At 72.7% G+C, this 57,671-nt stretch carries 22 protein-coding genes (1 of these 22 running past the window's edge); 15 read left to right on the top strand and 7 right to left on the bottom strand.

What is annotated here, in order from left to right:
• The 3 genes in view from ABD256_RS10655 to ABD256_RS10645 are tightly spaced (at most 29 nt apart) and all read left to right on the top strand, a layout consistent with a single transcriptional unit that may run on beyond the window.
• Nucleotides 1-5,962: the 3' end of a type I polyketide synthase gene (locus ABD256_RS10655; RefSeq protein WP_344416259.1), read on the top strand. It extends 17,513 nt beyond the left edge of the window; the window shows 5,962 of its 23,475 coding nt (coding positions 17,514-23,475); its start codon lies beyond the left edge, outside the window; the stop codon is at nucleotides 5,960-5,962.
• Nucleotides 5,963-5,991: 29 nt separating this feature from the next.
• On the top strand, nucleotides 5,992-15,042 hold the full coding sequence (locus ABD256_RS10650; RefSeq protein ID WP_344416257.1) for a type I polyketide synthase: 9,051 nt from the start codon (nucleotides 5,992-5,994) through the stop codon (nucleotides 15,040-15,042).
• Nucleotides 14,972-24,388, top strand: a complete 9,417-nt coding sequence (locus ABD256_RS10645) for a type I polyketide synthase (RefSeq protein WP_425546427.1) — start codon at nucleotides 14,972-14,974, stop codon at nucleotides 24,386-24,388. The genes ABD256_RS10650 and ABD256_RS10645 overlap by 71 nt, the downstream gene beginning before the upstream one ends.
• Before the next feature lie 435 nt (nucleotides 24,389-24,823).
• On the opposite strand, the gene ABD256_RS10640 is transcribed toward ABD256_RS10645, so the two are convergent.
• The gene (locus tag ABD256_RS10640; protein WP_344416253.1) at nucleotides 24,824-25,660 is read right to left on the bottom strand and encodes an aldo/keto reductase; all 837 of its coding nucleotides are present in this window, start codon (nucleotides 25,658-25,660) and stop codon (nucleotides 24,824-24,826) included.
• A 224-nt stretch (nucleotides 25,661-25,884) separates the two neighbouring features.
• Between ABD256_RS10640 and ABD256_RS10635 the strand changes: the two genes are divergently transcribed.
• Entirely contained in the window at nucleotides 25,885-26,772 is an 888-nt protein-coding gene (locus tag ABD256_RS10635; protein WP_344416251.1) for an ATP-binding cassette domain-containing protein, read from the top strand.
• Nucleotides 26,773-27,129: 357 nt separating this feature from the next.
• Here ABD256_RS10635 and rfbB read toward each other — a convergent pair whose 3' ends face one another.
• From rfbB to ABD256_RS10610, 5 genes are read right to left on the bottom strand one after another with little or no spacing between them, the layout of a single operon-like run.
• Nucleotides 27,130-28,104, bottom strand: a complete 975-nt coding sequence (gene rfbB, locus ABD256_RS10630) for a dTDP-glucose 4,6-dehydratase (protein WP_344416249.1) — start codon at nucleotides 28,102-28,104, stop codon at nucleotides 27,130-27,132.
• A gap of 4 nt (nucleotides 28,105-28,108) precedes the next feature.
• The gene (gene rfbA / locus ABD256_RS10625; RefSeq protein ID WP_344416247.1) at nucleotides 28,109-28,993 is read right to left on the bottom strand and encodes a glucose-1-phosphate thymidylyltransferase RfbA; all 885 of its coding nucleotides are present in this window, start codon (nucleotides 28,991-28,993) and stop codon (nucleotides 28,109-28,111) included.
• A 28-nt stretch (nucleotides 28,994-29,021) separates the two neighbouring features.
• The gene (locus ABD256_RS10620; protein ID WP_344416245.1) at nucleotides 29,022-29,801 is read right to left on the bottom strand and encodes an NAD-dependent epimerase/dehydratase family protein; all 780 of its coding nucleotides are present in this window, start codon (nucleotides 29,799-29,801) and stop codon (nucleotides 29,022-29,024) included.
• Nucleotides 29,801-30,820, bottom strand: coding sequence for a Gfo/Idh/MocA family protein (locus tag ABD256_RS10615; RefSeq protein WP_344416243.1), 1,020 nt, complete (start codon nucleotides 30,818-30,820; stop codon nucleotides 29,801-29,803). Before ABD256_RS10615 ends, ABD256_RS10620 begins: the two co-directional genes overlap by 1 nt.
• A complete protein-coding gene (locus ABD256_RS10610) occupies nucleotides 30,799-32,244 on the bottom strand; it encodes an NDP-hexose 2,3-dehydratase family protein (protein ID WP_344416241.1) in 1,446 nt (481 codons plus the stop codon). Before ABD256_RS10610 ends, ABD256_RS10615 begins: the two co-directional genes overlap by 22 nt.
• 225 nt (nucleotides 32,245-32,469) lie before the next feature.
• Here ABD256_RS10610 and ABD256_RS10605 point away from each other — a divergent pair, with 225 nt between their 5' ends.
• The 5 genes from ABD256_RS10605 (at nucleotide 32,470) to ABD256_RS10585 (ending at nucleotide 43,515) form a co-directional block, all read left to right on the top strand.
• Nucleotides 32,470-33,684: a macrolide family glycosyltransferase gene (locus ABD256_RS10605; RefSeq protein WP_344416239.1), complete on the top strand. Its 1,215-nt coding sequence runs from the start codon at nucleotides 32,470-32,472 to the stop codon at nucleotides 33,682-33,684.
• A gap of 218 nt (nucleotides 33,685-33,902) precedes the next feature.
• Nucleotides 33,903-36,434 (top strand): helix-turn-helix transcriptional regulator, encoded by a 2,532-nt coding sequence (locus ABD256_RS10600; RefSeq protein WP_344416237.1) that lies wholly within the window; start codon nucleotides 33,903-33,905, stop codon nucleotides 36,432-36,434.
• Between the two features lie 4 nt (nucleotides 36,435-36,438).
• Complete coding sequence (locus tag ABD256_RS10595) at nucleotides 36,439-38,997, top strand: LuxR C-terminal-related transcriptional regulator (protein WP_344416235.1); 2,559 nt, start codon at nucleotides 36,439-36,441, stop codon at nucleotides 38,995-38,997.
• On the top strand, nucleotides 38,994-41,690 hold the full coding sequence (locus ABD256_RS10590; protein ID WP_344416233.1) for a LuxR C-terminal-related transcriptional regulator: 2,697 nt from the start codon (nucleotides 38,994-38,996) through the stop codon (nucleotides 41,688-41,690). The genes ABD256_RS10595 and ABD256_RS10590 overlap by 4 nt, the downstream gene beginning before the upstream one ends.
• Nucleotides 41,691-42,831: 1,141 nt before the next feature.
• Entirely contained in the window at nucleotides 42,832-43,515 is a 684-nt protein-coding gene (locus ABD256_RS10585; protein ID WP_344416231.1) for a LuxR C-terminal-related transcriptional regulator, read from the top strand.
• A 269-nt stretch (nucleotides 43,516-43,784) separates the two neighbouring features.
• Here ABD256_RS10585 and ABD256_RS10580 read toward each other — a convergent pair whose 3' ends face one another.
• Entirely contained in the window at nucleotides 43,785-44,984 is a 1,200-nt protein-coding gene (locus tag ABD256_RS10580; RefSeq protein WP_344416229.1) for a DegT/DnrJ/EryC1/StrS family aminotransferase, read from the bottom strand.
• A gap of 416 nt (nucleotides 44,985-45,400) precedes the next feature.
• On the opposite strand from ABD256_RS10580, the gene ABD256_RS10575 reads away from it, so the two are divergent.
• The 6 genes from ABD256_RS10575 to ABD256_RS10550 all read left to right on the top strand — a co-directional run.
• Complete coding sequence (locus ABD256_RS10575; protein ID WP_344416227.1) at nucleotides 45,401-47,890, top strand: macrolide family glycosyltransferase; 2,490 nt, start codon at nucleotides 45,401-45,403, stop codon at nucleotides 47,888-47,890.
• Nucleotides 47,887-49,608: an ABC transporter ATP-binding protein gene (locus ABD256_RS10570; protein ID WP_344416225.1), complete on the top strand. Its 1,722-nt coding sequence runs from the start codon at nucleotides 47,887-47,889 to the stop codon at nucleotides 49,606-49,608. Before ABD256_RS10575 ends, ABD256_RS10570 begins: the two co-directional genes overlap by 4 nt.
• Entirely contained in the window at nucleotides 49,605-51,335 is a 1,731-nt protein-coding gene (locus ABD256_RS10565; protein ID WP_344416223.1) for an ABC transporter ATP-binding protein, read from the top strand. The genes ABD256_RS10570 and ABD256_RS10565 overlap by 4 nt, the downstream gene beginning before the upstream one ends.
• 1 nt (nucleotide 51,336) lies before the next feature.
• Nucleotides 51,337-52,545, top strand: a complete 1,209-nt coding sequence (locus ABD256_RS10560) for a macrolide family glycosyltransferase (RefSeq protein WP_344416221.1) — start codon at nucleotides 51,337-51,339, stop codon at nucleotides 52,543-52,545.
• A gap of 66 nt (nucleotides 52,546-52,611) precedes the next feature.
• Nucleotides 52,612-52,938: a hypothetical protein gene (locus tag ABD256_RS10555; RefSeq protein WP_344416219.1), complete on the top strand. Its 327-nt coding sequence runs from the start codon at nucleotides 52,612-52,614 to the stop codon at nucleotides 52,936-52,938.
• A 175-nt stretch (nucleotides 52,939-53,113) separates the two neighbouring features.
• On the top strand, nucleotides 53,114-57,671 hold a 4,558-nt coding region (locus ABD256_RS10550), incomplete at its 3' end, for a beta-ketoacyl synthase N-terminal-like domain-containing protein (protein ID WP_344416217.1).

The raw sequence follows: 57,671 nt of genomic DNA, 5'->3' as shown, positions 1-57,671 counted from the left end.
CCTGCAAGGAGCTTCGGCGTTCGACGCCGGGTTCTTCGGGATCTCGCCTCGGGAAGCCCTTGCCATGGACCCGCAGCAGCGGCTGATGCTCGAATGCTCGTGGGAAGCGCTGGAGCGGGCCGGGATCGACCCGCTGTCGCTGCAGGGCCGCGACGCCGGGGTGTTCGCCGGGTCCAACGGCCAGGACTACACCTCGATGCTGCTCGCTTCGTCCGACGACTTCGAGGGCTACCTGATGACCGGCAACGCGGCCAGCGTGGTCTCGGGCCGGGTCGCCTACACGTTCGGGACGGAAGGTCCCGCGGTCACCGTGGACACCGCGTGCTCGTCGTCCTTGGTGGCGCTGCACCTGGCGGCGCAGTCCCTGCGGCGCGGTGAGTGCTCGCTCGCGCTGGCGGGTGGCGTCACGATCATGTCGACGCCCGGTTCGCTGGTGGAGTTCACGAAGCAGGGCGGGCTTTCCGGCGACGGGCGGTGCAAGGCGTTCGCCGACGCGGCCGACGGCACCGGCTGGTCCGAGGGCGTCGGTGTCCTGGTGGTGGAGCGGCTCTCGGACGCCCGGCGCCTCGGGCACCGGGTGCTGGCGGTGGTGCGGGGTTCGGCGGTGAACTCCGATGGCGCGTCGAACGGTTTGACGGCGCCTAATGGTCCGTCGCAGCAGCGGGTGATCCGTGCGGCGCTGGCGGATGCCGGTCTTGAGGTGTCCGATGTGGACGCGGTGGAGGCGCACGGCACCGGCACGAAGCTGGGCGATCCGATCGAGGCGCAGGCGTTGCTCGCCACCTACGGGCAGGATCGGGACGAGCCGTTGTGGCTGGGCTCGGTGAAGTCCAACATCGGGCACACGCAGGCCGCCGCCGGTGTCGCCGGTGTGGTGAAGATGGTGGCGGCGCTGCAACGCGGGGTTCTTCCCGCCACGCTGCACGTGGACTCGCCGTCGTCGCATGTGGACTGGTCGGCCGGTGGCGTGGAAGTGCTGACCGAGGCGCGGGACTGGCCCGCGGTGGACCGTCCGCGCCGGGCCGGGGTCTCGGCGTTCGGGATCTCGGGCACCAACGCGCACATCATCCTCGAACAGGCTCCCGCCGAGGAGGTTCCGGAGCGCGCCGACGTCGAGATCGCCGATCCGGTGGTGCCGTGGGTGGTGTCCGGCCGGGACGACGCGGGTGTGGTGGCGCAGGCGTCCGGGCTCGCGGCCGGGTTGTCCACTGAGGACTCCGGTTCGGTGGTGGATGTGGGCTGGTCGCTGGCTACCGAGCGTGCCGCGTTGGATGAGCGTGCGGTGGTGATTGGTGCGGATCGTGCGGAGTTGCTGGCCGGGTTGGAATCTCTCACTGGTGCAGTGCGGGGCCGGGTGTCCGGTGATGGCCGGGTGGGGGTGGTGTTCTCGGGTCAGGGTGCGCAGCGGGCGGGGATGGGCCGTGAGCTGGCCGGGCGGTTCCCGGTGTTCGCTGCTGTGATCGAGGAGATCGACGCGGTCATGCCGGTGCGGGAGGTGATGTTCTCCGGCGATTCGCTGGATGAGACCGGGGTGACTCAGCCGGTTCTGTTCGCGTTCGAGGTCGCGCTCTACCGGCTGCTGGAGTCGTTCGGGATCACCCCGGCGGTGGTGATGGGCCATTCGGTCGGCGAGATCGTCGCGGCACATGTGGCCGGGGTGGTGTCGCTGGGGGATGCGTGCACGCTGGTGTCGGCGCGGGCGAGCTTGATGCAGGGCCTTCCTGCTGGTGGGGCGATGGTGTCGCTTCAGGCCACGGTGGACGAAGTGGAACCGTTGCTGGCGGGGGAAGCCCTCGTCTCGATCGCGGCGGTGAACGCCGCCGACGCTGTGGTGATCTCCGGTGACGTCGAGGCGGTGGAGCGGATCGCGGCGACCGTGGCCGGGTGGGACCGCAAGACCACGCGGCTCACCGTGTCGCACGCGTTCCACTCGCCGTTGATGGAGCCGATGCTCGACGAGTTCGCCCGCGCGATCGCCGGGCTACGGCTGAGCGAGCCGACGATGCCGCTGATCTCCAACCTGACCGGCACGCTGGTGACCCCTGGCCTGGTGACCGATCCCGGGTATTGGGTTCGCCACGTTCGGGAAGCCGTCCGGTTCGCCGACGGCGTGCGCGCACTCGACGCCGACCTGGTGCTGGAGATCGGGCCGAAGGCCGCGCTGGCGGGAATGGTCGCCCGCACCACCGCGATCCCGGTCACCGCGACCGGCCGCAAGGGTGTCGACGAACCCACCGCCGTGCTCACCGCGCTCGCGAACCTGTGGGTCCACGGCGCGGAGGTGGACTGGAACGGCGCCTTCGCCGACCTGCACCCGCGCCACGCGGACCTGCCGACGCGGGCGTTCACGCCCGCCCGGTACTGGCCGACCCTGCGCGTGGGCACCGGGGACGTGTCGGCGGCGGGCCTCGGGGCGACCGGGCATCCGCTGCTCGGTGCGGTCGTGGGTCTCGCCGGAGGCGGCTGGGTGCTGTCGGGCCGGATCTCACTGGCCACGCACCCGTGGCTGGGCGAGCACGTGGTCCAGGGCTCGGTGCTGTTCCCCGCGACCGGATTCGTCGAACTCGCCTTGCGGGCCGGGGAACTGACCGGCTGCGACGCACTCGACGAACTCACCATCGCCGCACCCCTCGTGCTCGGCGAGCACCAGGCGGTGGACATCCAGGTCAGCGTCGACGAGGACAACCGGGTGGAGATCCACTCGCGGACGGCGGGCGCCGGCACCGAATGGCTGCCGCACGCGAGCGGCGCGCTGGCCCATGCGAACTCCACTGTGGACACCGCGTGGGCGGCAGGCGCGTGGCCGCCGCCCGAAACGTCCGAAGTGGACACCAGTGAGCTGTACGAAGTGTTCGCGATGGGCGGGTTCGACTACGGGCCTTCGTTCCGCGGCCTCACCTCCGCGTGGCGCGGCACCGACGAGGTCTTCCTCGACGTGGTGCTGCCAGGGGAGGCGGCCGCCGGTGACTTCGGCGTCCACCCCGCGTTGCTGGACGCCGCGTTGCAGGGACTGGTGTTCGTCTCCGAGGGCGGTGCCAGGGTGCCGTTCTCGTGGGACCGGGTCACCCTCGGCGCGGTCGGCGCGCGGCGGCTGCGGGTCCGGCTCACCGAAACCGGCTCGGACGTCGTCTCGCTGACCGCGACCGACACCACCGGACAGCTCGTGCTCGCCGCCGAAGGCGTCGTGATGCGCCCGGCGCCCGCGACGAAGCAGGTCAGCACGGCACCGCCGCTGCTCGAACTGGAGTGGACCGCCACCGACCTGCCCGAAACCCCGGGAACCACCGGCTGGGCACGGCTCGGGCCCGACCAGCTCGGACTCGGGCTGCCGGAGCGACCGGGCGACGTTCTCGTCCTCACCGTGCGGGGCGAGGGCTTCGACGACGTGCACGACGAGCTGGCCAGGGTCCTCACCACGGTCCAGGACTGGCTCGGCGAGAACACGGAGTCGACGCTGCTCGTGGTGACCAGGGGAGCGGTGGCCTTCGACGACGGCACCACCGTCGGGACGCTCCCGGTGGACGTCACGGGTGCCGCGGTGTGGGGCCTGGTGCGCTCCGTGGCCGCGGAGAACCCCGGCCGCGTCGTACTGGCCGACACCGACACCGGTTCGCTCGACGAGCTGGCCGCCGGTCTCGCCTCCGGGGCCTCGCAGTTCGCGCTTCGGGCGGGCCGGATCTGGACCCCGTCGCTCACGCGTGCCGGTGGCGAACTGATCCTGCCCGCCGGCGACTGGCGGGTGCACGAGTCCGGTTCGGGCTCGGTCGGCGATCTCACCGTGCTCCCGCACGAACCGGCCGAACCCGGCGAGGGCGAGGTCCGGATCTCGGTGCGCGCGGCCGGGCTCAACTTCCGCGACGTGCTCACCGTACTGGGCATGTACCCCGGCGAAACCAGCCCGCTCGGGCTCGAAGGCGCCGGTGTCGTGACCGGTGTCGGCGAGGGCGTGACCGCGTTCTCGATCGGCGACCGGGTGCTCGGCATGTTCCCCGGCGCGCTCGGCACCACCGCGGTGATCGACCAGCGCATGCTCGCGCCGATCCCGCCGGGGATGTCGTTCGCCGACGCCGCGTCGGTGCCGATCACCTACCTCACCGCCTGGTACGGCCTGCGCGATCTCGGCGAGCTGGCCAAGGGCGAGCGGGTGCTGGTGCACGCCGCGGCGGGTGGTGTCGGCATGGCGGCCGTGCAGCTCGCGCGGCACTGGGGCGCGGAGGTCGTCGGGACCGCGAGCGCGGGCAAGTGGCCCGTCCTCGAACGGCTCGGCCTGACCGCGGACCAGATCGCGTCCTCGCGCACGCTCGAGTTCGCCGACCGGTTCGGCGAGGTCGACGTGGTGCTGAACTCGCTCGCCCGCGAGTTCGTGGACGCCTCGCTCGGCATGCTCAAGCCCGGCGGGCGGTTCATCGAGATGGGCAAGACCGACGTGCGGACCCCGTCCGGCGTCACCTACCACGCGTTCGACCTGGTCGAAGCGGGTCCGGACCGGATCGCCGAGATGCTCGCCGAGATCATGGGCCTGCTGCGGGACGGCGTCCTGTCCCCGCTGCCGATCGCGGTGTGGGACGCGCGCGGAGTCCGCGACGCCTTCCGCTACATGGCGGCGGCCCGGCACGTCGGCAAGGTCGTGGTCACCGTGCCGCGCCCGCTTTCCGGCGGCACGGTCCTGGTCACCGGCGGCACCGGCGGCATCGGGTCGCGGCTGGCGAAGCACCTTGCCGTCGAGCACGGCGTGCGAGATCTGGTGCTGCTGAGCCGATCCGGCCGCGCGGACGGGCTGGCGGACGAGCTGGCCGAACTCGGTGCGCGGGTGCGGATCGAACGGTGCGATGTGTCCCAGCGCGACTCGCTGGCCCGCGTGCTCGATGGTCTGGACGACCTGTCGGCGGTGTTCCACACCGCGGGCGTGGTCGACGACGCGACGGTCGCCGGGCTCACCGCCGAGCGCATCGACGGCGTGCTGGCACCGAAGTTCGACGGCGCCCGCTGGCTGCACGAGCTGACCGCGGACCGGGACCTGACGCACTTCGTGCTGTTCTCCGGCGCGGCCGGGCTGCTCGGCGGCGCCGGGCAGGGCAACTACGCGGCCGCCAACACCGCGGTCGACGCACTGGCCGCGTGGCGGCGTGCCGCGGGGCTGCCCGCGACGGCGCTGGCATGGGGCCCGTGGACCTCGGAGTTCGGCATGACCAGCGCGCTCACCGACACCGACGTGGCGCGCATGAGCCGCGGCGGGATGCTGCCGCTGACCGCCGAAGACGGGCTCGGCATGCTCGACGCCGCGCTCGGCTCCGGCGTGGCGGCGGCCGTGCCGGTCAAGGTCAACACCGCGGCCGTGCAGGCGAATCCGGAGCAGGTTCCGCCACTGTTCCACGGGCTGGCCGGTCCGGCGCGCCGCCGCGCCGCCGCGTCGGCGCAGGTCGCCGCGAAGTCCCTCGCCGACGTGCTCGCCGGGCAGACGCCCGGCGCGCGCCGGGAAACCGTGCTCGGCGTGGTGTCCGAGCACGTGGCCGCGGTGCTGGGACACCAGTCCGCCGACGGGGTCGCACCGGACCGCACGTTCAACGAACTCGGCTTCGACTCGCTGACCTCGGTGGAACTGCGGAACCGGCTCGGCTCCGCGACGGACCTGCGCCTGCCCGCGACGCTCGTCTTCGACTACCCGACGGCGATCGAGCTGACCGGCTACCTGCTCGACGAGCTGACGATCCCGGCGGCCGAGCCGGTGGCGGTCGCACCGGAATCCGCGCTCGCCGAGATCGACCGGCTCGACGGGCTGCTCGGCGCGCTGCGCACCGAAAACGGCACGCGGGCGGAGATCGGCGAGCGGCTGGCGAAACTGCTGGAGACCTGGCAGGGCGGGCGCCTGGCCGAGGCGCCGGTCGAGGACGAACTCGACGACCTCAGCGATGCCAGTGCCGACGAGCTGTTCCAACTGCTCGACAACGAATTGGAGTCCTGAGTGGACATCCGACGGGAGGTGGCTCTGCCGTGACCGACGAGAGCAAGTACCTCGACTACCTCAAGCGGGCGACGGCCGATCTGCGGCAGGCCCGCCGCCGGATCTCCGAGCTGGAGGAGTCCTCGGCCGAGCCGATCGCCATCGTCGGCGCGGCGTGCCGGTTCCCCGGCGGCATCACCTCGCCGGAGGGGCTGTGGGAGGTGCTGGCCGAGGGCCGCGACATCCAGTCCGAGCTGCCGGCCGACCGCGGCTGGGACCTGGAAGCGCTGTACGACGCCGATCCCGGCAGCGAAGGGTCGAGCCACACCCGTGAAGGCGGGTTCCTCGACGACGTCGCCGACTTCGATCCCGCGTTCTTCGGGATGAGCCCGCGCGAGGCGCTGGCGACCGACCCGCAGCAGCGGCTCATGCTCATGCTGGCGTGGGAAGCGCTGGAGCGGGCCGGCGTCGATCCCGCGGCGGTCCGCGGCAGCGACGTCGGCGTGTTCGTCGGCGCCGCTTCGACGGGGTACGCGGCGGCTCTGCCCGCGTTGCCGGACGGCGTCGCGGGGCATCTGCTCACCGGCACGTCGACGTCCATTGTGTCCGGGCGGATCGCGTTCGCGCTCGGGTTCAAGGGGCCCGCGGTCACCGTCGACACCGCCTGCTCGTCGTCGCTCGTCGGCATCCACCTCGCCGCGCAGGCACTGCGGCGCGCCGACTGCTCGCTCGCGCTCGTCGGCGGCGTCACGGTGATGTCGACGCCAGGCATGTTCCAGGAGTTCAGCCGCCAGGGCGGGCTGGCGCCGGACGGCCGGTGCAAGCCGTTCGCGGAGGCCGCCGACGGCACCGGCTGGTCCGAAGGGGCCGCGCTGCTGCTGGTGGAACGGCTCTCCGACGCGCGCCGCCACGGCCACCCGGTGCTCGCGCTGGTCAAGGGCAGCGCGATCAACTCCGACGGCGCGAGCAACGGGCTGACCGCGCCCAACGGCCCGTCGCAGCGCGACGTGATCACCAAGGCGCTCGCGGACGCGAAGCTGCGACCGTCCGATGTGGACGCTGTCGAAGCGCACGGCACCGGGACCTCGCTCGGCGACCCCATCGAAGCGCAGGCGCTGCTGGCCACCTACGGCCGCCAGCGCGCCGAGGGCGAGCCGCTGTGGCTCGGCTCGGTGAAGTCCAACCTCGGGCACACGCAGGCCGCCGCCGGGGTGGCCGGGGTGCTCAAGATGATACTGGCGCTGCGGCATTCCGTGCTGCCGCGCAGCCTGCACATCGACGCCCCGACGTCCCATGTGGACTGGGAAGCGGGTGCGGTCCGGCTGCTCGACCGGGAACGGGAATGGGCGGCGGCGGAGAATCCCCGCCGCGCGGCCGTTTCGTCGTTCGGGATCAGCGGCACCAACGCGCACGTCATCCTCGAAGAGGCACCCGCCCCCGAAGAGGTGACTCCCGCGCCGCGGTTGGACGCGCCGACGCCGTGGCTGCTCTCCGCGAAGTCGCCCGAAGCGCTCCGCGCCCAGGCGGACCGGCTTTCCTTCGACCGCACCGGAAACCCGGCCGATATCGCGTTCTCACTGGCCACCACCCGCACCCTCTTCGAGCACCGGGCCGTGGTGCTCGGTGACGACGAGGGCGAACTCGCCGCCGGTCTCCGCGCGCTGGCCGAAGACCGGCCGTCCGCCGCGGTCGTCACCGCGAAACCGGGGCGGCGCGGCAAGACCGCGTTCCTGTTCTCCGGGCAGGGCGCCCAGCGCGCCGGGATGGGCCGCGCACTGCACGAAGCGTTCCCCGTGTTCGCCGCCGCGTTCGACGAAGTGTGCGCGGCCTTCGACGGTTTGCTCGACCGCCCCTTGCGCGAGGTCGTGTTCACCGACGAAACCGGGCTCGTCGACGAGACCGCCTACACCCAGCCCGCGTTGTTCGCGGTCGAGGTCGCGCTGTTCCGGCTGCTCGAATCGCACGGCGTGGTCCCGGACCTCCTGCTCGGCCACTCGATCGGCGAGCTGGCCGCGGCGCACGTGGCCGGGGTCTTCCCGCTCGCCGGCGCGGCGAAGCTCGTCGCGGCCAGGGCGAAGCTCATGCAGGACCTTTCCCGCGGAGCTATGGCGTCCTTGCAGGCCACCGAGGACGAGGTTCTTCCGCTGCTGGCGGGCCGGGTGTCCGTCGCCGCCGTCAACGGGCCGCGCTCGGTCGTCGTCTCCGGTGACGAAGAGGCCGTCGAGGCGATCGCCGCCGAGGTTTCCGGATGGGGCCGCAAGGTCAAGCGCCTGCGGGTGAGCCACGCGTTCCACTCGCCGCACATGGACGCCATGACCGCGGAACTCACCGAAGTCGCGAAGTCGCTCTCCAGTGCCTCGCCGTCGATCCCGATCGTGTCCGACCTGACCGGGAAGATCATCGCCGACGAGCTGGGCGATCCCGGTTACTGGGCGCGCCACGCCCGCGAAGCGGTCCGGTTCCACGACGGCATTCGCGCGCTCGCCGACGCCGGGGTGACGCGGTTCGTCGAACTCGGCCCCGACGCCGTGCTCACCGCGATGGCGACCGACGGGCTCCCCGGCGGCGCCGAAGTCCTGGTCACCGCGACGCAGCGGCGCGACCGGCCCGAGCCGCGCGCGTTCCTCACCGCGCTCGCCGAGTTGCATGTGGACGGTCTGGCTCCGCGCTGGGGCGAACTCGTCGCCGGGCGTCCGGTGGCGCTGCCGACCTACGCCTTCCAGCTTCAGCGGTTCTGGCTGGAGGCCCCGCCTTCGGTCACCCCCGCGGCGGATCTCGCCCGGTCCGACACCCGGTTCTGGGACGCCGTCGAACGGCACGACGTCGGTTCGGTGCTGGAGGCGCTCGAACTGCCCGGCACCACGTCGCTGTCCGACGCGCTGCCCGCGCTGTCGCGGTGGCGGCGCGCGCACCAGGACGCCGAAACCGTGCAGCGCTGGCGTTACCGGGTGAGCTGGCAGGCCGTCCGGCCGTCCGGGACCGGTTCGCCCGTGTCGAAGCTGCTGCTCGTGGTGCCGCCCGAAGGCGTCGCCGACGACCTCGTGACCCGCGTCCGCGACCTGTTCGGGACGGACGCCCGCGTGGCTGAGGTGTCCGAAGTGGACGCATCGTGCACCGGTGTGGTGTCGCTCGCGGCACTGGACGAACGGATCGTCGACGGCGTGCCCGCCGGGCTCACCGCCACCCTCGCCTTGCTGCGACGGCTCGCGGAAACCGATGTTCCACTGTGGACGGTCACCGCGGGCGCGAACGGGGTCTCCGCCACCGAAGCGCCGTCCGGGCCCGTGCAGGCCGCGGTGTGGGGGCTGGTCCGCTCGGCGGCGATCGAGCAGCCGGGCAACCACGGCGGGCTCGTCGACCTGCCCGCCGAGCCGGGCACCCGCGAACTCCGCCTGCTGCGCGACGTCGTGGCGGGCCGGTTCGCCGAACCCGAGCTGGCGATCCGCCCGTCCGGCACGTTCGGCCGCAGGCTGGTCCGCGCGCCGGAAGCCAGCGGCTCGTGGCGGCCCGGCGGCACCGTGCTGGTCACCGGCGGCACCGGCGCGCTCGGCGCCAAGGTCGCCCGCTGGGTGGCCGAAACCGGGGCGGCGAACCGGATCGTCCTGGTCAGCCGCACCGGTGAGCGCGCAGGTGGCATGACCGAGCTGGCGGCCGACCTGACCGCGCTCGGCGCCGAGGTGTCGGTCGAGGCGTGCGACGTCGCCGACCGGGACCAGCTCGAAGCGCTTTTCGACCGGCTCGACCGCGAAGGCGCGGGCGTACGCGCGGTGTTCCACGCCGCGGGCGTGCTCGACGACGGCGTTCTCGCCGCGCAGACCCCGGAACGGTTCGCGGGCGTGCTGCGGCCGAAGCTGATCGCCGCCAGGCACCTGGACGAACTGACGCGGGACCGGGACCTGTCCGCGTTCGTGCTCTTCTCCTCGTTCGCCGCCGTGCTCGGTTCGCCTGGCCAGACGGCTTATGCCGCGGCGAACGCGTTCCTCGACGCGCTCGCCGAACAGCGCCGCGCCGCCGGGCTTCCGGCGCTGTCGGTCGCCTGGGGCCCGTGGGCCGGGGCGGGCATGGCCGCGCAGGGTGCCTCGCGGCTGAAGGCGTCGGGGCTGCCGCCGCTCGACCCGAGGCTCGCGCTCATGGCGCTGGGACAGGCGCTCGGCGAGCGCCGCGCGACGGTGACGATCGCCGACGTCGACTGGAGCGCGTTCACCGGCGGCGGCGTGCCCCCGGTGCTCGCCGGCCTGCCCGAGGCCCAGTCGACGGCACCGGTGGCCAGGCCGCGGCCGCGGGGATCGGGCCTGCGGGACCGGCTGGCCGCGCTGCCCTCCGGCGAACGCCGCCACGAACTGCTCGAACTGGTCCGCGGGACCGCCGCGGCCGTGCTCGGGTACGCCGAACCCGGTGACATCGCGCCGGGCCGGGCCTTCAGCGACCTCGGCTTCGATTCGCTGACCGCGGTCGACCTGCGCAACCGGCTCGGCGCCGCCACCGCGGTGACCCTGCCCAGTTCGCTGGTCTTCGACCACCCGAACGCGACCGCGCTCGCCGAGCACCTCCTCACCGAACTCGGCATCGGGACGGCCGCATCCGCGGTGGTCCGCGGTGCGGCGGTGGAGGCCGAGCCGATCGCGATCGTCGGCATGGGCTGCCGCCTGCCCGGCGGCATCCGCTCGCCGGAGCAGCTCTGGGAGTTCCTGCGCGCCGGTGGCGACGCCATCGCCGAGCCGCCGGGCGACCGGGGCTGGACGACCAGGGCCGTCGGCGGTTTCGTGGACGGCGCGGCGGACTTCGACGCCGGGTTCTTCGGCATCTCCCCGCGCGAAGCGCTCGCCATGGACCCGCAGCAGCGGCTCCTGCTGGAAACGGTGTGGGAGGCGGGCGAACACGCCGGGATCGACCCCACGTCGTGGCGCGGCAGCGACACCGGTGTCTTCGTCGGCACGAACGGCCAGGACTACGGCGCGCTGCTGCGGTACGCCAAGGACGACTTCGCCGGGCACGCCGGGATCGGCAACGCGGCCGCGGTCCTGTCCGGACGGGTCTCCTACGCCTACGGGTTGCAAGGGCCTTCGGTTTCGGTGGACACCGCGTGTTCGTCTTCGCTGGTCGCGCTGCACTGGGCGTGCGCCGCGCTGCGCGAGGGCGAGTGCTCGATGGCGCTGGCCGGCGGTGTCACGGTGATGTCGACGGCGGGCGCGTTCACCGAGTTCGCCGCGCAGGGCGGGCTCGCCGCGGACGGCCGCTGCAAGGCGTTCGGCGAAGGCGCCGACGGCACCGGATGGGGCGAAGGCGCCGGGATCCTCGTGCTGGAGCGCCTTTCCGACGCGCGGCGCAACGGGCACCGCGTGCTCGCCGTGGTCAAGGGCAGCGCCACCAACTCCGACGGCGCGAGCAACGGGCTCACCGCGCCGAACGGCTCCGCGCAGCGCCGCGTGATCGACGCGGCACTGCGGAGCGCGAATGCCACCCCGGACAGCGTCGACGTGGTGGAGGCGCACGGCACCGGCACCGCGCTCGGCGACCCGATCGAAGCGAACGCGCTGCTCGCCGCGTACGGCGAACGCCGCGAAGACCGGCCGCTGTGGCTCGGTTCGGTGAAGTCCAACCTCGGGCACACGCAGGCCGCGGCGGGCGTGGCCGGGGTGCTCAAGATGGTGCTTTCGCTGCGGCACGGCGAGCTGCCGAAGACGCTGCACGCCGAGACGCCGACCACCAAGGTCGACTGGTCGGCGGGCACCGTGCGCCTGCTGACCGAGGCCCGGCCGTGGCACCCGGACGGGGAACGCCCGCGGCGCGCCGCGGTGTCGTCGTTCGGTGTCGGCGGGACCAACGCCCACGTGGTGCTGGAAGAGGGCGACCCGGATCCGGTGGCCGAGCACGCCGAGGACGGCAAACGCCTGGTGTGGGTGCTTTCCGGGCACGACGACCTGGCGCTCGCGGCGCAGGCCGAACGCCTGCGCGGCTGGCTGCGCGACAACCCCGGCACCCCGCCCGCGGCCCTTGCCACCGCACTGAGCGGGAAGGCGCCGCTGCGCCGCCGGGCCGCGGTGCTGGGTTCGCTGGAAGACGGTCTCGCCGCGGTGAGCGCGGGCGAACTCGCGCCGAACGTGGTCACCGGCACGGCCGCGGCCGACGGACGGCTCGCGTTCCTGTTCGCGGGCCAGGGCTCGCAGCGCGTCGGCATGGGCCGCGAGCTCCACCGCGAGCACCCGGTGTACGCGCACGTCTTCGACGAGGTCTGCGCGCAGTTCGACGGCCTGCTGGAGCACCCGCTGCGCGAGGTCGTGTTCGCCGAAGACGCCACGCTGCTGGACCAGACCCGGTACACCCAGGCCGCGCTGTTCGCGTTCGAAGTGGCGCTCTACCGGCTGTGGGAGTCGTGGGGCGCGCGCCCCTCGTACCTGCTGGGGCATTCCATCGGCGAACTCGTCGCCGCGCACGTCGCGGGCGTCTTCTCGCTGGCGGACGCGTGCAGGCTCGTCGCCGCGCGCGGCACTTTGATGCATGCGTTGCCACCCGGAGGCAGGATGGTTTCGGTGCGGGCTTCGGCCGACGAAGTGCGCGCCGAACTGATCGACGGGGTGACGGTCGCCGCGTCGAACGGGCCGAAGGCCACCGTGCTCAGCGGGCCGGAGGCCGCCGTCGAGGAACTGGCGGCGCGATTCACCGCCCGCGGCGTGAAAACTAGGCGTTTACGGGTCGCGCACGCGTTTCACTCGACGTTGATGGAACCCATGATCGCGGAGTTCACCGAGGTGGCCAGGTCCGTGGCCTACGCCGCCCCGGCGATCCCGCTCGTGTCCAACGTGACCGGGGAGCCGGCGGGCGACCGCCTGCTGACCCCGGAGTACTGGGCCGAGCACGTGCGCGCCGAGGTGCGCTTCGCCGACGGCGTCGACTGGCTCGCCGAGCACCGCGTCACCGGGTTCCTCGAAATCGGCCCCGACGGCGCCCTCACCGCGCTCGCCGGTGATTGCCTGTCCGCCCGCGAGGACGAGGTGGACTACGCCGTCGTCGCGAGCCAGCGCCCGTCCGGTGCCGAGCCCGATCTGCTGCTGCGGGCCGTCGCGACGCTGCACACCGCCGGGTTCGCCCCGGACTGGACGGCCGTGCTCCCCGAGACCGGCACCGTGCACCTGGACCTGCCGACCTACCCGTTCCGGCCGACCCGGTTCTGGCCGGCGTTCGACCTGCCGGAACCCGCCGATCCCGCCGACCGCGTCCGCTACGGCGTCGAGTGGGCTCCGGTCCCCGAGCCGATGCCGGGCAGTTTCGACGGCCGCTGGCTCGTCGTGCTGGACGAGGAGTGCGAAGCCCAGCGCGCGGTCGCCGAAGCGCTCACGAGCGCGGGACTGCACGTCGACACGCTCGCGCCGGCACCGGACGCGGACCGGGTTTCGCTCGCCGAACTGCTGCCCGCCGAGCCGCCGTCCGGCGTGCTGTCGCTGCTCGCGCTGTCCTCGCCCAAGGGCCGCGACTGGTTCGGCCAGACGCTCGAACTCGTCCAGGCACTCGGGGACGCGGGCACCGCCGCGCCGCTGTGGCTGGCCACTTCGGGCGCGGTCCCGGCCGGCGGCACCGCCGTCGACCACCCCGACCAGCACCAGCTCTGGGGCTTCGGCCTCGTCGTCGGCCTCGAACACCCCGACCGCTGGGGTGGCCTCGTCGACCTGCCCGCGGCTGTCGCGGACGCCGGGCCGCTCGCCGCGGTGCTCACCGGCGGCGGTGCCGAACGCCAGGTCGCGATCCGCCCGTCGGGGCTGTTCGCGCGGCGGCTCGCCTACCGGCCGGACCACACCGGCGAACCGTGGACCCCGTCCGGCACCGTGCTGGTGACCGGCGGCAGCGGTGCGCTCGGCGGGTCCGTCGCACGGTGGCTCGCCGAACACGGCGCCGAACACCTCGTGCTGGTGAGCCGTGGCGGCACGACCCCGGACGGGCTCGTCGATGAAGTCTCCGCGCTCGGCACGACGGTCACCGCCGCCGCCTGCGACATCGCCGACGCCGACCGGCTCGCCGAGGTGCTCGCCGCGATCCCGGCCGAGCGGCCGCTGACCGCCGTCGTGCACGCGGCCGGGGTGCTCGACGACGCGACGATCAGCTCGCTGACCCCGCAGCGGCTGCACGCCGTGCTCGCGGCGAAGAAGCAGGGCGCGCTCAACCTGCACGAGCTGACCCGAGGCCACGACCTGTCGGCGTTCGTGCTGTTCTCGTCGCTGGCCGGCACGCTCGGCGCCGCCGGGCAGGCGAACTACGCCGCGGCCAACGCCTTCCTCGACGCGTTCGCGCGCTTCCGCCGCGATCAGGGGCTCCCGGCCACCTCGATCGCGTGGGGCCCGTGGGCCGGTGACGGCATGGCGGCCGACGACGAGGTCGCCGATCGCTTGCGGCGCAACGGGATGATCGCGCTGCCCGCCGAGACGGCACTGGCCGCGTTCGGGTCGGCGCTCGGTTCGGCGGAGGCCGCGGTGGTCGCCGCCGACATCGAATGGGACCGGTTCGGCGCCGGGTTCGCGGGCACCCCGCACGGGCGGCTCATCGGCGACCTGCCGCAGTGCCGGGCGCTGGAGCCGAAGCAGGCCGAGGACGCGCCCGCGCCGTCGGCCGATCTCGCCGGGCGGCTCGGCGGAATGTCCACAGTGGACCAGGAGCGGACCCTACGCTCGCTCGTCCGCACGCTCGCCGCCGGGGTGCTCGGCCACGACGGCGTGGACCGGATCGAAGCCAGGACCCCGTTCAAGGAAATGGGCTTCGACTCGCTGACCGCGGTGGAGTTCCGCAACTCGCTCGCCGCGCGGGCCGGGCTGAACCTGCCCGCGTCGATCGTCTTCGACTACCCGACCCCGGTCGCGCTCGCCGAGCACCTCCGCGCCGCACTGGTGCCGGAAGAGCCGGCGCCCGCGGACCGGGTGCTGCGGGGGATCCAGGGCCTGGAGGCCGAACTCGCCGCGTGGGAGGGCGATCCGGCGGCCAAGGCGTCGCTGCTCGACCGGTTGCGCGGGGTGCTCGACGCCGCTTCCGGCGGGGCGGACGACGGTGCCGATCTCGGCGAGGCGAGCGCGGACGAACTGTACGACTTCATCGACCAGGAACTCGGGCTGGGATAGCAGTGCTGACAGCCCCGGCGCGCGCGGGAATCGGAGACAGCCGGTGACGAACGACGAAAAGATGCTCGGCTACCTGAGGAAGGTGACCGCCGACCTCAAGGAGACGCGACGGCGCCTCGAGCAGGTGGAGGCGGCGGGCACCGAACCGGTCGCGATCGTCGGCATGGCCTGCCGGTTCCCCGGTGGCGTCGCGACTCCCGCCGAGCTGGGCGATCTCGTCGAACGCGGGGTCGACGCGCTGTCCGACTTCCCGGCCGACCGGGGCTGGCGGCTCGACGGCGACTGGGGTGGCGTGCCGGTCGGCGGGTTCCTCTCCGGCGCGGGCCAGTTCGACGCCGGGTTCTTCGGGATCTCGCCGCGCGAGGCGCTGGCGATGGACCCGCAGCAGCGGCACGCGCTGGAATGCTCGTGGGAAGCGCTCGAAGACGCCGGGGTCGACCCGCTCGGGCTGAGCGGCAGCGAAACCGGGGTGTTCCTCGGTACCAACGGCCAGGACTACGCCGATCTGCTCGGCGTCTCCGAGGAGGTCACCGAGCTGGGCGGGTTCGCCGCCACCGGCAACATCGCGTCGGTGATCTCGGGCCGGGTCGCCTACGCGCTGGACCTGTCCGGTCCCACGATGTCGGTGGACACCGCGTGCTCGTCTTCGCTGGTGGCACTGCACCTGGCGGCGCAGGCGCTGCGGCGCGGGGAGTGCTCGCTGGCGTTGGCCGGTGGCGTCACCGTGATGTCCACGCCCGCCGCGTTCGCGGAGTTCGCGCGCCAGGGCGGGCTGGCTTCGGACGGCCGGTGCAAGGCGTTCGCGGAGGCCGCGGACGGCACCGGCTGGGGCGAGGGTGTCGGTGTCCTGGTCGTGGAGCGGCTTTCCGACGCCCGCGCGAAGGGGCACCGGGTGCTGGCCCTGGTGCGGGGTTCGGCGGTGAACTCCGATGGTGCGTCGAACGGTTTGACGGCGCCTAATGGTCCGTCGCAGCAGCGGGTGATCCGTGCGGCGCTGGCGGATGCCGGTCTTGAGGTGTCCGATGTGGACGCTGTCGAGGCGCACGGGACGGGTACGAGGCTGGGTGACCCGATCGAGGCGCAGGCGTTGCTCGCCACCTACGGGCAGGATCGGGACCGGCCGTTGTGGCTGGGGTCGGTAAAGTCCAACATCGGGCACACGCAGGCCGCCGCCGGGGTGGCCGGTGTGGTGAAGATGGTCGAAGCCATGCGGCGCGGGGTCCTGCCCGCGACGCTGCACGTGGACGCGCCGACGTCCCAGGTGGACTGGACCGCCGGTGGCGTGGAAGTACTGGCCGAGGCCCGCGAGTGGCCCGGCGCGGACCGGCCGCGGCGTGCGGGCGTGTCGGCGTTCGGGATTTCGGGGACCAACGCGCACGTCATCCTTGAACAGGCTCCTGCCGAGGCGTCTTCCGTCCGTGGTGACACGAATTCCGTTGTGCCGTGGGTGGTGTCCGGGCGCGACGACGCGGGTGTGGTGGCGCAGGCGTCCGGGCTCGCGGCCGGGTTGTCCACTGAGGACTCCGGTTCGGTGGTGGATGTGGGCTGGTCGCTGGCTACCGAGCGTGCGGCGTTGGATGAGCGTGCGGTGGTGATTGGTGCGGATCGTGCGGAGTTGCTGGCCGGGTTGGAGTCGTTGACGGGTGCGGTGCGGGGCCGGGTGTCGGGTGATGGCCGGGTGGGGGTGGTGTTCTCGGGTCAGGGTGCGCAGCGTGCGGGGATGGGCCGTGAGCTGGCGGAGCGGTTCCCGGTGTTCGCGCGGGCGCTGGACGAGATCGACGCGGTCCTGCCGGTGCGGGAGGTGATGTTCTCCGGGGATTCGCTGGATGAGACCGGGGTGACTCAGCCGGTGCTGTTCGCGTTCGAGGTCGCGCTCTACCGGCTGCTGGAGTCCTTCGGGATCGCCCCGGCGGTGGTGATGGGCCATTCGGTGGGGGAGATCGTCGCGGCGCATGTGGCTGGGGTGGTGTCGCTGGGGGATGCGTGCACGCTGGTGTCGGCGCGGGCGAGCCTGATGCAGGCTCTGCCGAGCGGTGGGGCGATGGTGTCGCTTCAGGCCACGGTGGACGAAGTGGAACCGTTGCTGGCGGGGGAAGCCCTCGTCTCGATCGCGGCGGTGAACGCCGCCGACGCTGTGGTGATCTCCGGTGACGTCGAGGCGGTGGAGCGGATCGCGGCGACCGTGGCCGGGTGGGACCGCAAGACCACGCGGCTCACCGTGTCGCACGCGTTCCACTCGCCGTTGATGGACCCGATGCTCGACGAGTTCGCCCGCGCGATCGCCGGGGTGCGGTTCACCGAGCCGACGATGCCGCTGCTCTCCAACCTCACCGGTGCGCTGGTCACGCCGGGGTTGGTGACCGATCCCGGGTATTGGGTCCGCCATGTGCGCGAGCCGGTCCGGTTCGCTGACGGTGTCGCCGCGTTGGACGCCGACGTGCTGGTCGAGATCGGGCCCAAGGCCGCACTGGCGGGAATGGTCGCCCGCACCACCACGACCCCGGTCACCGCGACCGGCCGCAAGGGTGTCGACGAACCCACCGCCGTGCTCACCGCACTGGCGAACCTGTGGGTCCACGGCACCCCCATCGACTGGACACCCGCCTACACCGGCCTCCACCCCCGCCACACCGACCTGCCCACCCGCGCCTTCACCCACACCCACTACTGGCCGACGGTGCGGTCCAGGACCGACGCGGCCGAGGACGGCACCCGGTCCCTTCCCGAGCGCAAGCTGTGGGAACTGGTCGAATGCGAAGACGTCCCCGCCGTCGCCCGCCTGCTCGGCGAGGACGGCGAATCCGGTGAGCTGGCCCGGTTCGTGTCCTCGCTCGGCTCGTGGCGGCGCAACGCCCAAGAGTCCTCTTTGGTCGGTTCGTGGAGCTACGGCGTCCGCTGGGTGGCGCGCTCGCTGCCGCGCCACTCGCTCGGCGGCCGCTGGGTGGTGGTCACCGGGGGAGCCGGGATCTCGGCCGACGCGCTCGCCGACGCGCTGACGGCACGCGGCGCCGATGTGACGGTCGTCGACCTCGCGGCGGGCGTGACCCGCGAAACCACCGCGAGCCTGCTCCCCGGCGACGTGGCCGATGCCGACGGCGTGGTGTGCCTGACCGGCAGCGGCACCGACGAGGCCGTCGGCACGCTCTGGGAGCTGGTCGTCCTCGTGCAGGCGCTCGCCGATCGCGAGGTTCACGCTCCACTGTGGACGATCACACACGGCGGTGCCACCGTCGGGCTCGGCGACGCGGTGTCCTCGCCGGTCGCCGCCGGCCTGTGGGGCCTCGGCAGGGTCGCCGCGCTCGAACGCGGTGGCGCGTGGGGCGGCCTGATCGACGTCCCCGCCGTGGACGAGACGAGCGCGGCGGACTGGCAGCAGGCCGTCGACGTGCTGGCGGGCGGGGCGACCGGGGAGCGCGAGATCGCCGTGCGCCCGCACGGCGCCTTCGTCCGCAGGCTGGTCCGAAGTGGACAAGAGCACCGCGCGCCGGAGCACGACGGCGGTCTCGCGGACATCGCGGGCGGCACCGTGCTCGTCACCGGCGGCGCCGGTGCGCTCGGCAGCAGGGTGGTGGCCTGGCTCGCGGAACGGCGGGTCGCGCGGATCGTCCTGCTCGGCAGGAGCGGCGTGCCGGACCACGTGCTCGCGAACCTGCGCGACGCGATCCCGGACGGCGTGGAGATCAACACCGTCGCCTGCGACGTGGCGGACCGACCGGCGCTGGACAGGGTCGTCGAAGAGATCACCCTGACCGGCCCGCCGCTGTGCGGGGTCGTGCACGCCGCGGGTGTCGTCGCGAACGCGCTGCTCGTGGAGTCCACTTGGGACGACTTCGTGGACGTGGTGCGCGCCAAGGTGGTCGGCGGCCGGAACCTGCACGAGGCGACCCGCCACCTCGATCTGCGGCTGTTCGTCACCTTCTCGTCCATCGCGGCGACCTGGGGTTCGGCGGGGCAGGCGGCGTACGCGGCCGGAAACGCCTTCCTGGACGGGCTTGTCGGGTACCGGCACGGCCTCGGGCTCACCGGCACCTCGATCGCCTGGGGCCCGTGGGCCGGCGGCGGGATGGCCGCCGACCCGGACGCGGCGCGGCACATGCACGACCGCGGCCTGAACCAGATGGAGCCGGACATCGCGCTGTCCGCCTTCGGAAGGGCCATGTGGAGCGGCGAAAGCCCCACCGTCATCGCCGATGTGGACTGGTCGCGGCTGGCCGCCGTGTTCGACACGGTCGGCGTCGCCAAGGTCTTCCAGGAGATCCCGGAAGCGCGCGCGGTGCTCGACGCCACCGTGGCCGCCCCGGCCGGGGAAGAGTCCGGGTTCGCCGCCGAACTGCGCGCGCTGCCCCCGGCGGAACGCCAGCTCCGGGTGGTCGAGCTGATCCGCGCGCAGGCCGCGCAGGTGCTCGGGCACCGGGACAGCTCGGGCGTCGACATCGAGCGCCCGTTCACCGATCTCGGCTTCGATTCCCTGTCCGCGGTGGAGTTCCGCAACCGGCTCGGCGCGGCCACCGGCGTCGCGCTCGCCGCGGCCACCGTGTTCGACTTCCCCACCCCGCGCAAGCTCGCCGCCCACCTGCTGGCGCGGTGGGAGGAGCGGGACGAGCCGGAGGCACCCGCCCCGGTCGCGCTCGCGCTCGACGAGCCGGTCGCGATCGTGGGCATGGCCTGCCGCCTCCCCGGCGGTGTCCGGACGCCCGAAGACCTGTGGAAGCTCGTCGACACCGGCGGTGACGGGATCGGGTCGTCGCCGTCGAACCGCGGCTGGCCGATCCGGACGACCGGCGGGTTCATCGACGGCGCCGACGAGTTCGACCCGGGGTTCTTCGGCATCTCACCCCGTGAAGCGCTGTCGATGGATCCTCAGCAGCGGCTCGTGCTGGAATGCTCGTGGGAGGCGCTGGAACGCGCCGCGATCGACCCGGTTTCCTTGCGGGGCACCGACACCGGCGTGTTCATGGGTGCGTCGTACTCCGCTTACCAGGCCTTCGTCGAAGCGTCCGAGGACGAGGCCGCGAAGGGGTACGGCCTGACCGGTTCCGCGCCGAGCGTGGTGTCCGGGCGCGTCGCCTACGCGCTCGGGCTGGAAGGGCCCGCGCTGTCGGTGGACACCGCGTGTTCGTCCTCTTTGGTCGCGTTGCACCTGGCGACTCGCGCGTTGCAGCGCGGGGAATGCTCGCTCGCGCTGGCGGGCGGGGTGACCGTGATGGCGACGCCGGGCGCGTTCGTCGAGTTCGGCAAGCAGGGCGGGCTCGCCGCGGACGGGCGGTGCAAGGCGTTCTCCGACGACGCCGACGGCACCGGCTGGTCGGAAGGCGTCGGCGTGCTCGCGGTCGAGCGGCTCTCGGACGCGCTGGCTCGCGGACACCGGGTCTTGGCCGTGGTGCGGGGTTCCGCGGTGAACTCCGACGGCGCGTCGAATGGTTTGACAGCGCCGAACGGTCCGTCGCAGCAGCGGGTGATCCGCGCCGCGCTGGCGGACGCGGGGCTCGACGTGTCCGATGTGGACGTTGTCGAAGCGCACGGAACGGGCACGAAGCTCGGCGACCCGATCGAAGCGCAGGCGCTGCTGGCGACCTACGGCAGGCGGCGCGACGAGCGCCCGCTCCTGCTCGGCACGGTGAAGTCCAACATCGGCCACACCCAGGCCGCCGCCGGTGTCGCCGGGGTGATCAAGATGGCCGCCGCGCTCGAACACGGGACGCTGCCGCGGACCCTGCACGTCGGCGAGCGCTCGTCGCGCATCGACTGGTCCGCGGGCGACGTCGAGCTGCTGACCGAGCCGCGTCCGTGGCCGGTCGAAGCGGGCAGGCCCCGTCGCGCCGGGGTGTCGGCGTTCGGGATCAGCGGCACCAACGCGCACGTCGTGCTCGAAGAGGCACCCGAGATCCCCGCACCGTCCGATGTGGACGGATCGGCGGCCGGGGTGCCGTGGGTGTTCTCCGCCGCCAACGCGGAAACCCTGCGCGCGCAAGCGGATCTGCTCGCCGGGGAGACCGAGAAGCCGGTGCTCGACGTCGGCTGGACACTGGCCAGGTCGCGGGCCGGGCTCGCGCACCGGGCGGTGGTGCTCGGCGAGGACCGGGATGAGCTGGCCGCGGGTCTCCGCCTGCTCTCCGCCGGTGACCGCGGCCCGAACCTGGTGACCGGGACACCGGGCCCTGGCACCGGCGCGACCGCGGTGGTGTTCTCCGGACAGGGTTCGCAGCGGGCCGGGATGGGGCGCGAACTCTACGAGCGCTACCCCGTCTTCGCCGAGGCGCTGGACGAGGTGTGCGGGCATTTCGACGTACAGCTCGACCACCCGTTGCGCGAAGTGATGTTCGCCGGTGAGGACTCCCCGCTGACCGGGCTGGTGGGCCAGACCGCTTATGCGCAGCCCGCGTTGTTCGCGCACGGCGTCGCGCTGTGGCGGCTGCTGGAGTCGTGGGGCGTGCGCGCCGATTACCTGCTCGGGCACTCCATCGGCGAGATCACCGCGGCGCACGTCGCCGGTCTGTGGTCGTTGCCCGACGCGTGCCGCCTGGTCGGCGCGCGCGGCCGGTTGATGCAGGCACTTCCCTCGCGCGGGGCGATGGTTTCCTTGCAGGCCGGCAAGGACGAGATCGTCGGGCTGCTCGACGGGATCACCGACCGGGTGTCGCTGGCCGCGGTCAACGCGCCCGACGCGGTCGTGGTCTCCGGTGACGCGGACCTGGTTTCGCGGATCGCCGGTGAGGTCGAAGGGTGGGGGCGCAAGATCAAGCACCTTCGCGTGAGCCACGCCTTCCACTCGCCGCGCATGGACGCGATGCTCGACGAGTTCACGGCGGTCGCGGCCGATGTCGAATACCACCGGCCCCGGCTCCCGCTGGTGTCCAACCTGACCGGTGCGCTCGCCGACCCGGACTACCTGTGCCGCGCGCAGTACTGGGTGCTGCACGTCCGGCAGCCGGTGCTGTTCGCCGACGGGATCGCGGACCTGCTCGGACGCGGTGCCACGCGGTTCGTGGAGGTCGGGCCGGACGCCGTGCTGAGCCCGGCGATGACGGCGTGCGCCGATCCGGCGGCCGAGGTGCGCGTGACGGAGTTGCAGCGCCGTGACCGTCCGGAGGCCCGCACGCTCCAGACCGGGATCGCGCGGCTCTACACGCAGGGCGTCGACGTGGACTGGCCCGCGGTGGTGACCGCTTCCGGCGCGACCCCGCGGCAGGTCGACCTGCCGACTTATCCGTTCGAACGCGACCGCTACTGGCCCCTCGCCGAGCCTGCGGCCGCGGGTTCGGGTTCGGCGGCCGACGCCGCGTTCTGGGGCACGGTCGGCACCGGGGACCCGGAGCGGGTCGCCGACGCGCTCGGCGTGACATCGGACGACGTGCGCGCGATCGTTCCCGCGCTGGCCCGCTGGCGGCGCGACGCCGACGAGAACGCGGCCGTCGACGCCTGCCGCTACCAGGTCGACTGGCAGCCGGTGCGGTCGCGATCCGCGGCACCGACCGGCCCGTGGCTGATCGTCACCACCGAGACCGGCGATCTCGCCGAGCGGATCGCGGACGAGCTGCGGCCGGGCGGGCCCGAGGTCCGGATCCTGCGGCTCGGCGGCGACGAACTCGACGGGGAAGCGCTGCGGAAGCGGCTGTCCGGGGAACTGGGGCCCGACGGGCTCACGGTCCTGTCGTTGCTGGGCGACGTCGACGGCGACCACCCGTCCGCACCGGCCGTCCGGCTGAACCTCGCGGCGACCACCGAACTGGTCCGGGCGTTGTGCGAATTCGAGGAACCGGGCAAGGTCGTCGCGCTGACTCGTGGTGCGGTGCGGGCCGTGAGCGCGGACGCCGCGCCCGATCCGGCGCAGGCGCAGTTGTGGGGCTTCGGCAGGGTCGTCGCGCTGGAGCACCCGGAGCGCTGGGCCGGGCTCGTCGACATCCCCCGCGTGCCGGACCGCGCCGTGCTGGCGAGGCTCCGTTCGGTGCTGTTCGGCGGTTACGAAGGCGACCAGCTCGCCGTGCGCGACGCCGGGGTGCACGCCCGCAGGCTCGTTCAGCGCCCGGCACCGGCACCCGCGCGTTCGTGGAAGCCGCGCGGCACCGTGCTGGTTTCCGGCGGCACCGGGGCGATCGGCGTCGCGGTCGCGCGGTGGCTCGCGAGCCAGGGCGCGGAACACATCCTGCTGCTCAGCCGGGGCGGCGCCGGGCGGGTGCCCGGTCTCGCGGACGAACTCGGCGATACCGGTCTCACGGTGGCGAGCTGCGACGTCGCCGACCGCGACGCGCTGGCCGCGGTACTGGCCGAGGTCCCTTCGGAACGTCCGCTCAGCGCGGTCTTCCACGCCGCCGGGGTCGGCGAGGCATGCCTTCTCGGTGACCTGGACCTCGACGAGCTGGCCTTGGTGACCGGCGCGAAGGTGCGCGGCGCGGACAACCTGGACGAACTGACCAGGGAGATGCCGCTCGACGCGTTCGTGCTCTTCTCCTCGATCGCCGGTGTCTGGGGCAGTGGCGCGCAGGGCGCTTACGCGGCGGGCAACGCCTACCTCGACGCACTCGCCGAACGGCGGCGGGCGGCCGGGCTCACGGCCACCGCGGTGGCGTGGGGGCCGTGGGCGCGCGCGGGCATGGCCACCGAAGGCGACGCGGCCGAGCAGCTCAGCAAGCGCGGGCTGAACCTGATCGAACCGGACCTCGCCATCGCGGCGCTGGCCAAGGCGATCGACCTCGACGACACGGCGACCGTGTTCGCCGACGTGGCGTGGCCGAAGTTCCTGCCGCTGTTCACCGCGGCCCGTGAGAGCGATCTGTTCGACGAGCTGCCCGGGGTCCGCGCGGCCGTCGCCGAGGCGGCTCCCGCCCCGGCCGCGGACGGCGACTTCGCCGCGCTGCTCGCCGGACTGTCCGAACAGGACCGCCGCCGCACCGTGCTGGACCTGGTCCGCACCACGGTCGCGCGGGTGCTCGGGTTCGGCGACGTGGCGAAGGTGGCGCCGTCGCAGGCGTTCAAGGAACTCGGCTTCGACTCGCTCACCGCGGTGGAGCTGCGCACGGAACTGGCCGGTGCGACCGGCCTGACCCTGCCCGCTTCGCTGGTGTTCGACCACCCGACGCCCGCCGCGCTCGCCGATCACCTGCTGCGCGCGCTCGGCGCGGACGAGTCCGGGGTCGAGACGATCGTGGCCGGCCTGGACCGGTTGTTCGGCGCGCTGGCCGAAGCCGATCTCGCCGCGACCGACCGGTTGCTGGTGGAACGGCGGCTCGCCGACCTGACCCGCCAGGTGCGCGGGGAGCGCCCGGCGGAGCAGGAGGAGCGGGAAGACCTGGGCGCGGTGAGCGACGACGAACTGTTCGACGCCATCGAAAGCGAACTGGGCCGCTAGACGTCATGGGGCGTTTTCGCGTGCCCTGCGGGATGCCTTCGGGGCACGCGAAAACGCCGTGGATGTGGCCTTCGCGAGCTTTCTGTGCTTCCGGGTACCTGCCGCGTTCCTGTGCTGATGCCCTGAAGGGGCCCTTGAGCGAATCTGACGCCGTGAAGGTGCCCTTCGGGGCGTCAGCTTCGGCCGTTCATTTCGCCGGGATCGGCGTGCGCATTTTTTGAAGGTTGCTGTTATGGAGGCCGAGGTGGGGTCCCGTTGTGCGTGCCCTGAAGGTCGCCTTCGGGGAGTCTGATGCCGCGAAGGTGGCCTTCGGGGCGTCAGCTTCGGCATGCCGCGCGTTGCGAGGGCGGGGAAGGCGGCGTGTATGCCCTGAAGGGGCCCTTCGGGGACATAGATGCCGCGAAGGGCCCCTTCGGGGCATTGGGCCATCGCGCGTCAGGCCAGGCGGGCGAGCTGGTCCGAGGACAGCGTGAGCGCGCCCGCCGCGCAGTTCTGCTCCAGGTGGGCCGGATCCGCGGTGCCGGGGATGAGCACGGTCGACGGCGACCGGTGCAGCAGCCAGGCCAGCCCGACCTGCGACGGGGTGGCGCCGAGTTCGTCGGCGACTTCGCGCACGGCACCACCGGCGGCGCGCGCGAGGCCGCCCTGGTCGACCGGATGCCATGGCAGGAAACCGATCCCGGCGCGCTCGCAGTGCTCCAGCAGCGCGTCGTGGCGGCGGTCGACGACGTTGTAGCGGTTCTGCACGGTCGCGATCCCGGCCCTCGTCCGCGCGGCCTCCAGCTCGGCGATGGTGACTTCGGACAGCCCGATGTGCCGGATCTTGCCCTCGTCCCGCAGCTCCTTCAGCGCGTCGATCTGCTCGGCGGCGGGTACCAGCGGGTCGATCCGGTGTAGCTGGAACAGGTCGATCCGGTCGAGCCGCAACCGGCGCAGGCTCAGTTCCGCCTGCTGCTTCAGGTATTCGGGGCGGCCGAGCGGCACCCATTTGCCGGGGCCGGGGCGGCACTGGCCCGCTTTCGTCGCGATCACCACGCCATCCGGATACGGGTGCAGCGCCTCGGCGATCAGCTCCTCGTTGGAGCCGGGGCCGTAGGCGTCCGCGGTGTCGATGAGGTCGACACCGAGGTCGACGGCGCGCCGCAGCACGCGCACGGCACCGTCCCGGTCGGCGGGGCCGCCCCAGCCGCCTTCACCGGTGAGCCGGAGCGCGCCGTAGCCGATCCGGTTGACCGCGACGTCGCCCCCGATGGCGAAGGTGCCGCTGTGCATCGTCGCTTCCCCTCTTGTCCAGACCTTTCCAGGGCAGCCTGGGACATCGGGACGAGGCAGGTCAACCGTGCGGGCCGTGCCGGGGAGGGTTCGGGGAGATCATCTAGAAACGGTGGTTCGCGAACAACTTTCGTCGGGTCCACATGCGACTATTTCGGCTAGGCAACCGGTGGGGGAATGGCGGTACCGTGAACTCTCGTTGACGTTCAGGGAAGCGGGAGCCGATGATCGAAGCGACGGGGCTCGTGAAGCGGTATCGGCGGACCACCGCGCTCGACGGCGCCTCGTTCACCGTCCGGCCGGGTGTGGTCACCGGTTTCGTCGGGCCGAACGGCGCCGGCAAGTCCACCACGATGCGCCTGATCCTCGGCCTCGACCGCCCCAGCGAGGGCTCGGTGACCGTCGGCGGGAAGTCGTACCGGGAGCTGGCGGCGCCGCTGCGCGAAGTGGGTGCGCTGCTCGAGGCCGACGCCGTGTCCGGCAGGCGGTCCGCCCGCGACCACCTCCGCTGGATCGCCAAGGGCGCGCGGATCCCGGACTCCCGGGTCGGCGAGGTGCTCGGCATGGTCGGTCTCGCCGACGCCGCGGGCCGCCGCATCACCGCGCTGTCCACCGGGATGCGCCAGCGCCTCGGCATCGCCACCGCACTGCTCGGCGACCCGCCGGTCCTGCTGTTCGACGAGCCGCTGCACGGGCTCGACCCCGAGGGCATCCGCTGGATGCGCACACTGCTGCAGGATCTCGCGGGCGAGGGCAGGACGGTGTTCGTGTCCAGCCACGTGCTGGCCGAACTGGAGGAGACCGCGGAGCAGGTACTGGTGATCGGCGACGGCCGGATCGTCGCCGACGTGCCGGTCACCCGGCTCGTGGCGCACCGCGCACGCCGCCACGTCCGGGTCGTCTCGCCCGACGCGGCCGAGCTCACCGACGCGTTGACCTCGATCGGTGCGACGGTGGACTCCGCGGGGGGTGGCGCTTTGACGGTTACTGGAATCGACGCTGCGCGAGCGGGGACTGTTGCCAGGGAGCGCGGGATTCGGCTGCACGAGCTGTGTTCTCGGCGGGGCAGCTTGGAGGACGCGGTGGTTTCGCTGATGGAATCTCGTCGTTGACCTGTCTCTGTCTCGGTCTCGGTCTCGGTCTCTGGGGTTTTATCGGTGGGGGCGGGTAGGGTTCTGTTTGGGGGGTCGTTGGTTGTACGAAGTGGTGCCTTCGTGTGGTTTTCTTGCGTTTTGCGCTCTCGCGTGTTCGGGCGCGCGGTCCAGGTTTACGGCACGCCAACGGACCGGAAACCTCTGATCATCGTTCCCGGCGCAGTGCCGGTCCCGGTTGTTGTTCGGCTCCCGTTCCGTCGTGGTGCCGTCGTGATGCCATCGTGATGCCGTTGTGGCAGGCTGTGCGGCGGAGCGGAGGGTGGCGCACCGCCCCGCGGCAGGGCGGAAACCTGCCGCGGAACGGTGGAACGGGACTTACCCGGCCTTCAGCGGTTCCCACCAGGAGCGGTTGTCGCGGTACCAGGCGACGGTGTCGCGCAGGCCCTGTTCGACGCCGACCTGCGGGCGGTAGCCGAGTTCGGCCGAGATCTTGGTGATGTCGACCGAGTAGCGGCGGTCGTGGGCCTTGCGGTCGGCGACCGGGCGGATCGCGGACTCGTCGCGGCCGGTGATCTCCAGCAGGCGGGTGGTCAGGTCGCGGTTGGTCAGCTCGGTGCCGCCGCCGATGTTGTAGACCTCGCCGGGCCTGCCGTGGCGGGCCACGAGCTGGATGCCCGCGCAGTGGTCGTCGACGTGCAGCCAGTCGCGGACGTTCAGGCCGTCGCCGTACAGCGGGACCTGGTGGCCGTCCATCAGGTTGGTCACGAACAGCGGGATGACCTTTTCCGGGTACTGGTACGGGCCGTAGTTGTTGGAGCAGCGGGTGATCGAGACGTGCATGCCGTGCGTGATGTGGAACGCCCTGGCGATCAGGTCCGACGACGCCTTCGACGCCGCGTAGGGCGAATTCGGGGCGAGCGGGTGGTCTTCGGGCCACGAGCCCTCGTCGATCGAGCCGTACACCTCGTCGGTGGACACGTGCACGAAACGGCCCACCTCGGCTTCGAGCGCGCCCTGCAACAGGGTCTGGGTGCCGACCACGTTGGTCTGCACGAACTCGGCCGCGCCCGCGATCGAACGGTCCACATGAGACTCGGCGGCGAAGTGCACGACCAGGTCGGTGCCGGGCATCTCCTGCTTGACGATCGCGGGGTCGCAGATGTCGCCGCGCACCACGCGGAGCCGCTCGTCCTCGGCGACCGGAGCGAGGTTGGCGCGGTTGCCCGCGTAGGTGAACTTGTCCAGCACCACGAGCTCGTCGGGCTCGAAGCCGGGGTAGCGGCCGCCGAGAACCGCGCGGACGAAGTTGGAGCCGATGAAACCGGCGCCGCCGGTGACCAGCACGCGCATCTTCTCAGTTCCTCCCCGCACCGGCGGACCGGGCGATTTCCATGACGTACTTGGCGTAACCCGAGTTGCCCATCCGCTCGCCGAGGTCGTAGCACTGCTGCGGCGAGATGAAACCGCGGCGCAGCGCGATCTCCTCCAGGCACGCGATCCGCACGCCCTGGCGCTCTTCGAGCGTGCGGACGTACTGGCCCGCGTCGAGCAGCGAGTCGTGCGTGCCGGTGTCGAGCCAGGCGAACCCGCGGCCGAGGTCGACCACGGTGGCGCGGCCGCGCTCCAGGTAGATCCGGTTCAGGTCGGTGATCTCCAGCTCGCCGCGCGCGGAGGGCTCCAGGCTGCGCGCGAACTGCACCACGTCGTTGTCGTAGAAGTACAGCCCGGTGACGGCCCGGTTGGACTTCGGGTTCGCCGGCTTTTCCTCCAGCGAAACGAGGTTGCCGTTTTCGTCGACCTCGCCGATGCCGTGGCGGTGCGGGTCGGACACCGGGTAGCCGAACAGCACGCAGCCCTTGAGGTCGTGCGCCTTGTCCTGCAGGAGCTGGGAGAAACCCGGGCCGTGGAAGATGTTGTCGCCGAGGATCAGCGCACAGTCCTCGTCGCCGATGTGGTCGGCGCCGATCAGGAACGCCTCCGCGAGGCCGTTCGGCTCCGGCTGCTCGGCGTAGTCGATGGTGAGGCCGAGCCACGAGCCGTCGCCGAGCAGGCGCCGGAACGCGGGCAGGTCGGTCGGGGTGGTGATGATCAGGATATCGGTGATGTCGGCGAGCATCAGCACGGACAACGGGTAGTAGATCATCGGCTTGTTGTAGACCGGGACGAGCTGCTTGGAGACGGCGAGCGTCACCGGGTGCAGCCTGGTCCCGGCACCGCCGGCGAGAATGATGCCTTTCATGCCTACCTCTTGGAGTCGATGAACGCGGTCACGGGGTGAGAGCGAGGTGGTTCTTCGCGCGGTCGGCGAGTTCGGTGATGTTCCGGTCCAGCAACGAGTGCAGGTACGTGCGGCCGAACCCGAACTCGTCGAAACCGGGGACGAGGTCGCGGAGCTTGTCCACGTTGATCGTGGCGAACTTGGCCGGGGTGCGGATCGTCTGGCGCTCCGCCTCGACGCCGAGCCTCGCTTCCAGTTCGTCCACTATGTACTCGACGGCCTCGGACCTGCCGGAGGCGAGGTTGATCACCTCGTTCCGCACCCCGCCGGTGAGCAGCGCGTCGAGGATGGCCAGCATGTCGTTGACGTCGAGCAGGTCGCGGGACACTCCCGTGTAGACCTTCACCAGCCCGGACAGCAGCTGCCGGGTGAGCGAGGGCAGGAGCTGGTGCGGCTGCTGGCCGGAGCCGACGATATGGGACAGCCGGAGCACCAGCCAGCTCGCCTCGGACACCGCGCACACGTGCTCCAGGCCGAGCTTGTGCCTGCCGTACGCGCTGAGCGGGAACACCGGGCCGCCCTCGGTGCCGCGCGAGCCGTCGGCGCCGTACATGCCGGACGACGCGGTCGACAGGAAGATCACCGTGCGGCCCTCGGCCTTGCAGCGGCGGATCACGTCGTAGACCAGTGACGCCTCGCGCTCGAACTCGGACACGTCGGTGATGTGCACGCCGGAGACGCCCGCGGCGATGAACGTCACGTCGGGGTGCCGGTCGCCGAAGTAGCCCGTCGCGTGCCCCGCGAGGAACCCGTTGCCGATGATCTCCATCAGAGCCTGCCCCCGCTTTCGTCGATCCGGATCGCCTTCGACAGCACCGCTTCGACCAGGTGCGCGGTATCGGCGGTGGACGCGTTCAGCTCCGCGGTCAGCGCCGGGTCGCCGGTGCCGAGCGCGGCGTCGGCGAACCTCGACGCCGCGATGGCGAACTGGTCGGCTGGGGGCAACGAGATCTCCTCGACGTGGTCCTGTTCTTCGATGCGCAGCACCGGCTGCCTCGTGGCGGGCGGGGTGAACGCGCGGTCGAGCGAGAGCGCGGCGGAACTGCCCCACAACCGGTACCGCGACCGGTAGCTGTGCCGGAAGCCGAATTCGAGCGAGGCCGACACCCCGCTGCGGGACACCAGCAGCACGTGCCCGCCGACGTCGACGCCGCGGCCGGTGTCGATGGTCAGCGTCGCGCCGGCGACGGTGAGGCCGTCGCCGAGCAGGAGCCTCGCCGAGCGCAACGGGTACACGCCGACGTCGACCAGCGCGCCGCCGCCGAGATCGGCGCGGTAGCGGACGTCCTCCGGCGGCAGCGGCGGGATCCCGAACGACGCGGCGAACCCGCGGAGTTCGCCGAGGCGCCCGCCGTCGACGAGTTCGCGGACGCGCGCGTGCTGCGGGTGGTGGACGAACATGAAGTTCTCGTGCAGCGTCAGCCCGCGCTCGGCGGCCAGCGCGATCAGCTCGTCGGTGTGCGCCGCCTTGGTGGTGAGCGGTTTCTCGCAGAACACGTGCTTGCCCGCCAGCAGCGCCCTGCGCGCCCACTCGTGGTGCAGGCCGTTCGGCAGCGAGACGTAGACCGCGTCGATGTCCGGGCTGGCCAGGATCTCGTCGTAGGTCATCGCGTCGGCGTCGAGCTTTCCGGCGAACTCCTTGGCGCGCTCCAGATCGCGCGCCGCGCAGGCGGTGATCGCGAGCGAGCCGACGGTCCGGATCGCGGGCACCGTGCGGCGCCGCGCGATCGAGGAGACGCCGATCAGGCCGAGGCGGAGCGCGCGCGTCATCGCAGGCCCCGCAGGCACGCGATCAGGCTGCGCGCCTGCACGTTCACGTAATGGCTGTGCCGCAGCAGCTCGTTGAGCTGGTTCAGGGTGAGCCACTGGTAGTCCTCCAGTTCGGTGTCCGGGAAGCCGGAGGGCACTTCGATGATCTGGTACCGGCTGGACGCGTGGTGGAAGCGCCCGCCCTCCTCGGAAAGTCGCGCTTCGAACAGGACCTGCTCCGGCCGCGTCCGCAGCACGACGTCCAGGAACGGCGGGCGGTCCGCCTCCGGGGTCAGCACGTAGTTCTCCGGGGTGCACTGCACCGTCGGGGCCAGTTCGACCACGTCGAGGTAGCCGGGTTCGACCCTGGCGTTGAGCAGTGCGTGCAACACGCCGTCGACGCGCTTGACGAACAGCGCCAGCCGTCCCATCCCGTGTGGACGGACGAGCGGCTGGGTCCACTGGGAGACTTCGCGCCCGTTCGTGGTGATGTCCACCGCGATCACGGTGAAGAACAGGCCGAGCTCGTGCGCGATCTCGGTGGGGGACTGGACCCAGCCCCGCACCGCGTTCAACGGCATCGGCTTCGTCCGCACCTGGTGCTGCGTCTGTCTCGACGTGATCCAGCTCAGCGCTTCCGTCGTGGTGTGCAGCGAGCCCGCCGCCTGTTCCGAAGAGCGCGCGACGGCCGCGGCGAGGTCGCTGACCGCGTCGGCTTCGGTGCCCTCGATCCCGGCCGGCATGCACGACAGCACGGTCCTGGCGTCCATGTTGATCAGGTCGTCCTTGCCGAGCAGCTCGTGCAGCTGGCCGAGGGTGAGCCAGCGGAAGTCCTCCGGCACCTCCAGGCCGATGTCGCGTGCGTCGACCTCGACGATCATGTTGCGGTTCCGCTTGCGGTAGAACCACGAGCCCTGTTCGGACTGCAGCACGTCGGCGAGCACGCGTTCCGGTGCGGGGTCGACGAAGTGGTCGAGGTAGGGGACCGAGCGCCCGCCGTGCACCCTGGTGTAGTTGCTCTTCGTCGCCTGCACGGTCGGCGAGATCTGCACGCCGTTGACGTTGCCCGGCTCCGACTTCGCCTGCATCAGGCAGTGCAGCACGCCGTCGATTTCGCAGACGAGGATGCCGAGTATCCCGATCTCGGGCTGGTTGATGATCGGCTGCGACCAGTGCGGAACCGGCCCGTAGTCGGAATGGACCTCCAGTCCTTCGACGCCGAAGAACCGCCCGCTCCGGTGGCGGAGGTCGCCGGTCACGTCGTCGAACCCCCACTGGCGCAGGTCGCCGAACTCGATGCGGCGCACTTCGTGCCGGTGGGCGAGGTTGCGTTCGGTGATCCAGGATTCGACGACGGCGTTCGGCGTGGCGCCGCCTTCGACGGCCGCCGCGGATCTCGCGAGCCGACGGGGCAGCGTCCCGTCGGGAATGCGGAGCAGCCCGGTTCCTGACTGACGCTCCATCGGTTCACCTCATGCTCATGGGGGCAACGGAGTTCGGAGACGGGTCTATTGTTAACGCGCCGAAACTAGGCGGAATTCTGAGATCTGGGCCGCCCCGGACACGGTTCCTAGGAGATTTCTCAGTACTGCCGTGCTAGGCCGTTCCGCGGTGCCCGCACTAGGGGAACCCCTCGACTTGCCTTGTGCCAGTGGGAAAACCGGCACCGGCGTCCTAGTGTGCCGGTCGTGGACCCCTCCGGTGAGCACATCGTCTTCTTCAGTTTTCCCGGGTTCGGCCACCTCCGGCCGACGCTGCCCGTGGTGCGGGAACTGCTTTCCCGCGGGCACGAAGTGTCCTATGTGGTCGCCGAGCGGTTCGCCGACGACGTCGCCGCGACCGGCGCGCGGGTGATCACGTATCCCTCTTCGTTCCCCGCGGTGGTTCCCCTCATCCGCACCGGGGACGAGCTGGCCGAGGTGCTGGTGCACTACTTCGAAGAAGGGTTCGCCGCGCTGCCCGCCGCGTGGCGCGAGCTCGCCGACCGGCGGATCGACGTCGTCGTGGAGGACGCGCTCAGCACCGCGGTGAGCCGCCTGCTGGCCGAGCGCGCGGGATGCCCGGTGGTGCGGCTCTTCGCCGGGCTCGCCGGCAACGACGAAGTCCCGCTCAACGGCAGCGAAGCCGACTCCGAGGACGCGCCGGAACTCGACCCGTCCCATCCGAAGGTCGTGGCGAGCTACCGGAGCGTGCTGGCGACGCTGGCCGAGTACGGAGTGGACGCGGCGGGCATGGAGCGGATCAGGACCGGCGGCGAGGTCGCGGCGAACCTCGTGTTCGTCCCGCGCGCCTTCCAGCCGCGGCCCGAGTGCTTCGGCGAGGACTTCGTGTTCGTCGGCCCGGTGGGCGGCCCGCCGGTCGCGCCCCCGGACTCGGCGCGCTGGGCGGCGCCCGGCGCCAAGGGCACCGTGCTCCTGTCGCTCAGCACGTCGTCGGACAACGGCCCGGAGTTCTTCCGCTCGTGCGGCCGCGCGTTCGAGGGCACCGGATGGCGGGTGCTGATGGCGATCGGCGGCGAGGTGGACCCCGCGGTCGCGGCGGACCTGCCCGAGAACGTCGAAATGCACGCCTGGCTCGACTACGGCGCGGTGCTCCCGCACGTCGACGTGGTGGTGTGCCAGGCGGGGACCGGCACGCTGATGGAGACCTTCGCGCACGGCGTGCCCGTCGTCACCGTCCCCCAGCAGCCCGACGCCGTCGTGCTCGCGCGGCACGTGCAGGCGCTCGGCCTCGGCACGGCGCTGCTCGGCGAGGTGACCGGCGACGACGTGCGGGACGCCGTCTTCGCCGTTTCGACCGACGGCAAGATCGCCGCCGAGGTGGCGCGCATGCGGGAGGCGGTGCTGGCCTCCGGCGGCGAGCGGCTCGCGGCGGACGCGCTGGAACGGGTCGCCGCCCGCTGACGGGCGGGCGGGCCCGTCCGCCCGTTTCCGCTGGGTTCCGCGCGGTGGGATCCGGGGCGCGGACCGCGTGACGGGCTGACTACGGCACCTCCCGTGAGGTAGCGTGTCCGTTCTGGGTGGAGTGTGCATCCGGTGGTCGGGCCCGTAGTCCGCGACCGCGCCGTGTTCTGGGGAACACCTTGTGACTCGCTTTGTGCTGGGCGCTGGGGGGACTGACCTTGAACCGTCGTCGGCAGGACGACCCGCCGCGTGCGTATGCACGTGTGCTCGACGCGCTGGCGGGCCAGCACGCCGCGGCCGTCGGCGGCGCGTCCTGCGCGAGCATCCTCGAAGGGCGCCCCGGTAGCGGGACCAGCGCCGTGCTCGGGCGGTTCGGCGGCGAGCTGCCGCCTGCCTCGCTGCTCCGCTTCTGCTGCACCACGGACACCGCGGACGAGGAGTTCGCCGCCGTGCGGGGCCTGCTCGCCACGGCAGGGCGCGCGATCGCGGGAAACCGGGCTCCGCGCGCCGCGCTGACGGACCTGCTCGCCGACGGCCCGGTCACCGTGCTCGTCGACGACGCCCAGTGGTGCGACGTCCGCACGCTCCGCCTGTTCGGCTCGCTGCTGCGGGGCGGCCCCGGCCTGCCGCTGTGCCTGGTGCTGGCGCGCGTGGCGGCGCCGAGGGCCGAGGCCGACGCGGCACTCGCCGAGATCGCCTCGATGCCGAGGACGGTGGTGCTCGCGCTGGGCCGCGACGAGGCCGCCCCGGTCGCGCGCCGCCCGCTCGACCTCGCCGAGCGCCTCGACGGCGGCCGTGCCGTCGTGCTCGCCGCCGCGGTGCTCGGCGACGCCGACCACGACCTGGTCGCCGCGTTGTCCGGGCTGCCTGCCGTCAAGGTCGAGGCCGCGTTCGAAGCACTGCGCCCGGCGGGGGCCTTCTGGACCGGCCCCGCCCGCGCGCGCCTGCTCGAAACCGTGCCGGAAGGGGAGCTCGCGGAGCGCCGTGCGAGTGCCGCGCGCCTGCTCGACGAGGCCGCGCGCCCGGTGCACGAGGTGGCCGAACTGCTCGTCGCGCTGCCGCGGCCGTCGGAGCCGTGGATGCGCGCCACCCTGGCCGAGGCCGCCGACGCGGCCCTCCACCGCGGCCGGATCCAGGACGCGGCCCGGTTCCTGCGCCCGGTGCTCGCCGGGACACCGCTCGGTCACCCCGACCGGGAGCTGCTGGCCAGGGCGCTGCTCACGGTCGACCCCGGCGGGGCCGCCACCGAGTTCGCCGCGCTCGCGCCGAAGTCGGCGACACCCGCCGCGACGCGGGCCGCGGTCGCGCTCTTCGCCGCCGCGGAAGCGACCCGGCCCGGTGAAACCGGTGCGGCGATGGACCGGACCAAGGACCTGCTCGCGCGGGTGCACGGCGGGGCGTCGCCGCGGTCGCTCGCCGTCGCGGCGCTCGTCGGGCTCGCGGCCTCGCGCAAGGCGGCGACCCGCGCGCTTTCGGAGGTCACCGGCGCGGCGTCCGGTGAGCCGCCGCTGTCCCGGGCGGAACCCGCGGTGCGCACCGCGATGCGGCTGGCGATGTCGGGACGCCAGCTCGAAGTCGCCGTCAGCACGGCGCGGGGCGTCCTCCGGCACGACCGGGCGCTGTCCTCGCCCGCGCTGCTCGACCTCGGCGCCATGCTCCACCTCGCCGACGACATCCCGAGCAGCGTGCGCGCGCTGGACGCCGCGGTGGCCGGCACGGTCAGCGGGGGCGACACGATGGCCACCGGGGTGGCGCTCGCGGTGCGCTCGCTCGTGCTGCGGGAAAGCGGCGAGCCGCGGTCCGCCGCCGTCGACGCGAGGGTGTCGGTGCTCGGCGCCGGCCGCCTGATCGGCTCGCCGGAGGCGGGCGTGGTGCGCGTCGCGCTGGCCGCGGCGCTCTACTTCGACGACGAGCTGGCCGCCGCCGAACGGGTGCTGCGGACCGGTGCCGGGACCACCCGCGCCGACGGTGCCGGCGGGCACGTCACCGGCCACCGCTGGGAGACGCCGCTGCGGCTGCTGTGGCTGGGGCGGATCAGCGCGCGCCGCGGCGACTGGCAGGCCGCGCTGCTCCTGCTCGCCGAATGCGGGCGGTGGCAGGAGGAAGCGGGCATCGCGAACCCGGTGCTGGCGCCGTGGTGGTTCCAGTCCGCGCTGACGCTGGTGGAGTCCGGTAAGCGGATGTCCGCGGCCAGGTACGTCGAGATCGGCCGCGAGCTGGCCGAGCGGTGGCCGACGCCGAGGGCGCGCGGGCTGGTGCTGCTCGCCGAGGGCGCGGCCGCCGCGGGCGAGGCGGCGGTCGAAGCACTGGACGAAGCCTGCCGGGTGCTCGCCACCTCTTCGTCGAGGCTGGAGCACGCCAGGGCCGAGTACCTGCTCGGCAAGGAACTGCTCCGCCGCGGGGACCGCAAGGGCGCGCGCAGGCACCTGCGGTCCGCCGCCTCGCTGTGCGAGAACGCGGGATGGCAGCGGCTCGCGGTGAGCGCCCGCGACGCGCTCGGCTCGGCAGGCGGCCGGATGACGCGGGTGGCGAGGCGGTCCGCGTTCGCGCTGACCGAACGGGAGCGCGCGGTCGCCGGGCTGGTGGCGCGGGGGGCGAGCAACCGCGAGGTGGCCAAGCAGCTCTTCGTCTCCGCGCGCACCGTCGAACTGGATCTCACCAACGTCTACCGGAAGCTCGCCGTCGACGGCCGCGCCGAGCTGCCCGCCGCGCTCGACCTGGACGGGGGCCATCGTGATCTCGCCGGATAGCGGCTTGATCGAGCGCGATGCCGAGCTGTCCTCGTTCCAGCACCTCCGCGACGGGCTGGCGTCGGGCCGCGCCGCGACGGTACTGGTCGAAGGCGCGCCCGGCACCGGGCGCACCGCGCTGCTCGGGGAGTTCGCGCGGCTCGCCAGGCTGGCCGGGCACCCCGTGCTCGGCGCGCGGTGCCGCACCGGCGACGTGCCGGGCGCGGTGGCGCGACGGCTGCGCGCCGATCCGGGGCGGCTTTGGCGCGGGCTGGGTTCCGCCTCGCCCGTGGTGCTGGTCGACGACGTGCACTGGGCCGATCAGGAGTCCCGCCGGTGGCTCCGCGCGCTGGCGGCGCCGGGCGGTGGCGCGCCGGGACTGCTCGTGCTCGCCGGTACCGCGGCGCTCGAATCCGGCGACGACCCGGTGTTCGCCATCGAAGGCGTGCACCGGATGGACCTCGGCCCGCTCAGCCAGGACGGCGCCGCGGCGGTGCTCGCCGAGCTGGGCGTGCGCCCCGTGCCGCGGACCGGCCCCGTGCGCGTCGCCGAACTCGTCGAAGCCGCGCGGTTCGTGGCCGCGGGGCACGGGACGCTCGGCGAATGCCGCGCGATGGTCGCCGGGGACCGCACGAGGCGCCTGCTGGACGGGATGCCGCCGTCGCTCTCACCGGTGTTGCGCGCGCTCGCGGCGGGGGACGGCAGGCTGGGCGAGCGGCTCGTGGCGCAGCTCGCCTGCCAGGACGACGTGTCGGAGGCGCTCGGCCGGTTGCGGTCGCTCGGCCTCGCCGACGGCGGGGTCCGCGGCGCGCCGTGGACCCCCGCCGCGCACGAGGTCCTCGCCGAACTGGCCGAGCCCGCCCGCGACACGCTGATCGCCCGCGCCGCCGCGCTGGGCAGGGACGCGGGCCTGCCCGCGGTGGACGTGGCGATGATCCTGCTGCGGGCGGGGCCGATCCGGGTGCCGTGGGTGCGCGACGCGCTGCGAGCCGGTGCCAGGGCCGCGTTCGCCGAAGGCGCCGCGCGGGACGGCACCGCGTTGCTGTCCCGGCTCCTGCGGGAGGACCCGCCGCCGCGCGAACGCGCGGAAGTGCTGTCGGAGCTGGGCGCCGCCGAACTTCCCGGCGAGACCGGGGCCGGCTGCCGCCACCTCGCGCAGGTGCTGCGGGGCGTGCCGGGCGACGATCGCGGCCACCACCGGGTGCACGCCGCCGATCTGCTGGTGGCCAGGGGCGACGGGCTCGCCGTCCGGCGGGGGATCGCGGGCACCTTCGGCGATCCGTGTCTGTCCGAAGAGGACAGAGACGGGCTGGTCGGGCTGTACTGGCTCGCCGGTGACCATCTTTCCGGCGATGCCGGGCTGGGCAGCGCGACCATGCCGCCGGTGCCCGAGCGCCCCGCCGCGCCCGCGCCCGCCGCCGTCGCGGCGCTGCGCCTCGCCCTGCGCGGATCCCGCCCGTCCAGGGTGCGCGGCCTCGCGCGCGCCGTGCTCACCGCGACCGGGGACCCCGTCCCGGTCAGCGCCGCCGTGGCCGCCGCCTTCGCGCTCCAGCTCACCGACGACATCGAAGAGGCGGCGGAGCACGTCGAGCGCTTCGTCAAGGCGTCGCGGCGCACCGGCGGCAAGGTCTTCACCGCGCGGCTCATGCTGGCCAGGGCCGAGCTGTCGATGGCGGCGCGCTCGTGGGACCGCGGCCGGACGGACGTGCGGGCCCTGCGCGACGAGCTGCCGCTGGACTACTGGCATCCCACCCTGCGGTCGCGGCTGCTCGCCGTCGAGGCGATCGCGCACGTCCGGGCAGGCGACCCGGCCATGGCGCGGGAAGCGCTGGCGCTGGCGCCGTTCCGGGTCGGCCGCGGTATCGGCGCGATCTGCCTCACCTACGCGCACGGGCTCCTGCTGTCCGCCGAAGAACGCCCGCGGGAGGCGCTGGCCAGGTTCCGCGAAGCAGGCCGCCAGATGTCGTCGCGGGGCTGGCGGAACACGGAGTTCCTGCCGTGGCGCGGTGAAGCCGCGCACTGCCTGCACGCCGTCGGCGAGACGGCCGCGGCGAGCGCGCTGGTGGCGGAGGAGATCGTGCTGGCGCGCGAGTGGGGCACCCCCGCCGCCGAAGGCAAGGCCCGGCTGTGCGCCGCGCGGCTGCTCGGCGGGACCGAGGACGGCCGCGAGCACCTGAACAAGGCGGTCGAACTGCTCGCCAGGGCCACGCCCCGCGCGTCCTACGGCCAGGCGCTGCTGGAGCTGGCCGAGGCGAGGCTGGCCGACGGCAGGCCCGCCGAGGCGCGCGCGGCGGTGGAGCTGGCGGACGCGCTGACCACCCGGCACGGCTGGGACGAGCTGGCGCCGTGCCTCGCCGAGTTCGGCGGCCGGATCGACGCGGGCCCGGTTCCGGCGCAGCGCGGGCTTTCCCACTCGCAGCGCCGGGTCGCCGAGCTCGCCGCGCGGGGCGTGTCCAACGCGGGCATCGCGGCACGGCTCGCGGTGCGCAAGCGGACCGTCGAGCTGCACCTGACCCAGGTCTACCGCAAGCTCGGCATCGGGGGACGCGATCAGCTCGCCGAGGCGCTGCGGGCGGACGGATGACGGGGCGGCTCCTCGAACGGGACCGCGAGCTGGACGCGCTGGACAGGGCACTGCGCGCGGCGATGACCGGCCGCGGTTCGGTGACGGTGCTCGGCGGCCCGCTCGGGGCCGGGAAGTCCGCGCTGCTGGGCGAAACGGGGAAACGAGCCGCCGACGCGGGCGCGCGCGTGCTGTCCGCCTCGGCGTCGGCGCTGGACGGCGAGGAGCGGAGCGTCCTGCCGCAGCTCGTTCCCGGCGCCGTGCCCGCGCTCGCGGATCTGGTGCGGGACACCGGTTTCGGCAGCCCCCTCGTGGTGCTGGTCGACGACCTGCACTGGGCGGACGCCGCGTCGGCCGCGGTGCTCGGCGACTGGGCGCTGGAGATCGCCGGACTGCCCGTCGCGCTGGTGTGCACGGTGCGCGACGGCGATCCCGGCTCGGCGGCACCGGCGGTCCGCGCGGTCGCGGGCTCGGCGACCTGGCACCACCAGCTCGCCCCGCTGACCGTCGGCGCGGTGCGGGAGCTGCTCGCCGACCGGCTCGGCGACTCCGCGCACGAGGAGCTCGCGGGCGCGCTGCGGACGGCCACGGCGGGCTCGCCGCTGTGCCTGGACGCGGCACTGCACGACCTCGCCGTCCACGGGGTACCAGCGGAGCGCGGAAAACTGGTGTCGGGACTGGCCGGCCGCTCGTGGCGGTTGCGGGAACGCGTCGCGGCGGCACTGGCCGCCATGCCCGCGCGCGCCGCGGACTGCGCCAGGATCGTGGCGGTGCTCGGCACCGAAGCGAGTCACGCGCTCGTCGAGCGGATCGACGACACCGGGCCGGTCACGGTCGCCGAGGCGTGCCGCCAGCTCGCCGCGCTGGGGCTGCTCTCCCCGGTCGGCCCGCCGCGGTACGCCGCACCGGTGCTGCGGGAGGTGGTTCTCGCGCTGATGCCCGCGGCGGAGCACGACCGGCTGCAGCTCCTCGCCGCCGACGCGGTGCAGGAGACGGGATCCCATGTCCTCCAGGTCGCCGACCGGCTCCTCGCGGTGCCGCCCGGCGCGGAACCGGGCTGGGCGGTGGAGGAACTGCGCGCCGCCGCCGAGGTGGCGGTCGAGCGGTCCGAACCGGTGCGCGCGGCGGGGTACCTGCGCCGCGCGTTGCGCGCCTACGACCACGACGGCGCCGATCGGGCGCGGCTGCTGGTGGACCTGGCCGCCGCCGAGCGGCGGTTCGACGCCGATGCCGCGCTCCGGCACGTCGCGCGCGCGGTGGAGGGGCTGCCGTCCGCGCCGGAACGCGCCGAAGCGCTCGCGATGCTCCCGCTGACCGCCTTCCGCTCCGCCAAGGCGTCGGCGTCGGCGCGGCTCGTGGCGCGCGTCCACGAGCGCGACGCCGGGCGCACGTGGCTGGAGCCGTCGGTCGACGTGCGGCTCGAAGCGCGGCGCCGGTACAGCCGGTGCGAGGCGCCCGGTGCGGCGGAGTCGGCGCGGGAACGGCTGGCCGGGTTCGGCGGGAAGCCGCCGGTGGACACCGACGCCGAGCGCGAACTGGCCGCGGTGCTGCTCTACACGAGCGCGGTCGGGGCAGGCGGGACCGCGGCGGAGCTGTCGGCCCCCGCCGAGTTCCTGCTCCGGCACGAACCCGCCCTTCGCCGGGACGCGGGCACGACGCCCGCCCTGCTGCTGTCCACCCTCGTCGCGACCGGCGGCGCCGAACACGCGCTCGCCTGGCTGGACGGCGCGCTGGAAGCGCTCGAAGCCGACGGCGTCACCGGGGTCGACCGCGCGACCGTGCTGTGCCTGCGCGCGGTGATGCTGGCCGGGCTGGGGCGGCACGCGCCCGCGGCGACCGCCGCCTGGCTGGCGTTCGACCTGCTCGGCGAGGACGTGCTGCGGGTGAGCGAGGTGCCGGTCACCGCGCTGGCCTCGGTCGCGATGACGGTGCGGGACCACCAGCTCGGGGCCGCGCTGCTCGCCGGGGCCGCGCTGCCGCCCCGCGACGAAGCGGGCCTGCACCTGCGGGCGACCGTCTCCCTGCTGCGCGGCGCGGTGGCCGAGCGGGAAAATCCCCGCGGCGCGCTGGAGAACGTGCTGGGCTGCGCGACCGCGCTGGCCGCCGCGGGCTGGGACAACCCGGTGCTGTTCCCGTGGCGGCCGTGGGCGGCCAGGCTGCACCGCAGGCTCGGCGACCCCGATTCGGCGCGCGCGGTGCTCCGCCAGGAGCACGAGCACGCACGCGCGTGGGGCGCCCCCGGCGCGCTCAGCAGGGCGTTGCGGCTGCGGGCGGCGCTGGCGCCGCTGCCCGAGCAGGCGGAGCTGGTGGACGAGGCGGTGGAGACGCTGCAGGGCTCCGGCGACCGCCTCGAACTGGCGAAGGCCCTGCTCGACCAGGCGCGGCTGCTGCGCGCGCGGCGGGCACCCGGTGCCGACGACCGGCTCCGCGAGTCCTACCGGCTGGCGAAGGGCTGCGGCGCGCACTGGCTCGCCGACCGGATCGGCGGCGAGCTGCGATGGCCGCCGCCCGCGGTGCCCGTGCCGCTCACGGCCGCGGGGCTGAGCGAGGCCGAGCGGCGGGTCGTCGAGCTGGCGGTGGCGGGCAGGACCAACTCCGATATCGCCGCTGAGCTGCGGGTGACCAGGCGGACCGTGGAGAAGCACCTGACGAACTGCTACCGCAAGCTCGGCGTCGCCGGGCGCGGTGACCTGTTCCGGGTGCACGGGCACTGACCGGCCCGCGTCCTCGCCGGGGGCCGAGTGGTGAATTTCTGCCCTGTTATGCGTCGTTCTCTCGAATTTTCGTTGTCTTTCCGTGCGGGTTCGACAGCGCTAAGTAACAGGGCGCCGGGGACCGGTAGTCCTGGTTTCGTGCTTTTCGTAACGGGAAAATGTGGCGGCGGGCAAGGGCGGCCGACGGAAAAGTGCCCGTAATCGGGGAATGGCGCCCGAAGGGGAAACCGCCGGTGCGGTGTCACTACGCCAGACGGGTGACGGGAGCGAGTGGCGAGTCCGGTTCGTCTTCGTGGTTTCGGCGATTCCGGCGATTCATCGGTTCTTCATCCCCTTCTCCGGGGCGCCCCCGGTACTCGAATAGGCGCCTCAGAATTTCGCCAATTGTGTCGAAAATTCATCTCCCGTACGCCGGCCGCTCGGGTCGATGTGGCCGGCTGCTCGCGCGGAGTGATCAACTCGCCGGCGGACGCCGGAGCGCTCGCGACGGCATTCGTTGATCGTTTCACGCGTCAGCCGGATTCGGATTATTCCCAGGTCACCTGTGTTTTTCTGGTCCGATGTGGCGGCGTAGCGCGGCGCCGCGCGCGAGCCCGTCCAGCCGTCCAGCGGCCACTCTCAGTGATCATCTTCCGCCGATGCAGTGAAACGTTCCAATGATGACCCGCTCTCGTTCGGTGCCCGTGCGTCCCGCGTCGCGTTCCATCGGAGGGCGCCATCGAACGACGCCCGGAAGGGTGGGATGATCGAGGAAAAAGGCGTCGATGCCGATTGTCGCCGAGCCCGGGAAAAACGGGCGGACTGGGCGCGGCAGGCCAAAAGAGACCCAGTTCATCGCGCTGAACAAAGCATAGCGTATCCGCCTGTGCGCAATTGCTGACGCTCCGTGTGATGTGGCACACCGAAGGTCCCGGATTACGGTGCCGTACCTCCCCGGACGGACTCCGCACTTTTAGCCGTGAGATGGGGTGGGCCCGTTGACCGGACTGAGACCGGCTCGATACGGTCGAACTCGACGCCTTGGTTTGTTACCAACAACGCGGCCCAGGCGTCGCACTGGGGAGACGGATAGCACTGGGGACGTTGATTCGGGGCTCGATCGCGAAGTCGGGTCTCGACGTTGAGGGGAAGGTCTGCCGTCATGAGTGAGGTTCTCGATGCTGTCTCCGCTGTGGAGCGGGGTACGGCCGGCAACCAGGGCAGAGTGGGCTCGCCGGGGCGCCCCGCTGCCGAGTTCTCGGACATCTGTATCGCGAGTCTTGATTCCGACCTGCGTGTTCTCGAAGCCAACGGTGACTTCCTCTACCAGTTCGGCCGGTCGGCCTCGGGTGTGTGCGGCCAGCACTTCGGCGATTTCGTGCACCCCAGCGTCAAGCAGGTGACCCTGCAGCACCTGGCCAAGCTCACCGAGGGAAGGCGCGACCGGTTCTCGGCCCGCCTGGTCGGGCTCCGGCCCGGCGATGGCGTGTTCTCCGGTGACCTGACCGGGGTCGCGGTGCGGGCGCAGGACGGCGTCGCGAGCTCGATCGTGCTGCTGGTGCGGCCGGACTGGAAGGGCGATTCGGCGCGCACGCTGCCGGATCGGCGCAAGATGCTCAGCGAGCTCGACGCCAGCGTGCTCGAAGGCGTCGCGGCCGGCATCTCGACGGTGCAGCTTGCCTCGAAGCTCTACCTCAGCAGGCAGGGCATCGAATACCACGTCGGCGCGATGCTGCGCCGGTTCCGTTCGCCCAACCGGTCCGCGCTCGTCGCCAAGGCGTACTCGCAGGGCGTGCTGCGCATCGGGCAGTGGCCACCGAAGGTCACCCCCGAGTACATCCGCTGACGCATCACCCGTAATCCGAAGGGTCCGGAGCCAGCGGGGCAAGACACGACTGGGGCTGAGCGCGGACACGGCATCGTCGCCGTGTTCGCGCTCGCTGTCGTTGGGGGAACTCTCTTCGCACGCACCCTTTCCGCGTGCGCTCTCCTTTCGTGTGTGCTGTCCGGTGTGGACTGCCTGATCGGGACTGTCTGATCGGGACTGCCTGTTTTTCTCCGTGCCAAGGAGATGCGGGGCGTCCCCGGAGGTGGCCTTCGGGGACGCCCGCTGCCTCAGCTCACTCCGACGGCTTCGCGGCGGCGCGTGAGCTCCGTGCCGTTGACCGCGGCCCTGGTGATCAGCTCGCTGATCGTGGTCACGTCCTCGGTGGTGATCGCGTGCCCGGTCGGCAGCGCGATCACCTGCTCGGCGAGCGCCTCGGTGCGCGGGAGCACGACCGGGTTCTCCGTCCGGTAGGGCTCGAGCTGGTGGCAGCACGGCGAGAAGTACCGCTGCGCGAACACGTTCTCCGCGCGCAGGAGGTCGAGCAGGGTGTCGCGGCGAAGGCCGTTCTCCGCGTGGTCGACCTTGATGATCAGGTACTGGTGGTTGTTGTGGTGCGCGGGGTTGAACTCCACGACCTCGATACCGGGCGTCCCGGCGAGCGCGGCGCGGTAGTCGGCGTGCCGGTCGATGTTGGCCCGGATGGAATCCTCCAGCGCCTCCAGCGAGGTCAGGCCCATCGCGGCGCACGCCTCGGTCATCTTGGCGTTGGTGCCCTCGCGGCAGACCACGCCGCTGGCGTTCATCCCGAACTTGTGCCGGAGCCGGATCTTCTCCGCGAGTTCACCGTCGTTGGTGACCACGGCGCCGCCCTCGAAGGAGTTCACCACCTTGGTGGCGTGGAAGCTGAACACCTCGGCACTGCCGAAACTGCCGACCGGGGTGTCCTCGAACGTGCTGCCCAGCGCCTGCGCGGCGTCGAAGTAGAGGAACAGGCCGTTGGCGTCGGCGATCTTCTGCAGCCGGTCGACCGCGCACGGCTGGCCCCACAGGTGCACGCCCGCGATCGCCGTGGTGCGCGGGGTGATCAGCCGCTCCACCTCGTCCGGGTCGATGCACCCGGTGACCGGGTCGATGTCGCAGAACACCGGTTGGAGGCCGCGCACCCGCGCGGAGTGCGCGGTGGCGATGAACGTCATCGACGGCATGATCACCTCGCCGGTGACCCCCGCCGCGTCCAGCATGAGCTCCAGCGCGGTGGTCGCGCTGGTGACCAGCACGCAGTGCCCGACACCGGCGGTCTCGGCGACCTTCCGCTCGAACTCCTGCACCAGCGGGCCGTTGTGGGTGAACCAGCCGCTGTCGAGCACCTTGTCCAAGCGGTCCAGGAACCGGGCCCTGTCCCCGATCCGAGGCCGCCCGACGACACGGGTCCGGTCGAATGCGGGGGGCCCACCGAACAGGGCGAGGTCTCCTACGCCGTTTGTCATCGTCGCTCCCGGGAGGTGGCGCAGGATCCCGCGCGCCAGTTGGTGGATTTCAAGTTGGTTCTCGTCTTCACAGTGTCCAGACGACGCGCTAGTGGGACGCTTAGTACTTTCCGGCTGCCCCGTGCCATGACGGCCGCCCGCCAGCGCGGCGCACCCGATTCGTCCACAGTGGATGATCGTCGGCCGGTGCGGTGCGCACCGGCCTGCCGACATGCTCGGCATGCCGCGGCGGCGCGGTCAAGGCGGAAGCGGGTAACCAGAGCAGGTCGAGGGCATTTCTCAGATAACTGTGGCGGCGCGCGGAAGACCATGTGAGTGAATTGCTAGACCCTGCGCGCAGCCGGTGACACCGCCCGCCGGGCGCTGCACCATTCGATGGAATGAGTCCGTAGTCCCCGGCGAGCCAGGTGGGTCCCGTGCGCAGCGAACCGAGTCAAGCCCAGCATGTCCTCTTCCTGCCCTACCCGTCGCCGGGCCACGTCATCCCGACGAAGGCGATCGCGCGCGAGCTGATGCGGCGCGGGCACCGGGTGACCTACGCGGTGACCGCGGACGTCGCCGAACTCGCGGCGGAGACCGGGGCAGGCGTGATCGACTACCGGGTGCCGCTGATGTCGGAGACCCACCCGCCGGACACCTGGACCCAGGACGCGCTCGGCGCCGCTTTCCTGCAGTACATCACCGAACTGACCGGGACGACGACCGCGATCGAGGCGCAGGCCGGCGCCGACCGGCCGGACCTGATCGTCTACGACTGCACGGTGTGGGCACCCGGCCGCGCGCTCGGCCGGAAGTGGAAGATCCCGACCGTCCAGCTCGTCCCGGTGTTCGCCTCCAACGAGCGGTACTCGCTGATGCGGGCGCAGGTCGACGGCGCGGATCACCCGCAGCTCGACGAGGACCACCCCGCGATCGCGAAGTTCCACGAGATGATGGCCGAGTTCATGGCGAGCCACGGCCTCGACCCGGCGGAGGCGACCGAGTTCCGCGAGGCGTTCGACGAGCACAGCCTCGTGTTCCACCCGCGTGCGCTCCAGCCCTACGGCGATACCTTCGGCCCCGAAACGGCTTTCGTCGGACTGTCCCATGAGGACGGTGACGACGGCAAGGAGAGCACGGACCGCTGGCAGCCGCCGGGCGACGGGAAGCCGGTGCTGTTCATCTCGCTCGGCACCGTGGTCAACGACCGGCCCGACTTCTTCCTCACCTGCGCCGAGGCGTTCAACGACTCGGAGTGGCACGTCGTGCTCGCCGTCGACGAGGCGCTCGACGACGAGAACGGCGAGATGGACCTCTCCGCGTTCGCGGACAACTTCGAGGTGCACTCGTGGATCCCGTACCACGAAGTGATGCCGCACGCCGAAGTGTTCGTGTCGCAGGCGGGCATGGGCGGCATGATGCACGCCGGGAACAACAGCGTGCCGATCGTGGTCGTGCCGCACCAGCCGGAGCAGCGGGTCAGCGCGGCCAGGGTGGTCGAACTCGGCCTCGGGCCCCGGCTCGACCCCGACGCGAGCGCGGAAGAGCTGCGCGCGGCCGTGCACCTGGCCAGGACCGATCCGGGGATCCGGCGCAGGACCAAGTGGATGAAGTGCGAGATCGACGCCGCCGGTGGCGCGCCGAGGGCCGCCGAACTCATCGTCGACCTGCTGCGCGACCCTGGCGACGGCGACCCCGGCCCGTACGACGCGGTCGACCTGCCGCGGACGAGGGGCTGCCCGTTCGACCCGCCGGACCGCTACCGCGAACTCGCCGAAACCGGGCCGCTGCACCGGATGCGCTTCCCGCTCGGCGACGACGGCTGGCTCGTCACCGGGTTCGACGAGGCGAAGACCGTGCTGACCGACCCCCGGTTCAGCCACCGCAGCGAGCTGATCGACTCCCCGCTCCCGCCGCCGTTCCCGTTCCCGCCCGGCAGGCACCGCGCCCCGGCGGCCGAACCCGGTGCGTTCAACCGGATGGACACGCCGCAGCACACCCGGTACCGGCGGCTGGTCGCCGAGCTGTTCAGCGCGCGCCGTGCCGAGGAGCAGATCCCCGCGATCGAAGCGGCCTGCACCGGACTGCTCGACGGGCTGGCCGAACGCGGCGGCCCCGCCGATCTGGTGCGCGACTTCGCGCGGCCGCTGCCGGCCAAGGTGATCTTCGACCTGCTCGGGGTGCCCGCGGACCTGCGCGCGCCGCTGCACGACAACCTCGACGTGCTGATGCACCTGCAACTCGACGTCGACGACCTGCTCGGCGCGGTCAAGGTGGTCGGTGACCTGCTCGACGAGCTGGTCGCGGGCAAGCGCACCGGCGGCGACGGCGACCTGCTCTCGGAGCTGGCGAGCACGAGCGACCTCGACGACACCGAGCTGCGCAACCTCACCTGGGCGCTGCTCGGCGGGGGCACCGACACCACCGCGAACATGATCTCCCTCGGCACGCTGGCGCTGCTGGAGCACCCGGACCAGCTCGCCGCGCTGCGGGCCGCGGCGAACGAGCCCGCGGCACCCGGCGGACGGCCGCCGCTCGACCTCGCGATCGACGAACTGCTGCGCTACCTGACCATTTCGCAGTTCGGCGCCAGCCGCGCCGCGCTCGCCGACGTCGAGGTGGGCGGGAAAACGGTGCGGGAGGGCGAAACCGTGCTCGTCGCGCTGCCCGCGGTCAACCGCGATCCCGGCCGCTTCCCCGACGCCGACCGGCTGGACGTCACGCGGGAGCACCGGGCGAACCTGGCCTTCGGGCACGGGGTGCACAAGTGCGTCGGACAGTTCCTCGCCAAGGCAACGCTGCGCGTCGCCTACCCCGCGCTGTTCGAGCGGTTCCCCGGCCTGCGCGCCGCGGTGCCGCTGGACCAGGTGCCGCTTCGGCACGACATGGACCACTACGGCGTGCACGAGCTCAAGGTCACCTGGTGAGCACCCGGTCGCCGAGCACGGACGCGCTGCGCGCGGGTGGCGCGTCGACCGTACTGCTGGTGCTGTTCGGCATCATCCAGACGCTGACCACGATGGCGGTGCCCGCGCTGCTCGGCGCCGCGGTGAACGCGGCCATCCACGCCGACGGCGGTTCGGCGGTGGTGCTGGTCATCGTGCTGATGGTGGTTTCGGCCGTCGCGGAAAGCCTCGGCGAGCTGGCCAGCTACTCGGCTCGCGTGCGGGCGATGCGGAAGCTGCGCGCCGACACGCTTTCGCACCTGTTCACCTTCGGCTTCCGCGGGCAGCGCCGGTTCAACCAGGGCGACCTGGTGAACCGGCTGACCGACTCCACCGACCAGACCGCGCAGGCGGCCGCGGTCGTGACGAGCATCTTCGTGCCCGCGCTGACCTCGCTCGGCGGACTGGTCGCGCTGTTCGTGGTCGACCCGTTCATCGGGCTGACCTTCCTCGTCTCGGTACCGCTGGTGTGGCTGCGGCTGCGCGCGCACTTCCGCAAGCTGATCCCGATGAGCATCACCGCCGCGGGCAAGCAGGCCGACGTGGCGACGGGCCTGCTCGACGCGCTGCGCGGGATGCGGACGATCCGCGCGAGCGGGACCGTCGAGCGGGAGATCACCAGGGTCCTCTCGCCGGCGCGGAGCCTGCGGACCCTCGCGATGGGGATCTGGCGGCGCCAGCGGACGGTCGCGTGGGAGACCACGCTGCTGCTCCCGGTGCTGGAGATCGCGGTGCTCGCGGTCGCGGGCTACTGCCTGACCGCGGGCCGGATCAGCCCCGGCGAGCTGCTCGCCGTCTCGTCGTACCTGACCTACGCGCTGGGCATCCTGCAGCAGGCCAACACCGTCAAGGACATCAGCGAGATGCGCGCGGCGGGCGAACGCGTGCGCGCCGTGCTGGACGAGCCCGGTATCGAGTCGGGCACGCGGCCGGTGCCGGGGGAATCCGCCGGGATCACGATCGGCTTCCACGGCGTCGGCTCGGCGGTCGAGGACCGGTGGATCCTGCGCGACATCACCTTCGAGGTGCCCGCGGGGCGGACCGTGGCGCTGGTCGGGGAGTCCGGGGTCGGCAAGACCACGCTGACCGCGCTCGCGGGCGGGCTGCTCAGCCCGGACGAGGGGCGGATCACCTTCGACGGGGTGCCGGTGTCCGAACTCCGCTCCGATGAGCTGCGCAAGGCCGTCACCTACGCCTACGAGCGCCCCGTGCTGCTGGGCACCACCGTGGCGGACTCGCTGCGCTACGGCGACGAGTCCATTTCGGACGCCAGGATCGCGGACGCGTTGCGCAGCAGCGGGGCCGAGGAGTTCGTCGCCCGCCTGCCGAAGCGGGCGGACACCGAGGTCGCGGGACTCCGGCTCTCCGGCGGCGAGATGCAGCGGCTCGGTCTCGCGCGTGCCGCCTGCCGTGGCGCGCGGCTCGTCGTGCTGGACGACGCACTGTCCAGTGTGGACACCGCGACCGAGGCGGCGATCAGCGCGGCGCTGCAGGACACGCTGCGCGGCGCGACCAGGCTGATGATCGCGCACCGCGCGTCCACCGCCTCGCGCGCCGACCTCGTGGTGTGGCTGCACCGCGGCGGGGTCGGCGGTATCGGCACGCACCGCTCGCTGCTGGCGAATCCGGAGTACGGCAGGGTTTTCGCCGTCGAGGAGAGCGCCGCGACCGACTTGGCGAGCGAGGGCAGCGCATCATGACCACCGTTGAGGACATCAGGATCGACAGCGGCTGGCGGCTCGCCGCGGACAGCGTGCGGGGCCAGCGGGGCGCGTTCGCGCGCCTGCTGGCGTGGTCGTTCCTCCAGTCGGTGCCGGTGCTGTTCTCCGGCGCGCTCGTCGCGCAGGCGCTCGACCGGGGTTTCCTGCGCGGCGACTTCGGCACGGGCGCGCTGCTGCTCGGGACCTACGCGGCACTGGTGGTGATCGGCGGATTCGGCGCCCGGCAGGCGATGGAACCCCTCGCGACCATCGTGGAGTCGATGCGGTTCGACCTGATCACGCGCACCGTGACGGCGAGCCTGCGCCGGGCGGTGCACGACGAGGAGCGCGTCGACGGCCGGAACGTCGAAGCGGCCACCAAGCACACCGACACCCTGCGGATGCTCGTCAGCCAGTTGCTGGTCGTGCTGCGCACCGCGGTGTTCTCCCTGGTCTTCGCGATCGCGGGGCTGTTCTTCCTGGCGCCGATCGTGGCGTGGACGGCGGTCGCCGGGTCGGTGCTGGTGGCGTTCGTGATCGTGGTGACCGCGCGCGGCTGGCAGCGCCGGGTCCGCGAATCGCTGCTCGCCGAGGAACGGCTGTCCGCCAACGCGGCGAACACCCTGCTCGGCCTCCGCGACGTCATCGCGTGCGGGGCGGCCGAGCGCGCCGAGCGAGACCTCTCCGCCGACGTCGACACGCACGCCCGTGCCGCGCTGCTGGTCGGCCGCCTGGTCGCCGGGCGCGTCGCGATCATCTCGATCGGCGGCAGGCTGCCGCTGGCGGTGCTGCTGCTCGCCGCGCCCGCCGCGGTCGCCGGCGGCGGGCTGACGCCGGGTGAGCTGCTCGGCGCCGCCACCTACCTGATCGGCACGCTCGACCCGATGCTGCGCTCGATCGTGCGGCTGATCGGCGAGATCGGCCTCCAGCTCGGTGTCCTCTTCGGACGGATACTCGAGTACTCGCGCCCGTCCACCTGGGTGCCGCCGGAGCTGACCGCGACCTCGGCCGGTGGCGCGCTGGCGTTGCGCGGGGTCAGCTTCGGGTACAGCGCCTCGTCCGAACGCGTGCTCGACCGGGTGGACCTCGACGTCGAACCCGGTGAGCGGCTGGTCGTGGTCGGGCCGAGCGGTGCCGGGAAGTCGACGATGGCGAACCTGCTCGCCGGGCTGGACCGGCCGCAGCAGGGCGAGGTGCTGTTCGGCGGCACCGACGTCGGCAGCCTGGAGGAAACGGCCCTGCGCCGCCGCTTGACGCTGCTCCCGCAGGAGGCCTACGTCTTTTCCGGTTCGGTGCGGGAAAACCTCGCCTACCTGAACCCCGACGCCACCGACGCCGAACTGGAAAGCGCGGTCGGCGCGGTCGGCGCGGACGAGCTGATCGCCGCGCGGGGCGGTATCGACGGGCGCATCGACGCCCCCAACGAGCTGTCCGAGGGGCAGAAGCAGCTCATCACGCTGGCACGGGCGTACGCCTGTCCCGCCGACGTCGTGGTGCTGGACGAGGCGACCTGCCACCTGCACCCCGAGCGCGAGCGCCAGGTCGAAGAGGCGTTCGCCGCCACCGGCCGGACGCTGGTGATCATCGCGCACCGGATGAGCTCGGCGATGCGGGCGGACCGCGTCGCGCTGCTGCACGAAGGCACCCTTTCCGTTGGCACGCACGAAGAGCTTCGAGACGAATCACCGCTGTACGCGGACCTGATCGGCTACTGGAACGAGGTATGAGATGACGCCACACGTGCTGCTGATGCCGCTGCCCGCACGCGGGCACGTGACGCCGGCGCTGGCCGTGGCGGCGGAACTGGTGAAGCGCGGCAAGCGGGTCACCTTCGCCACCGTCAAGGACTACGCCGACGAGGTGACCGAGACCGGCGCGACCGCGCTCGTGTACGAGTCGGAGCTGGCCACGCACGAGATCCCCGCGGCGTTCACCGTCGACTACATGGCGCGGGAACCGTTGCGGTGCATCGAAGAGGCCATCCGCGCGACCAGGATCCTCGAAGCCGAGCTCGCCGGGGACTTCCCCGACGTGGTGGTCTACGACGTCGCGACCTTCCCGACCGGCCGGGCGCTCGCGCGCAAGCACGGCAGGCCCTCGATCCAGCTCTTCCCGGTGTTCGCCTCCAACGAGGAGTTCTCCTTCGGCGCGGCGCAGGCCGAGGAACTGGCCGAGCCGTTCCCCGTGGACCACCCGGCGTTCGCCGAGTTCTTCGTCAAGGTCAGCGAGTTCATCGCCGAGCACGAGCTCGGCATCGGCGCCGAGGAGCTGCTGGTGGGCTGCGACGAGTCGAACATCGTCTTCCTGCCCAGGCGGTTCCAGCTCGAGGTGGACAAGTTCGACGACCGGCACACCTTCGTCGGTCCGTGCCGCCTCCCCGCGAAGGACGAGGTGACCTGGCGGCGCGAGGGCGATGGCCCGCTCGCGCTCATCTCGCTCGGCACCACGTTCAACCACAACGCGGACTTCTTCCGCGACTGCGCGCGGGCGTTCACCGGCCTGCCGTGGGAGGTCGTGATCACCCTCGGTGACAAGGTGGATCCCGCGGAGCTGGGCGAACTGCCGCCGAACGTGCGCGCGCACCGGTTCGTCCCGCACGCGCCGGTGCTGGCCGAGGCCGACGTGTTCGTCTGCCACGCCGGGGTCGGCAGCATGATGGAGGCGCTCGACCTCGGCGTCCCGCTCGTGCTGGTGCCGCCGGAGGTCACCGAGCACCGGCTCAACGCGAAGCGCGCGGTCGAACTCGGGCTCGGGCGGATGCTGGCACCGGCCGACGCGACCCCGGACGCCCTCCGCGACGCGGTGCTGTCGGTGGCCGCGGACCCGGCCGTGCGGACCGCGGTCACCGGGATCAGGGCCGATTTCGCCGCCGCGGGCGGCCCGGTCAAGGCGGCCGAGGTCATCGAAGCGAGCCTCACCCGGGCTGCGGCACTGTAGGTGAATTCTCAGACTTTTGTGACCGGACGGGTACGTTCCGCAGCCGGTTGGTGCACCATGGAGGACATGGCGCAGGACACGACCAGCCGCACGGCGGCTGAGACCACTGGCCGCAGCGCGGCCGTGCGGGCAGGAACGGCGGGACGTCTCCGGCGGGGTGCGATGGCGGTGATGGCCGCGGCACCACTGCTGTTCTTCGTCGCGGGCTGCGACGAGCCGGGCAACTGGGTCGTCAAGTCGATCAACAAGAGCAGCGAGACCGTCGACTGCGTCGACAAGGACAAGCCGGAGAAGACCCGCGAGGTGAGCGTCTCGAACGAGGTGCTCCGCAGCATCAAGGTCGGCGAGAAGTGCCCTGAGGACGGCGGGCGCAACGGCGGCAGCCGGGGCTGACCGACCTTCCGCCGAAGTCCGACGGCCGGTTGTGTCCTTTTTCACCCGCGCCCATTACGGGTGCGCGAAAAAGGACGCGGCCGGCCTTTTCCGTGCCCCGACGCTGGCATTACCCCTAATTCTCTCCCGGTAGCGTTTTTCCTGGGTGTGCTGGGAGGAAAGGGGCCTGGACCACATGGCGCTGCGAGAGATCCGGACGGCGGACGGCAACCGCGACGAAATCGCCGTGGTGGGCATGGCATGTCGCCTGCCAGGGGCGGGCGAGGTGTCCGCGTTCTGGCGGCTGCTCAGCGAAGGCGGGCACGCGATCGGCACCGTCCCCGAGGGGCGGTGGCCCGACGAGCACCTCTTCGACCTCGACGCACGGCCGGGGGTGCGCCTCGGCGGCTTCCTCGACGACGTCGCCGGGTTCGACGCCGCGTTCTTCGGCATCTCCCCGCGCGAGGCCGCGTTCCTCGACCCGCAGCAGCGGCTCGCGCTCGAACTGGCCTGGGAGGCACTGGAAAACGCCGCCGTCGTGCCCGGTTCGGCGGATCTGCCGCCCACCTCGGTGTTCCTCGGCGCGATGTCGGACGACTACGCGCGCCTGCTGCACCGCACGGACGGCGCCGACGCGGGGCACTACGCCCTCACCGGAACCCACCGTGGTGCGCTCGCGAACCGCGTTTCGTACTGCCTCGGCCTCGAAGGCACCAGCCTGACCGTCGACTGTGGACAGTCCTCTTCGCTGGTCTCGGTCCAGCTCGCGTGCGAAAACCTGATCAGGAGCGACGCCGAGATCGCCCTCGCCGGTGGTGTCGACCTGAACATCCTCGCGCACAGCGCGGTCGGCGTCGCGGACTTCGGCGCGCTGTCGCCGGACGGGCACTGCTACACCTTCGACGCGCGCGCCAACGGGTACGTCCGCGGTGAGGGCGGCGCGGTCGTCGTGCTCAAGCGGCTGGCCGACGCGCTGCGCGACGGCGACCACGTGCACTGCGTGATCCGCGGCGGCGCGATCAACAACGACGGCGGCGGCAGCTCGTACACCACGCCGGACCGCGCGGCGCAGGCGCGGCTCCTGCGCGCGGCCTTCGCCAACGCCATGGTGGATCCCGCCACCGCCGCCTTCGTCGAACTGCACGGCACCGGCACCCCGGTCGGCGACCCGATCGAAGCGGCCGCGCTCGGCGAGGTGCTCGGCGCCGCGGAGGGCCGCGAGGCACCGCTGCGCGTCGGTTCGGCCAAGACCAACGTCGGGCATCTCGAAGGCGCGGCGGGCATCGTCGGCTTCGTCAAGGCCGCGCTCGCGCTGGAGCACGGCGAATTCCCGGCGAGCCTGAACTTCCGCAGCGTCAACCCCGGTATCGAGCTGGACCGGCTCAACCTGCGCGTCCAGCAGGAGCGCGGCGCGCTGCCCGGCGGCGGCCGCGACCGCGTCGGCGGGGTCAGCTCGTTCGGCATGGGCGGCACCAACTGCCACGTCGTGCTGAGCGCGCCGCCGGAGCGCCCGCGTGCGGAGCATCGCGCGCCCGCGCGCCTGGACACCGTTCCCGTGGTGCTGTCCGCGCGCAGCGCGAGCGCCCTGCGCGCGCAGGCCGCGTCGCTGGCCGCCGGTGCGGAAGCCGATCTCGCCGAACTCGCCGCGTCGCTCGTGACCACGAGGGCCGCCTTCGAGCACCGCGCCGTGCTGAACGTCCACAAGGGACAGGACTGGGCCGGTTCGCTCGGCGCGCTCGCCGAGGGCCGCGAGCACCCGCGCGTCGTCACCGGGGAGACCGGGGACGGCGGTTCGGTCGCGTTCCTGTTCTCCGGGCAGGGCGCGCAGCGGCCGGGGATGGCCGCGGACCTGTACCGCGCCGTGCCCGCGTTCGCCGAAGCCTTCGACGAGATCGCCGCCCAGTTCGCCCCGCTGCTGGGACGCCCCCTTGCCGAGATCGTTTTCGACGTGAACGAGTCGGTCGAGTCGGTGCTCGACCGCACCGAGTTCACCCAGCCCGCGCTGTTCGCGGTCGAGGTCGCGGTCGCCAGGACCCTGGAACGCCACGGCGTCCGCCCCGATCTCCTGATCGGGCATTCGATCGGCGAGATCGCCGCCGCGCACTTCGCGGGTGTGCTGTCCCTTTCGGACGCGTGCTCGCTCGTCGCGGCGCGGGGCAGGCTCATGCAGGACCTGCCGGAAACCGGGGCCATGGTGGCCGTGCAGGCGGGCGAGGAGGAGGTGCTGGCCGCGCTCGAACCGGGTGCGGACATCGCCGCCGTCAACGCCGCCGACTCTGTCGTGGTCTCCGGTGACGAGGCCGCGGTGCTCGCGGTGGCCGCCCGGTTCACCGCGCTGGGCCGCAAGACCAGCAGGCTGCGGGTCAGCCACGCGTTCCACTCGGCGCACCTGGACCCGATGCTCGCGGAGTTCGAGGAGATCGCGAGCGGGATGCGGTACGCCGAGCCGCGGCTCCCGGTCGTGTCGAACCTCAGCGGCCGCGTCGCCGAGGCGGGCGAGCTGGGCTCCGCGCGGTACTGGGCGCGGCACGTCCGCGAAGCCGTCCGGTTCCGCGACGGCCTGCTCGCACTGGCCGGCGCCGGTGTCACGACGTTCGTCGAGGTGGGGCCGGGCGCGACGCTCGCCGGGCTGGTCACCGACGGCCTGCGGATTCCGCTGCTGCGCGAGCGCGGCACGGAGACCGAGTCGTACGTGCGCGGGCTTTCCCAGTTGCACGTCGCCGGGCACGACGTGGCGTGGGGCGAGCTGCTCGGCACCGCGAGGCTGCCGCTGCCGACGTACCCGTTCCAGCGCACGCCCCACTGGATCACCGGTTCCGACGCGCCCCGGCTCACCGCGCGACGCCAGGAAGAACCAGCGTCCACAGGGTCCACTGAGGACAGTGCGGGCCAGGTCGACGTGCCCGCGCTCGTCCGCGAGCAGGTCGCCTACGTGCTGGGGCACGTCGACACCGCGATGGTGGACGAACGCCGCAGCTTCAAGGACCTCGGCTTCGACTCGCTGAGCGCGGTCGAACTGCGGACCCGGCTCGCCGGGGCGATCGGGCACGACCTCCCGGCCACCCTGCTGTTCGACCACCCCACCCCGCGCCGGGTGATCGCCTTCGTGCGCGACGTGCTGGCGGGGAAGTCCGCGGCCGTCGACCGCCCGGCGGCGCGTGCGGCGGACGGCGACGAGCCGATCGCGGTGGTCGGCATGGCCTGCCGCCTGCCCGGTGGCGTGCGGACCCCGGCGGCGCTCTGGGAGCTGATCGAAACCGGGGGCGACGCGATCGGGCCGTTCCCCGCCGACCGCGGCTGGACGGTCTCCGGAAGCGGTGGTTTCGTCGACGGCGTCGCCGAGTTCGACGCGGAGTTCTTCGGCATTTCCCCGCGCGAGGCGCTCGCGATGGACCCGCAGCAGCGGCTCCTGCTGGAGTGCTCGTGGGAGGCGCTCGAATACGCCGGTATCGACCCGGCGAACCTGGCGGAGACCGACACCGGCGTGTTCACCGGGGTGAGCGGGCAGGACTACCTGGCGCCGCTCGACGAGGTCGAGCAGGCGCGCGGGCACGCGCTCACCGGCGGCGCGGCGAGCGTGGCGTCGGGCAGGGTCGCCTATGCGCTCGGGACCGAGGGGCCCGCGGTGTCGGTGGACACGGCGTGCTCGTCTTCGCTGGTGGCACTGCACCTGGCGACGCAGTCGCTGCGGCGCGGCGAATGCTCGCTCGCGCTCGCGGGTGGCGCCGCCGTGATGTCCACCCCCGGTATGTTCGCCGAGTTCGCGAAGCAGGGCGGGCTGTCCGAAGACAGCCGCTGCAAGGCTTTCGCCGAAGGCGCGGACGGCACCGCGTGGGGTGAGGGTGTCGGTGTTCTCGTCGTGGAGCGCTTGTCGGACGCGCGGGCCAAGGGGCATCGGATCTTGGCGGTGGTGCGGGGTTCGGCGGTGAACTCCGATGGTGCGTCGAATGGGTTGACGGCGCCGAATGGTCCGTCGCAGCAGCGGGTGATCCGTGCGGCCTTGGCGGACGCTGGTCTTGAGGTGTCCGATGTGGACGCGGTGGAAGCGCACGGGACGGGCACGAAGCTGGGTGATCCGATCGAGGCGCAGGCGTTGCTCGCGACCTACGGGCAGGATCGGGAACGTCCGCTGCTGCTGGGGTCGGTGAAGTCGAACATCGGGCACACGCAGGCGGCCGCCGGGGTGGCGGGCGTGATCAAGATGGTGGAAGCGCTCCAGCGCGGTGTGCTGCCCGCGACGTTGCACGTGGACGCGCCGTCGTCGCATGTGGACTGGTCCGCCGGTGGCGTCGAGCTGCTGACCGAGACGCGCGCATGGCGGTCGGAGGCGGGGCGTCCGCGGCGCGCGGGAGTGTCGGCGTTCGGGATCTCCGGCACGAACGCGCACGTGATCCTGGAGCAGGCTCCCGAGGTTTCCGTCCCCGAGGTCCCGGACGGCGATCCGGTGGTGGCTTGGGTGCTTTCCGGCCGGGGCAAGGGATCGACGGCCAGGCAGGCGGCTCGGCTGGCGACAGTGGCCGCGAAGTCCGAGGTGTCCACTGTGGATGCCGCGTGGAGCCTGGCGACCGGACGGTCCGCATTGGACGAGCGCGCCGTGGTCGTGGGTGACCGCGCGGGCCTGCTGGCGGGACTGGAATCGCTGGTACGCGGTGAAGCCGCGGAGAACGTGGTGGCCGGGTCCGTGGGTGCTGGTGGTGGTGTGGTGTTCGTGTTCCCTGGTCAGGGTTCGCAGTGGGTGGGGATGGGGCGGTTGT

The organism is Amycolatopsis minnesotensis (genome assembly GCF_039529815.1).
Classification (GTDB): domain Bacteria; phylum Actinomycetota; class Actinomycetes; order Mycobacteriales; family Pseudonocardiaceae; genus Amycolatopsis; species Amycolatopsis minnesotensis.
This window is presented reverse-complemented; position numbering and strand designations above follow the sequence as displayed.

What these genes read in the sequence shown, in the direction of transcription:
- ABD256_RS10640 (WP_344416253.1), bottom strand. Translation starts at nt 25,660, where the DNA reads ATGCACAGCGGCACCTTCGCCATCGGGGGCGACGTCGCGGTCAACCGG.
- ABD256_RS10635 (WP_344416251.1), top strand. Translation starts at nt 25,885, where the DNA reads ATGATCGAAGCGACGGGGCTCGTGAAGCGGTATCGGCGGACCACCGCG.
- rfbB (WP_344416249.1), bottom strand. Translation starts at nt 28,104, where the DNA reads ATGCGCGTGCTGGTCACCGGCGGCGCCGGTTTCATCGGCTCCAACTTC.
- rfbA (WP_344416247.1), bottom strand. Translation starts at nt 28,993, where the DNA reads ATGAAAGGCATCATTCTCGCCGGCGGTGCCGGGACCAGGCTGCACCCG.
- ABD256_RS10620 (WP_344416245.1), bottom strand. Translation starts at nt 29,801, where the DNA reads ATGGAGATCATCGGCAACGGGTTCCTCGCGGGGCACGCGACGGGCTAC.
- ABD256_RS10610 (WP_344416241.1), bottom strand. Translation starts at nt 32,244, where the DNA reads ATGGAGCGTCAGTCAGGAACCGGGCTGCTCCGCATTCCCGACGGGACG.
- ABD256_RS10590 (WP_344416233.1), top strand. Translation starts at nt 38,994, where the DNA reads ATGACGGGGCGGCTCCTCGAACGGGACCGCGAGCTGGACGCGCTGGAC.
- ABD256_RS10585 (WP_344416231.1), top strand. Translation starts at nt 42,832, where the DNA reads ATGAGTGAGGTTCTCGATGCTGTCTCCGCTGTGGAGCGGGGTACGGCC.
- ABD256_RS10580 (WP_344416229.1), bottom strand. Translation starts at nt 44,984, where the DNA reads ATGACAAACGGCGTAGGAGACCTCGCCCTGTTCGGTGGGCCCCCCGCA.
- ABD256_RS10565 (WP_344416223.1), top strand. Translation starts at nt 49,605, where the DNA reads ATGACCACCGTTGAGGACATCAGGATCGACAGCGGCTGGCGGCTCGCC.
- ABD256_RS10560 (WP_344416221.1), top strand. Translation starts at nt 51,337, where the DNA reads ATGACGCCACACGTGCTGCTGATGCCGCTGCCCGCACGCGGGCACGTG.
- ABD256_RS10555 (WP_344416219.1), top strand. Translation starts at nt 52,612, where the DNA reads ATGGCGCAGGACACGACCAGCCGCACGGCGGCTGAGACCACTGGCCGC.